The sequence below is a fragment of the Streptomyces sp. NPDC058373 genome (genome assembly GCF_042723275.1).
GTDB lineage: Bacteria > Actinomycetota > Actinomycetes > Streptomycetales > Streptomycetaceae > Streptomyces.
Genome location: NZ_JBHXJE010000002.1, coordinates 167149 through 222207 on the forward strand (window position 1 = coordinate 167149; position 55059 = coordinate 222207).

50 protein-coding genes and 4 pseudogenes are annotated in these 55059 nt (G+C 74.3%); 30 read left to right on the top strand and 24 right to left on the bottom strand.

What is annotated here, in order from left to right; translation table 11 throughout:
• The coding region (locus ACFWMZ_RS02200; protein ID WP_383199161.1) for a BatC protein at positions 1–302 on the bottom strand (302 nt) is incomplete at its 3' end.
• Between the two features lie 495 nt (positions 303–797).
• Here ACFWMZ_RS02200 and ACFWMZ_RS02205 point away from each other — a divergent pair.
• The 4 genes from ACFWMZ_RS02205 to ACFWMZ_RS02220 all read left to right on the top strand — a co-directional run bounded on the left by ACFWMZ_RS02205 (position 798) and on the right by ACFWMZ_RS02220 (position 5858).
• Positions 798–2111 (top strand): MFS transporter, encoded by a 1314-nt coding sequence (locus ACFWMZ_RS02205; RefSeq protein ID WP_383199163.1) that lies wholly within the window; start codon positions 798–800, stop codon positions 2109–2111.
• 224 nt (positions 2112–2335) lie between these two features.
• The gene (locus tag ACFWMZ_RS02210) at positions 2336–3181 is read left to right on the top strand and encodes an MIP/aquaporin family protein (protein WP_383170747.1); all 846 of its coding nucleotides are present in this window, start codon (positions 2336–2338) and stop codon (positions 3179–3181) included.
• Between the two features lie 27 nt (positions 3182–3208).
• A complete protein-coding gene (glpK, locus tag ACFWMZ_RS02215) occupies positions 3209–4726 on the top strand; it encodes a glycerol kinase GlpK (protein WP_383170744.1) in 1518 nt (505 codons plus the stop codon).
• A 283-nt stretch (positions 4727–5009) separates the two neighbouring features.
• Entirely contained in the window at positions 5010–5858 is an 849-nt protein-coding gene (locus tag ACFWMZ_RS02220; protein WP_383199165.1) for an SDR family oxidoreductase, read from the top strand.
• Between the two features lie 98 nt (positions 5859–5956).
• On the opposite strand, the gene ACFWMZ_RS02225 is transcribed toward ACFWMZ_RS02220, so the two are convergent.
• Positions 5957–6646: a response regulator gene (locus tag ACFWMZ_RS02225; RefSeq protein WP_383199167.1), complete on the bottom strand. Its 690-nt coding sequence runs from the start codon at positions 6644–6646 to the stop codon at positions 5957–5959.
• 203 nt (positions 6647–6849) lie between these two features.
• Here ACFWMZ_RS02225 and ACFWMZ_RS02230 point away from each other — a divergent pair, with 203 nt between their 5' ends.
• From ACFWMZ_RS02230 to ACFWMZ_RS02255, 6 genes are all read left to right on the top strand, one after another.
• Positions 6850–7833, top strand: coding sequence for a Bug family tripartite tricarboxylate transporter substrate binding protein (locus ACFWMZ_RS02230; protein WP_383170736.1), 984 nt, complete (start codon positions 6850–6852; stop codon positions 7831–7833).
• Positions 7830–8399 (top strand): tripartite tricarboxylate transporter TctB family protein, encoded by a 570-nt coding sequence (locus ACFWMZ_RS02235; RefSeq protein ID WP_383170733.1) that lies wholly within the window; start codon positions 7830–7832, stop codon positions 8397–8399. The genes ACFWMZ_RS02230 and ACFWMZ_RS02235 overlap by 4 nt, the downstream gene beginning before the upstream one ends.
• A gap of 1 nt (position 8400) precedes the next feature.
• Entirely contained in the window at positions 8401–9906 is a 1506-nt protein-coding gene (locus ACFWMZ_RS02240) for a tripartite tricarboxylate transporter permease (RefSeq protein WP_383170730.1), read from the top strand.
• Positions 9907–10772: 866 nt separating this feature from the next.
• Positions 10773–11087, top strand: coding sequence for a hypothetical protein (locus tag ACFWMZ_RS02245; protein ID WP_383199168.1), 315 nt, complete (start codon positions 10773–10775; stop codon positions 11085–11087).
• Positions 11084–13396, top strand: a complete 2313-nt coding sequence (gene pucD, locus ACFWMZ_RS02250; protein WP_383170725.1) for a xanthine dehydrogenase subunit D — start codon at positions 11084–11086, stop codon at positions 13394–13396. Before ACFWMZ_RS02245 ends, pucD begins: the two co-directional genes overlap by 4 nt.
• Positions 13397–13440: 44 nt before the next feature.
• Entirely contained in the window at positions 13441–13944 is a 504-nt protein-coding gene (locus tag ACFWMZ_RS02255) for a nucleoside deaminase (RefSeq protein ID WP_383170721.1), read from the top strand.
• A 292-nt stretch (positions 13945–14236) separates the two neighbouring features.
• On the opposite strand, the gene ACFWMZ_RS02260 is transcribed toward ACFWMZ_RS02255, so the two are convergent.
• The gene (locus ACFWMZ_RS02260) at positions 14237–16198 is read right to left on the bottom strand and encodes an acyl-CoA dehydrogenase (RefSeq protein ID WP_383199170.1); all 1962 of its coding nucleotides are present in this window, start codon (positions 16196–16198) and stop codon (positions 14237–14239) included.
• Between the two features lie 263 nt (positions 16199–16461).
• Between ACFWMZ_RS02260 and ACFWMZ_RS02265 the strand changes: the two genes are divergently transcribed.
• Complete coding sequence (locus tag ACFWMZ_RS02265) at positions 16462–18072, top strand: alkaline phosphatase D family protein (RefSeq protein ID WP_383199172.1); 1611 nt, start codon at positions 16462–16464, stop codon at positions 18070–18072.
• 196 nt (positions 18073–18268) lie between these two features.
• The gene (locus ACFWMZ_RS02270) at positions 18269–19765 is read left to right on the top strand and encodes a GNAT family N-acetyltransferase (RefSeq protein WP_383199247.1); all 1497 of its coding nucleotides are present in this window, start codon (positions 18269–18271) and stop codon (positions 19763–19765) included.
• On the opposite strand, the gene ACFWMZ_RS02275 is transcribed toward ACFWMZ_RS02270, so the two are convergent.
• Positions 19701–20957, bottom strand: a complete 1257-nt coding sequence (locus tag ACFWMZ_RS02275; RefSeq protein WP_383199174.1) for a trans-sulfuration enzyme family protein — start codon at positions 20955–20957, stop codon at positions 19701–19703. The two genes, ACFWMZ_RS02270 and ACFWMZ_RS02275, sit on opposite strands and share 65 nt — an antisense overlap.
• A 59-nt stretch (positions 20958–21016) precedes the next feature.
• Here ACFWMZ_RS02275 and ACFWMZ_RS02280 point away from each other — a divergent pair, with 59 nt between their 5' ends.
• Both ACFWMZ_RS02280 and ACFWMZ_RS02285 read left to right on the top strand, forming a co-directional pair.
• The gene (locus tag ACFWMZ_RS02280; RefSeq protein ID WP_383170709.1) at positions 21017–21517 is read left to right on the top strand and encodes an Lrp/AsnC family transcriptional regulator; all 501 of its coding nucleotides are present in this window, start codon (positions 21017–21019) and stop codon (positions 21515–21517) included.
• Between the two features lie 35 nt (positions 21518–21552).
• Complete coding sequence (locus ACFWMZ_RS02285) at positions 21553–23241, top strand: DUF885 domain-containing protein (RefSeq protein ID WP_383170706.1); 1689 nt, start codon at positions 21553–21555, stop codon at positions 23239–23241.
• An 85-nt stretch (positions 23242–23326) separates the two neighbouring features.
• On the opposite strand, the pseudogene ACFWMZ_RS02290 reads toward ACFWMZ_RS02285, so the two are convergent.
• Positions 23327–23503: pseudogene (locus ACFWMZ_RS02290) on the bottom strand (3-ketoacyl-ACP reductase); the annotation flags it as partial.
• 46 nt (positions 23504–23549) lie between these two features.
• Positions 23550–23726: pseudogene (locus ACFWMZ_RS02295) on the bottom strand (rhodanese-like domain-containing protein); the annotation flags it as partial.
• A 2-nt stretch (positions 23727–23728) separates the two neighbouring features.
• Between ACFWMZ_RS02295 and ACFWMZ_RS02300 the strand changes: the two are divergent.
• Positions 23729–23854: pseudogene (locus ACFWMZ_RS02300) on the top strand (Lrp/AsnC family transcriptional regulator); the annotation flags it as partial.
• Positions 23855–23885: 31 nt separating this feature from the next.
• Here ACFWMZ_RS02300 and ACFWMZ_RS02305 read toward each other — a convergent pair.
• From ACFWMZ_RS02305 to ACFWMZ_RS02330, 6 genes are all read right to left on the bottom strand, one after another.
• Entirely contained in the window at positions 23886–26888 is a 3003-nt protein-coding gene (locus tag ACFWMZ_RS02305; protein ID WP_383199176.1) for an AAA family ATPase, read from the bottom strand.
• Positions 26885–28051, bottom strand: coding sequence for an exonuclease SbcCD subunit D (locus ACFWMZ_RS02310; RefSeq protein ID WP_383199178.1), 1167 nt, complete (start codon positions 28049–28051; stop codon positions 26885–26887). The genes ACFWMZ_RS02305 and ACFWMZ_RS02310 overlap by 4 nt, the downstream gene beginning before the upstream one ends.
• 128 nt (positions 28052–28179) lie before the next feature.
• Positions 28180–28425, bottom strand: a complete 246-nt coding sequence (locus tag ACFWMZ_RS02315) for a hypothetical protein (protein ID WP_383199180.1) — start codon at positions 28423–28425, stop codon at positions 28180–28182.
• Positions 28426–28441: 16 nt separating this feature from the next.
• Entirely contained in the window at positions 28442–28864 is a 423-nt protein-coding gene (locus tag ACFWMZ_RS02320; RefSeq protein ID WP_383199182.1) for an NAD(P)-binding protein, read from the bottom strand.
• Between the two features lie 40 nt (positions 28865–28904).
• Positions 28905–30035, bottom strand: coding sequence for a saccharopine dehydrogenase family protein (locus tag ACFWMZ_RS02325; protein ID WP_383199184.1), 1131 nt, complete (start codon positions 30033–30035; stop codon positions 28905–28907).
• 149 nt (positions 30036–30184) lie between these two features.
• Positions 30185–30811 (bottom strand): TetR family transcriptional regulator, encoded by a 627-nt coding sequence (locus tag ACFWMZ_RS02330; RefSeq protein WP_383199186.1) that lies wholly within the window; start codon positions 30809–30811, stop codon positions 30185–30187.
• 134 nt (positions 30812–30945) lie between these two features.
• Between ACFWMZ_RS02330 and ACFWMZ_RS02335 the strand changes: the two genes are divergently transcribed.
• From ACFWMZ_RS02335 to ACFWMZ_RS02345, 3 genes are all read left to right on the top strand, one after another.
• Positions 30946–31335, top strand: coding sequence for a CoA transferase (locus ACFWMZ_RS02335; RefSeq protein ID WP_383199188.1), 390 nt, complete (start codon positions 30946–30948; stop codon positions 31333–31335).
• A 151-nt stretch (positions 31336–31486) separates the two neighbouring features.
• Positions 31487–32215, top strand: a complete 729-nt coding sequence (locus ACFWMZ_RS02340; protein ID WP_383199190.1) for an SLC13 family permease — start codon at positions 31487–31489, stop codon at positions 32213–32215.
• A gap of 236 nt (positions 32216–32451) precedes the next feature.
• Positions 32452–33033: a DsbA family protein gene (locus ACFWMZ_RS02345; protein ID WP_383170691.1), complete on the top strand. Its 582-nt coding sequence runs from the start codon at positions 32452–32454 to the stop codon at positions 33031–33033.
• Between the two features lie 21 nt (positions 33034–33054).
• Here ACFWMZ_RS02345 and ACFWMZ_RS02350 read toward each other — a convergent pair whose 3' ends face one another.
• Entirely contained in the window at positions 33055–33681 is a 627-nt protein-coding gene (locus ACFWMZ_RS02350) for a YigZ family protein (RefSeq protein ID WP_383199192.1), read from the bottom strand.
• Between the two features lie 131 nt (positions 33682–33812).
• Here ACFWMZ_RS02350 and ACFWMZ_RS02355 point away from each other — a divergent pair, with 131 nt between their 5' ends.
• The gene (locus ACFWMZ_RS02355; protein WP_383170685.1) at positions 33813–34229 is read left to right on the top strand and encodes a CoA-binding protein; all 417 of its coding nucleotides are present in this window, start codon (positions 33813–33815) and stop codon (positions 34227–34229) included.
• 22 nt (positions 34230–34251) lie between these two features.
• Here ACFWMZ_RS02355 and ACFWMZ_RS02360 read toward each other — a convergent pair whose 3' ends face one another.
• The 5 genes from ACFWMZ_RS02360 to ACFWMZ_RS02380 form a co-directional block, all read right to left on the bottom strand.
• On the bottom strand, positions 34252–34824 hold the full coding sequence (locus ACFWMZ_RS02360; protein ID WP_383170681.1) for a helix-turn-helix domain-containing protein: 573 nt from the start codon (positions 34822–34824) through the stop codon (positions 34252–34254).
• A gap of 308 nt (positions 34825–35132) precedes the next feature.
• Positions 35133–35885 carry an acyltransferase gene (locus tag ACFWMZ_RS02365; RefSeq protein WP_383170678.1) on the bottom strand — a complete coding sequence of 251 codons (753 nt, stop codon included), beginning with the start codon at positions 35883–35885 and terminating at the stop codon, positions 35133–35135.
• 87 nt (positions 35886–35972) lie between these two features.
• On the bottom strand, positions 35973–36506 hold the full coding sequence (locus ACFWMZ_RS02370) for a gamma carbonic anhydrase family protein (protein ID WP_383170677.1): 534 nt from the start codon (positions 36504–36506) through the stop codon (positions 35973–35975).
• Positions 36507–36633: 127 nt separating this feature from the next.
• A complete protein-coding gene (locus tag ACFWMZ_RS02375; protein ID WP_383170674.1) occupies positions 36634–37275 on the bottom strand; it encodes a DedA family protein in 642 nt (213 codons plus the stop codon).
• Between the two features lie 174 nt (positions 37276–37449).
• Positions 37450–37887 (bottom strand): DUF4442 domain-containing protein, encoded by a 438-nt coding sequence (locus tag ACFWMZ_RS02380; RefSeq protein WP_383171113.1) that lies wholly within the window; start codon positions 37885–37887, stop codon positions 37450–37452.
• A gap of 209 nt (positions 37888–38096) precedes the next feature.
• Between ACFWMZ_RS02380 and ACFWMZ_RS02385 the strand changes: the two genes are divergently transcribed.
• Together ACFWMZ_RS02385 and ACFWMZ_RS02390 are read left to right on the top strand one after the other, a co-directional pair.
• Positions 38097–39200: a hypothetical protein gene (locus tag ACFWMZ_RS02385; protein WP_383199194.1), complete on the top strand. Its 1104-nt coding sequence runs from the start codon at positions 38097–38099 to the stop codon at positions 39198–39200.
• Between the two features lie 110 nt (positions 39201–39310).
• Positions 39311–40783 carry an MFS transporter gene (locus ACFWMZ_RS02390; protein WP_383199196.1) on the top strand — a complete coding sequence of 491 codons (1473 nt, stop codon included), beginning with the start codon at positions 39311–39313 and terminating at the stop codon, positions 40781–40783.
• Here the strand turns inward: ACFWMZ_RS02390 and ACFWMZ_RS02395 are convergent.
• Together ACFWMZ_RS02395 and ACFWMZ_RS02400 are read right to left on the bottom strand one after the other, a co-directional pair.
• Positions 40739–41587 carry a spermidine synthase gene (locus ACFWMZ_RS02395; protein WP_383170665.1) on the bottom strand — a complete coding sequence of 283 codons (849 nt, stop codon included), beginning with the start codon at positions 41585–41587 and terminating at the stop codon, positions 40739–40741. The two genes, ACFWMZ_RS02390 and ACFWMZ_RS02395, sit on opposite strands and share 45 nt — an antisense overlap.
• A 199-nt stretch (positions 41588–41786) precedes the next feature.
• Positions 41787–41978 (bottom strand): annotated as a pseudogene (locus ACFWMZ_RS02400) (elongation factor Tu); the annotation flags it as partial.
• Positions 41979–42138: 160 nt separating this feature from the next.
• Here ACFWMZ_RS02400 and ACFWMZ_RS02405 point away from each other — a divergent pair.
• The 6 genes from ACFWMZ_RS02405 (at position 42139) to ACFWMZ_RS02430 (ending at position 47282) form a co-directional block, all read left to right on the top strand.
• A complete protein-coding gene (locus ACFWMZ_RS02405; protein WP_383170663.1) occupies positions 42139–42861 on the top strand; it encodes a TVP38/TMEM64 family protein in 723 nt (240 codons plus the stop codon).
• A 77-nt stretch (positions 42862–42938) separates the two neighbouring features.
• The gene (locus ACFWMZ_RS02410; RefSeq protein ID WP_383199198.1) at positions 42939–43832 is read left to right on the top strand and encodes a class I SAM-dependent methyltransferase; all 894 of its coding nucleotides are present in this window, start codon (positions 42939–42941) and stop codon (positions 43830–43832) included.
• A gap of 82 nt (positions 43833–43914) precedes the next feature.
• Positions 43915–44664 (top strand): DUF4230 domain-containing protein, encoded by a 750-nt coding sequence (locus tag ACFWMZ_RS02415; RefSeq protein WP_383199200.1) that lies wholly within the window; start codon positions 43915–43917, stop codon positions 44662–44664.
• Positions 44665–45030: 366 nt separating this feature from the next.
• Positions 45031–45915 (top strand): undecaprenyl-diphosphate phosphatase, encoded by an 885-nt coding sequence (locus ACFWMZ_RS02420; RefSeq protein WP_383170654.1) that lies wholly within the window; start codon positions 45031–45033, stop codon positions 45913–45915.
• Between the two features lie 56 nt (positions 45916–45971).
• Positions 45972–46286, top strand: coding sequence for a hypothetical protein (locus ACFWMZ_RS02425; protein WP_383199202.1), 315 nt, complete (start codon positions 45972–45974; stop codon positions 46284–46286).
• A gap of 201 nt (positions 46287–46487) precedes the next feature.
• A complete protein-coding gene (locus ACFWMZ_RS02430) occupies positions 46488–47282 on the top strand; it encodes a VOC family protein (RefSeq protein WP_383170650.1) in 795 nt (264 codons plus the stop codon).
• Between the two features lie 9 nt (positions 47283–47291).
• Here ACFWMZ_RS02430 and ACFWMZ_RS02435 read toward each other — a convergent pair whose 3' ends face one another.
• Complete coding sequence (locus tag ACFWMZ_RS02435) at positions 47292–48755, bottom strand: aminotransferase class I/II-fold pyridoxal phosphate-dependent enzyme (protein WP_383199204.1); 1464 nt, start codon at positions 48753–48755, stop codon at positions 47292–47294.
• Positions 48756–48980: 225 nt separating this feature from the next.
• On the opposite strand from ACFWMZ_RS02435, the gene ACFWMZ_RS02440 reads away from it, so the two are divergent.
• Entirely contained in the window at positions 48981–50165 is a 1185-nt protein-coding gene (locus tag ACFWMZ_RS02440; RefSeq protein ID WP_383199206.1) for a zinc-dependent alcohol dehydrogenase, read from the top strand.
• Between the two features lie 97 nt (positions 50166–50262).
• Here the strand turns inward: ACFWMZ_RS02440 and ACFWMZ_RS02445 are convergent, their stop codons facing one another.
• On the bottom strand, positions 50263–50475 hold the full coding sequence (locus ACFWMZ_RS02445; RefSeq protein WP_383170641.1) for a hypothetical protein: 213 nt from the start codon (positions 50473–50475) through the stop codon (positions 50263–50265).
• A gap of 191 nt (positions 50476–50666) precedes the next feature.
• On the opposite strand from ACFWMZ_RS02445, the gene ACFWMZ_RS02450 reads away from it, so the two are divergent.
• Positions 50667–51134 (top strand): nuclear transport factor 2 family protein, encoded by a 468-nt coding sequence (locus tag ACFWMZ_RS02450; RefSeq protein ID WP_383199208.1) that lies wholly within the window; start codon positions 50667–50669, stop codon positions 51132–51134.
• Positions 51135–51207: 73 nt separating this feature from the next.
• Positions 51208–52719 carry an apolipoprotein N-acyltransferase gene (gene lnt / locus ACFWMZ_RS02455; RefSeq protein ID WP_383199210.1) on the top strand — a complete coding sequence of 504 codons (1512 nt, stop codon included), beginning with the start codon at positions 51208–51210 and terminating at the stop codon, positions 52717–52719.
• A gap of 22 nt (positions 52720–52741) precedes the next feature.
• On the opposite strand, the gene ACFWMZ_RS02460 is transcribed toward lnt, so the two are convergent.
• Together ACFWMZ_RS02460 and ACFWMZ_RS02465 are read right to left on the bottom strand one after the other, a co-directional pair.
• Positions 52742–53653 (bottom strand): Gfo/Idh/MocA family protein, encoded by a 912-nt coding sequence (locus ACFWMZ_RS02460; RefSeq protein ID WP_383170635.1) that lies wholly within the window; start codon positions 53651–53653, stop codon positions 52742–52744.
• Positions 53650–54948 (bottom strand): FAD-dependent oxidoreductase, encoded by a 1299-nt coding sequence (locus ACFWMZ_RS02465; protein WP_383199212.1) that lies wholly within the window; start codon positions 54946–54948, stop codon positions 53650–53652. The genes ACFWMZ_RS02460 and ACFWMZ_RS02465 overlap by 4 nt, the downstream gene beginning before the upstream one ends.
• Positions 54949–55059: the final 111 nt, after the last annotated feature.

Here is a 55059-nt window from a genome sequence, read left to right on the forward strand (position 1 = left end):
CCGTCCGCACCACCGTCGTGCACGCCAGGCGTACCGGCCGCACCACCGTCCGCGGGACCTTCCGCACCACCGTCCGCACCACCGTCGTGCACGCCAGGCGTACCGGCCGCACCACCGTCCGCGGGACCTTCCGCACCACCGTCCGCACCACCGTCGTGCACGCCGGGGGTACCCGCCGCACCACCGTCCGCCGGGCCTTCCGCACCGCCGTCCGCACCGCCGTCATGGACTCCGGGCGTTCCGGCCGCACCGCCGTCCGCGGGGCCTTCCTGCTGGTTCGGGTCCTGCTCGGGGTTGGTCATCGTTCCTCCCGCGCATCGATGAGGCTTGGCGCCGGGCACCTGCCGGGCCCGGGCGACGGGCAGCGTAATCCCCGTGCGGCACCGCCCGAATCAGCGTACCGCCATGGGGCGAAAGTCTCGATTTATGGAGGAAAGGGGCAGACGAGACGCCACCCGGCCGCCTCTCTCGCCGCGCCTGGCCCGTCACCCGCCGGGACGGACATGTCCCGATCGCTACCTCAGGTGTCCTGATCCATCGATTGCGGCAAGGTCCGACGCGCTTCTACAGTGCCTCTGCGAGTAAGCCTTGCCTAAGTTGCCCGCTTCGGTGCGCGTAGCCACTCCACGGCTCTCCCGTGGCCCGGGCGTCGGCGAACCGGCTCGAACCGGCGCCTTCGGCCCCCTGGAACCGTGGAGTTCAGCCATGCCCCCGTCCCGCCCGCGCCCGCTCCCCGCGCCACCGCATCCCCCGAGGCGCCCGGCCCCGGCGCCCGCCACGGCCGAAGGCGGGCGGTCATGAGGGCGAAGCTCGCCGCGGTGCTGCCCGACCTCTCCCCCTGGCGCTCCTCCCGCGACTTCCGGCTCCTGTGGGTGCAGGGGCTGATCACCTACTTCGGCAGCGCCATGGCCCTGATCGCCCTGCCGCTCCAGATCAAGGAACTGACCGGGTCGCCGCTGGCGGTGGGGGCGATGGGGGCCGTCGAACTGGTGCCGCTGGTGGTCTTCGGGCTGTACGGCGGGGCGCTGGCGGACGCCGTGGACCGGGTGAAGGTGATCGTCTCGACCGAGGCCGGGCTGGGGCTGCTGGCATTGATCCTGCTGGTCAACGCGGTGCTGCCGGAGCCGATGCTGTGGCCGCTGTACGTGGTGGCGGCGGGCGTGGCGGCGCTGGCGGGGCTCCAACGGCCCGCGCTGGACTCGCTGCTGGTCCGGATCGTCCCGCACGAGCAGCTCGCGGCCGCGGCGGCGCTGAACGCACTGCGCTGGCAGGCCGGAGCGATCGCCGGGCCCGCGGCGGCGGGCCTGGTCGTGGCGTACACGGGCAACGCGCCGGCGTACGCCACCACGGTCGCCTGCTTCGCCGTGTCGGTGCTGATGTGCCTCCACCTCTCCCCGGCCCCGCCCGCCCTGAACGCCGAGAAGCCCTCGCTGCGGGGCATCGCCGAGGGGGCGCGCCACGCCTGGTCGCGGCCGGTGCTGCTGGGCACGTACGCGATCGACCTGGTGGCGATGTTCTTCGCCTTCCCGAACACGATCTTCCCCTTCCTCGCCGACGAGCTGGACGCCGACTGGTCGCTGGGCCTGATGTACGCGGCCGGGTCGGTCGGCTCGCTGCTGGTGAGCCTGACCAGCGGCTGGGTCTCCCGGCTGCGGCGGCACGGGTTGCTGGTGGTGTGCGGCGCCACCGGCTGGGGGCTGGCCGTCGCGGCGGCCGGCTGGATGTCGAACGTCTGGCTGGTGCTGGTGTGCCTGGGGCTGGCCGGTGCGGGGGACATGCTGAGCGGGCTGGGCCGCACCACCATCTGGAACCAGACCATCCCCGACGAGCTGCGCGGGCGGCTGGCCGGGATCGAGGTCCTCTCCTACAGCGTCGGCCCCCAGCTCGGCCAGGTCCGCGCGGGCGCGATGGCCGGGTGGACCGGCGCCCGGCCGGCCATCTGGTCCGGCGGCCTCGCCTGTGTGGTCTCGGTGGGCCTGCTCGCCGCCGCGCTGCCCAAGCTCCTCACCTACGACGCGCGGACCGACGAGGACGCGCTGCGCCGCCGTGCCTCGCACCCGTCCACGGCCACCGAGGAGGCCCCCGGGAAGGGCGTGCCCGACGCCACGTGAGATGAGGGGCCCCGTCCGGGGAGGCCACCGCGGCGGGTCGCCTCCCGGACGGCCGGGCCCCCGCATCCCTTCCGCGGCGGCCCGGCCCGGGCGCCAGAGGGCGCCCGAGCACCCGTCTGCCACACAAGGTTCGTCCTGATATGCGCACTTGGGCCCGGAACCATAGCCTGCTGACACTGCTCGGGTAGTCGAGGGCCGGTTCAGCCGGCGGAGGGCGAGCTTCCATGGCTGAGCTACGAGCGAAGTCCGGACTGTTCCGTGAGGTGTCGGCCGAGTTCGCCGGCACGATGATCCTCATCCTGTTCGGATGCGGTGTGGTGGCCCAGGTGGCCGCGGGCGGAGATCTGACCGACCCACCCGGCGGACTCGGCGACCACGACAGCATCTCCTGGGCGTGGGGGCTGGGCGTCACCCTGGGCGTCTACGTGGCGGCGCGGCTGAGCGGCGCTCACCTCAATCCCGCGGTGACCCTCGCGCTCGCCACCTTCCGGGGTTTTCCCTGGGGCAAGGTGGCCCCCTACGCCCTGGCACAGACGGCCGGTGCCTTCGTCGCCGCCCTCCTGGTCCGCTGGAACTACAGCGAGGCGCTGGCCAAGGCCGACCCCGGACACACCATCAAGACGCAGTCGGTCTTCTCCACGCTGCCCGCCAACGGCAACCCGGCCCTGCCGGTCCACGAGTGGGGCGCCTTCCGCGACCAGGTGATCGGCACGGCCATCCTGCTGCTGCTGATCATGGCCATCACCGACATGCTCAACACGCCACCCGGCGCCAACCTGGCCCCGTTCATCATCGGCCTGGTCGTGGTCGGCATCGGTATGGCGTGGGGCACCAACGCGGGGTACGCGATCAACCCGGCCCGCGACTTCGGCCCCCGGCTGGCCAGCTTCCTGACCGGATACGGCGGGGCGTGGCGAGATCAGTACGGGAACCTCTACTTCTGGGTGCCCATCCTGGGCCCGCTGGTCGGCGGTCTGCTGGGCGCAGGCCTGTACAAGGCGTTGGTCGGACGGTTCCTGCCCACCGACGTACCCGAGCCCCCGGGACGCGTCCCGGCATCCGAGGACTGACGGCACCGGCCGGAGAGGCGGCACATCATGGCGGACTTCATCGGCGCGGTGGACCAAGGCACCACCAGCACCCGGTTCATGATCTTCGACCACGGCGGCAACGAGGTCGCCAAGCACCAACTGGAGCACGAACAGATCCTCCCCCGCTCCGGCTGGGTGGAGCACGACCCGGTGGAGATCTGGGAGCGCACCAACTCGGTGATGCAGAACGCCCTGCGGTACGGCGGTCTGTCCGCGAGCGACCTGGCGGCCATCGGCATCACCAACCAGCGTGAGACGACGGTGGTCTGGGACCCGCGCAACGGGCGGCCCTATTACAACGCCATCGTGTGGCAGGACACCCGCACCGACGCGATCGCGGCGAACCTCGAACGCTCGGGGCGCGGCGACGTCATCCGCCGCAAGGCGGGGCTGCCACCGGCCACGTACTTCTCCGGCGGCAAGATCCAGTGGATCCTGGAGAACGTCGACGGCGTGCGGGAGGCGGCGGAGGCGGGCCGCGCCCTCTTCGGCAACACGGACGCCTGGGTCCTGTGGAACCTGACCGGCGGTCCCGACGGCGGCATCCACGCCACCGACGTGACCAACGCCAGCCGCACCATGCTGATGGACCTGGAGACCCTCGACTGGGACGACGAGCTCCTCAGCTTCTTCGGGATCCCCCGGTCGATGCTGCCCACCATCAACCCGTCGTCGGACCCGGAGGCCTACGGGGCGACCCGCACCTCCCGGCCGCTGCGCGGCGCCGTCCCGATCGGCGGGGTCCTCGGCGACCAGCAGGCGGCCACCGTCGGCCAGGTCTGCTTCGCGCCGGGCGAGGCGAAGAACACCTACGGCACCGGCAACTTCCTGGTCCTGAACACCGGTACGGAGCTGGTCCGCTCCGAGCACGGCCTGCTCACCACGGTGGCGTACAAGTTCGGCGACAGCCCGGTGGTGTACGCGCTGGAGGGCTCCATCGCGGTGACCGGGTCGGCGGTGCAGTGGCTGCGCGACCAGTTGAAGATCATCAAGTCGGCGCCCGAGAGCGAGGAGCTGGCCCGTACCGTCGAGGACAACGGCGGCACGTACTTCGTCCCCGCCTTCTCGGGCCTGTTCGCCCCGTACTGGCGCTCGGACGCCCGGGGCGCGATCGTCGGGCTGGCCAGGTACAACAGCGGGGCCCACCTGGCGCGGGCGACGCTGGAGGCCATCTGCTACCAGAGCCGCGACGTCGTGGAGGCCATGGAGCAGGACTCCGGCGTCCACCTCGACGTGCTCAAGGTCGACGGCGGCGTCACCTCCAACGACCTCTGCATGCAGATCCAGGCCGACGTCCTCGGCGTACCGGTCAGCCGTCCCGTGGTCGCCGAGACGACCGCTCTCGGCGCGGCCTACGCGGCGGGGCTGGCCGTCGGCTTCTGGCGCGACACCGACGAACTGCGCACGCAGTGGCACGAGTCGCAGCGCTGGTCGCCCCAGTGGTCCGAGGAGCAGCGCGCGGAGGGGTACGGGAACTGGAAGAGGGCCGTGGAACGCACCCTCGACTGGGTGCAGGTCCCCTGACCCCCGGGCCCTGCCCCGGGGCCTGTGTCTCGGAGCCCGCCCGGCCGCGCGGGCCGGTCCCGGCTTGCTGACCTGCTGCCGACCGGGTCCGCTGCGGCGCTCGGGGCATCGGCGGCCCGCTCCGGGTACCGGCGGGCCCGCGAGTGCCGCAGCGGTCCGCACGTCACCCGCCTGCCCGCTCCGCGGGCGCACCCCCGGGGCCTGGCCCTTATCGTCGGCCCAGGCCCCCCTTTCGCAGCGGCGGCGCTGAAGGCACGGACGACTGTCGGAAGGCGGGACGGCGATGGCGGGATCGATCCTCATCACGGGGGCGGGCAGCGGGTTCGGCAAGGAGGTCGCGCTGCGGCTCGCGGCCGGCGGACACGACGTGATCGCGGGCGTGGAGATCATCGCGCAGGTCAGCGCGGTACGGGCCGCCGCACGGGAGCGGGGCGTGGCGCTGCGGGTGGAGAAGCTCGACGTCACCGATCCCGGGGACCGGGCGCGGGTCCTCGACTGGGACGTCGAGGTGCTGCTCAACAACGCCGGTGTCTGTGAGGGCGGCTCGACCGTGGACATCCCGGCCGAACGCCTCCGCCGCCAGTTCGAAGTCAACGTCATCGGCCCGGTCCTGCTCACCCAGCCCCTCGCCAAGCGGATGGCCGAGCGCCGCAGCGGCCGGATCGTCTTCATGTCGTCGGTCGCCGGGCTCACCGTCGACCCCTTCACCGGCGCCTACGCGGCGTCGAAGCACGCGGTCGAGGCGTTCGCGGACGCGCTCGACCAGGAACTGGCCGAGTTCGGCGTCACGGTCGCCACGATCAACCCGGGCCCCTTCCTCACCGGCTTCAACGACACCATGTTCGAGACCTGGAAGGAGTGGCGCGACGACCCCGCCGAGCGCCTCTTCGACTACGCCCAGCTCGCCTTCCCCCACGAGCAGTACGACCCGGAGCCGGTCTACGACACCACGGTCCGGGTCCTCCTCGGCGAGGACCGGCGCTACCGCCACCTCCTCCCCGCCGAGACGGAGCCCCAGGCCCGCGACCAGGTCGCCGCACAGTGGAACCGCGAACTGAACGACGGCCACCGCCCCGCCCTCGTCCAGAAGGCGTACGACATCACGCCGGGGACCTCCGTGCGGCAGGCCTGACGGGGGCGGGAGCGGGGACACCCACCCGCCGGCCCGGTCCCCCGCCGGGCCGGTCCCCCGCCGGGCCGGTCTCCCGCCGCGTCCGGGGTCCGCCCGGTCTACGCCACCCACGTGTACCGCCGCTCGGGGCGTCCGGTGCCGCCGTACCGCAGGGCCACCCGGACCCGTCCCGTCCCGGCGAAGAACTCCAGGTAGCGGCGGGCGCTGACCCGGGACAGCTCGCCCGCGCCCGCGCACTCGGCGGCCGACAGTCCCGCCGGATGGTCCCGCAGCGTCCGCTCGACCAGCTCCGCCGTGTGGGCCGCCAGACCCTTGGGGAGCTCCCGCGAGCCCGGCGGGCGCGTGCCGAAGAGCTGGTCGACGTCCTCCTGCCGGGCGACGTCCAGCGCGCCGAGCCGGGAGCGGACGGCCGCCACATGGCGCAACTGTTCCTTCAGGGCCGCTTGGTGAAAGGGCTTGAGCAGGTAGTGGTGCGCCCCGGCTCGCAGCGCCGAGCGGACGGTCGCCCCGTCCCGCGCCGCCGTGATGAACAGCGCGTCGACCCCGGGGCCAGAGGCCGGTTCGCGCTCCTCGGCCGCGCGCAGTTCACGCAGGACGGTGATGCCGTCCATGTCGGGCAGGTAGACGTCGAGCAGCAACAAATCCGGGCGCAGCCGCTCGGCGGCGCGCAGCGCGTCCTCCCCGGTGTGGGCCACGCCGACGACCGAGCAGTCCTCCGTCGCGGCCACCTGCCGGCTGTGCAGTTTCGCCACCATGAAGTCGTCGTCGACCACCAGCACCCTGAGCATCGCGCCAGCGTAGGCCGCGACCACAACGACCACAACGTCCGTTGATTCCGGAAGGGCGACAGCTCGTTAACACGCGGGCAACATGTGGGCCACCTCGCCGCTTCGCCCGTCACGAAGCGGACTTGAGCCTCCTCACCGAAACCCGCCGAACCCGTGGGCGCTGCCCAGGGTTCCCCGTACTCGACCGACAGGTGGTGGCACACGTGCGTCTGCGCACACCCCTCGCCCTGCTCGGGGCCGCGCTGCTGGTGCTCGCGGGGCCGCCGCTGCTCACCCAGGGCAGCGGCGCCGACACCGGCACCCACATCCCCGGACTCCGCTTCATGGTTCCCAACACCCCCGGCGGGGGATACGACATCACCGCCCGCACCCTGGCCAAGGACACCGAGGACGCGGAACTCACCCACAACATCGAGGTGTTCAACCTTCCCGGCGCCGGCGGCACCGTGGGCCTCAGCCGGCTCGTCTCCGAGCACGGCAACGGAAAGCTCGCGATGTCCATGGGGCTGGGTGTCGTGGGCGCGGCCCGCTCCAACCACTCCCCCAAGACCCTCGCCGACACCACGCCCATCGCCCGGCTCACCGAGGAGCCGAACGTGGTGGTCGTCGCGAAGAACTCCCCGTACAAGACGATCGACCAGCTCATCGACGCCTGGAAGAAGGATCCGGGGAAGGTCTCCGTCGGCGGCGGCTCGGCGCCCGGCGGACCCGACCACCTCGCGCCGATGCAGATGGCGCAGGCGGCGAAGATCGCGCCCAAGGACGTCAACTACGTGCCCTTCGACGGCGGCGGGGAACTCCTCGCCTCGATCCTGGGCAACAAGATCGGCTTCGGGGTCTCCGGGGTCGGCGAGTACCTCGACCAGATCAACTCCGGCGAGCTGCGGCTGCTCGCCGTCACCGGCCCCGAGCGCGCCAAGGGCCTGGACGCGCCGACCCTCCAGGAGGCCGGCTACGACGTCGACTTCACCAACTGGCGCGGTGTCGTGGCCCCGCCGGGCCTCTCGGCGGCCGAACGCGCCAAACTCGTCGGGCTGATGGAGGCGCTTCACGACTCGCCCCAGTGGCGCGACTCGATGAAGAAGAACGGCTGGGACGACGCCTTCCTGACCGGCGACGCCTTCGGCGACTTCCTCGCCGCCGAGGACAAGCGGGTCGTCGACGTACTGAAGGAGCTGGGGCTGTGACGACCGGAGCCACCCCCGAGCCCGCGCCCGAAAGCGTGTCCCAGGAGAGCGGTCAGCCCGCCCCCTCGGGGCGCCGCGCCTGGCTGCGAGACCATTCCGAGCTCGGCGTCAGCGTGCTGCTGCTCGCTCTCGGCGTCCTCGTCCTCACCGACGCCCTCACCATGGCCGTCGACATCTCCCAGCGCGGACCCGTCGGCCCGAAGACGGTGCCCGTCGTGATCGGCGTCGGCCTGCTCGTCGTCGCGCTGCTCCTCGCCGTGGACGTCCTGCGCGGCGGCCGCGGCGAGGCCGAGGGAGGCGAGGACGTCGACCTCGGCGAACCGGCCGACCTGCGTACCGTCCTCCTGCTCGTCGGCGTCTTCCTGGCGACCGCCGTCCTCATCGAGCCGCTGGGCTTCCCCGTCTCCGGGGCGCTGCTGTTCTGGGGGACCGCCTTCGCCCTCGGCAGCCGCCGCGTCGACCGGGACCCGCTGATCGCCGCCGTCCTCTCGCTGTTCACCTACGTCGTCTTCAACAACCTGCTCGGTGTGCCGCTACCCGGCGGACCACTGATGGGAGTGCTGTGACATGAACGCCTTCACCTCCCTGATGGACGGCTTCGGCACCGCCCTCACCCCGCTCAACCTGCTCTGGGCCGCCGTCGGCGTCCTGCTCGGCACCGCCATCGGGGTCCTGCCGGGCATCGGCCCGGCGATGGCCGTGGCCCTGCTGCTGCCCGTCACCTACGGCCTCGACCCCACCGGCGCCTTCATCATGTTCGCCGGTATCTACTACGGCGCGATGTTCGGCGGTTCGACCACGTCCATCCTGCTCAACACGCCCGGCGAGTCCGCCGCCGTCGTCGCCGCCATGGAGGGCAACCCCATGGCCAAGGCGGGCCGGGGCTCCCAGGCGCTCGCGGCCGCCGCCATCGGCCACTTCGCGGGCGGCATGATCGGGACGGTCCTGCTGGTCGCGCTCGCCCCGACCGTGGCGAGCCTCGCCGTCGACATCGGCGCCCCCGACTATCTGGCGATCATGGTGCTGGCCTTCATCGCCGTCACCTCCGTCCTCGGCTCCTCGCGCGTGCGCGGCCTCGCCTCGCTCCTCATCGGCCTCACCATCGGCCTGGTCGGCCTCGACCAGATGACGGGTCAGCAGCGCCTGACCTTCGGTTCGCTGCAACTGGCCGACGGGGTCGACGTGGTCATCGTCGCGGTCGGGCTCTTCGCCATCGGCGAGGCCCTCTGGGTCGCCGCCCACCTGCGACGCACCAGCGCCGAGGCCATCCCGGTCGGCCGCCCCTGGCTCGGCCGCGACGACCTCAAGCGCACCTGGAAGCCGTGGCTGCGCGGACCGTTCATCGGTTTCCCGTTCGGCGCGATCCCAGCCGGCGGCGCGGAGATCCCCACCTTCCTCTCGTACGTCTCCGAGAAGCGACTCTCCAAGCACAAGGACGAGTGGGGCAAGGGCGCCATCGAAGGGGTGGCGGGCCCTGAGTCGGCCGCCTCCGCCTCCGCCGCGGGCACCCTCGTCTCCATGCTGACGCTGGGACTGCCCACCACCGCCGTCGCCGCCGTCATGCTCGCCGCCTTCCAGCAGTACGGCATCCAGCCGGGCCCGCTGCTCTTCGAGCGCGAACCCGAGCTGGTGTGGGGCCTGATCGCCTCGCTCTTCGTCGGCATGGTCCTGCTGCTCGCCCTGAACCTGCCGCTGGCCCCGGTCTGGGCCAAGCTGCTGCGGATCCCGCGTCCCTACCTCTACGCGGGCATCCTCTTCTTCGCGGCGGTCGGCGCCTACGCGGTCGGCGGCGAGTCGATCGACCTGGTGATCCTGCTGGTCATCGGCCTGATCGGCTTCGGCATGCGGCGGTACGGACTGCCGGTCCTGCCCGCCGTCATCGGCGTCATCCTCGGCCCGGCCGCCGAGCAGCAGATGCGCCGCGCCCTGCAGATCAGCGACGGCAGCGTCAGCGGCCTGGTCAACACCCCGTTCTCCGTCACCGTCTACGCCCTGATCCTCCTGATCCTCGCCTGGCCCCTGCTCCGCAAGCTCCTCCCCACCCGCCCCCGCGCCTCGGTCCGCCAGGACTGATCCGCACCCGCCTCCACGCGAAGCGGCCCGCCCCGGTGGCAACACCGGCGCGGGCCGTTTCTCGCCGACTCCGCGCAGTGCGGCACGGGTCCGGCGCGGTCCGCCCAGCCCGCCCTGCCGACCGGCCCGGCGAACTCGGCGAGGCGAGGCCGGGCGGGGGTCCTCGGCGAAGCCGACGGCCCCCTCTCGGCCCTCGCCCCGGCGGCGCATCAGCTCCACGTACCCCTGCCGCGGATCGACGGCGCGGGCCACGAGCCGTGGCTGGAACGGCCCGGGGCCACCCGCGCGCACCTTCGGCGCTTCGTGCGGGGCACGGCGGGCCGGCAGGCCCCGCACCCTGTACGCCGACCTCTCCCGTGCCGGGTCAGGGTGGTCGCGTCAGGTGTTCCGCCAGGCCGCAGGCCCGGCCTTCCCTTGGAGGAAGGTACGAGGATCGTGGCGCGTCCGGTGGCCGCTTTCAGGTCTTTGACGCCTGGCTGACTCCGCTCCCGCGCATGTGTACTCCTCGTACACGGTGCAACGACGCAAGGCGAGTCGCAGCGCACCGGGGACGGACGCCGTGGTTCTCCTCCGGCCTGCCGCGAGGCGAGCGCTCACCGTCGGGGCGCGGCGCGCGGACGCGACGCCGGTCCCTGGCGGTACCGAGGGTGACGGCCGCGTCCGGTACGGGCCACTGCCGGCCCACCGCGCCGGCCGCTCTTGTCGAACGTGTCGAACCAGGGGGGAACCTTGACGGGGACGCTGTCCGGTCGCGACACCGGGATCGCATGGCCCGGTCCGTACGCCTGCCGCGCGGGTGACCGGAACCCCCGGCTCCACCCGCGGGTCCCCGGCGGCCGGCCGCGCCACGCGTCGGAGCGGCGGCCATGAGCGAGCTGCCCGGACGCACGGACGTCCTCGTGACCGGCGGCGGGGTGATCGGCACCTCCATCGCCGGCCGGCTCGCCGACACCGGCGCCTCCCCCGTCCTGCTGGAGCGCGGCACCCTCGGCCGGGGCCTGCGCCAGGCCCCCGCCGCGGCGGAGGTCGTCCGCGACCTCGTGGCACTTCCTCCTCCGACGCCGCGGGCGAACCCCTCGCCCCGCGCCCCGACCGACACCCTGAACCGCCTCCCCGGCACCGAGACCGACCACCGCATGCCCGGCAACTACCTCGTCACCAAGACGGAGGACCCTCGATGACCCAGACCTCCCCCGCCCGCACCCGCCAGCGGCTCGAAGACGCCATCACCGGCGGCATCGGCGACAGCCCGCTGCGCCCCGACAGCACCCTGAAGGTCACCGGGGAGTACGCCTACTCCTCCGACCTGTGGGCCGAGGACATGCTCTGGGGCGCCACCCTGCGCAGCCCCCACCCGTACGCCCGGATCAACTCCGTCGACATCGGCGAGGCGCTCAAGCAGCCCGGCGTGTACGCGGTCCTCACCCACAAGGACGTCCCCGGCGAGAACGTCTACGGCCTGAAGGTCTCCGACACCCCCGTCCTTGCCGAGGACGTCGTCCGCTACCAGGGCGAGCCCGTCGCCCTGGTAGCCGCCGACCACCCCGAGACCGCCCGCCGCGCCCTGGCGAAGATCGTCGTCGACTACGAGGTCCTGGAACCCGTCACCGACCCCGAGCGCGCCGCGCACGACGACACCCTCCCCAAGCTGCACCCGGAGGGGAACATCGTCCGCTACCAGCCCATCGTCCAGGGCGACCCCGAGGCCGAGGCCGACGTCGTGGTCTGCGACGTGTACACCATGGGCATGCAGGACCAGGCCTTCCTAGGCCCCGAGTCGGGCCTGGCGATACCCGCCGAGGACGGCGGCGTCGACCTGTTCCTCGCCACCCAGTGGCTCCACGTCGACCAGAAGCAGACCGCCCGCGCCATCGGCCTCCCCCTCGACAAGGTCCGCTTCACCATGTCCGGCGTCGGCGGCGCCTTCGGCGGCCGCGAGGACCTCTCCATGCAGATCCACTGCTGCATGCTCGCCCTGCACACCGGCAAGCCGGTGAAGATGGTCTACAACCGGCTGGAGTCCTTCTACGGCCACGTCCACCGCCACCCCGCGAAGATGTACTACGAGCACGGCGCCACCAAGGACGGCAAGCTCGTCTACGTCAAGGCGAGGATGTACTTCGACGGCGGCGCGTACGCCTCCAAGACGCCCGTCGTCGTCTCCAACGCCACCTCGCTCGGCACCGGCCCCTACGTGGTGCCCAACGTCAAGATCGAGGGCTGGGGCCTCTACACCAACAACCCGCCCTGCGGCGCCATGCGCGGCCTCGGCGCCGTGCAGCCGGCCTTCGCCTACGAACTCCAGATGGACAAGCTCGCCGGGGCCCTGGGCATGGACCCGGTGCGGCTGCGCCGGCTCAACGCCGTGGAGGAGGGTTCGGCGCTGCACACGGGGCAGGTCCTCGACTCCCCCGCCCCGGTCGCCGAACTCCTCGAACGCCTGGAGAAGATGCCGCTGCCGCCGCAGGAGCCGGCCGGACCCCGGGACGTGCGCACCCTGCCCGGCGGGCTGTCCAACACCTCCCACGGCGAAGGCGTCGTCCGGGGCGTCGGCTACAGCGTGATCATCAAGAACGTCTCCTACGCGGAGGGCGTGGACGACTACTCCACCGCCCGCGTGCGCCTGGAGGTGATCGGCGGCGCCCCGGTCGCCCTGGTCCACACCGCGGCGGCCGAGGTCGGGCAGGGCCTGATCACCGTGCACCAGCAGATCGCCCGCAGCGAGCTGGGCGTGGAGCGGGTGACCATCCACCCCGCGGACACCAACGTCGGTGACGCCGGGTCCAGTTCGGCCTCGCGCCAGACCTACATCACCGGTGGCGCGGTGCGTAACGCCTGTGAGGCCGTGCGGCAGGTGGTCTTCGACCGGGTCGCCCGGCGGTTCGGCGAGGACCCGGCCCTCCTCTCCCTCTCCGGAGGCAAGGTCGTCTCCGCCACCGGCTTCGTCACCGACCTGGCGGACGTCCTGGGCGACGACGCGATCGAGGAGACCCGCGAGTACCACCACCTGCGCACCTACAAGATGGACCCGGTCACCGGGCAGAGCCGGCGCGTCCACGTCCAGCACGCCTACGCCGCGCACCGCGCCGTCGTGGAGGTCGACACCGAGCTCGGCCTGGTCAAGGTCATCCAGCTCGACTGCGCCCAGGACGTCGGCAAAGCCGTCAACCCGGACGCCGTGGTCGGGCAGATCCAGGGCGGGTCGACCCAGGGGCTCGGCCTGGCCGTCATGGAGGAGATCAAGGTCAAGGACGGGAAGATCCGCAACCCCTCCTTCACCGACTACCTGATCCCCACCATCCTCGACACCCCGCCCATGCGGATCGACGTGATCGAGCGGGCCGACCCGCACTCTCCTTACGGCGTACGCGGTGTCGGCGAGCCGCCCACCATCTCGGCCACCCCCGCCGTCGTCAACGCCATCCGCAACGCCACCGGCCTGAACCTCACCCACACGCCGGTCTCGCCGGAGCAGCTCTGCGGCTCCTGACCCTGCCTCACCTCTCCCATCGCTAGACCCCCGAAGGAAGACGCATGACCACCCACGCCAAGGAAGAAAGCCTCCAGGACCTCGAGCGCGCCTGGATGGAGCAGGCGATCGCGCTGGCCACCGCCAGCGCGGCCGGCGGCGGCGGCCCGTTCGGCGCCCTGATCGCCAAGGACGGCGAGGTCGTCGCCACCGGCAACAACCAGGTCACCGCCACCCTGGACCCCTCCGCGCACGCCGAGGTCACCGCGATACGCGCCGCCGGCAAGGCGCTGAACACCTTCTCTTTCGAAGGCTGCGTCCTGATCACCTCCTGCGAGCCGTGCCCGATGTGCCTCTCCACCGCCCTGTGGGCCCGCGTCGACCGGCTCGTGTACTCCGCCGACCGGCACGACGCCGCGGTGGGCGGCTTCGACGACCGCAAGTTCTACGACCTGTTCGACAAGAAGCCCCACGCGTCGTGGCCCCTGGAGGTCGAGCATCTCGACCTGCCCCACCGCACCCAGCCGTTCGACACCTGGCTGGCGAAGGCCGACCGCGTCGCCTACTGACAGAGGAAGCGCGGGGCCGGGCACCCAGGGCGTCAACGGGTGCCCGGCCCCGCCGCGCCACTCGGCCCTCCCCGCTGAACCCCAGCGGCGCCGCGTCGTCCGCGGCCACGACGCGGACGCTGTCGTCGGCGCGCAACGAGGTGGCCGCGGCCCGCGCGGGGCCCGTATCCCGAGGACCGCTGACTGTCGACCGCCGCTCAACACCGTGGCGTACGGGGCATCGCGCCGTGCCGGAGGCAGAACGGTCAGGTCTCCGTGGTGATCCGCCCCGCCGGCGGTCCCGCCCCCCGGCTCAGCCCACCAGATCCGGCGCCCGCAGCATCTCGGGCGGGATGCCCCAGGCGTCCACGAGGTCCCCGGCGAGCGGGCGGACCTTGCGGCAGAGGGCGTTCACCTCGCGGCTGATCGCCTTGGAGCGCTGGACGGTCAGCCGGCCGTGCTCCATGAACCAGGCACGGTCCGCCTCGAGGGCGGAGAGGGCGAACAGGTCGCAGAGCAGGCCCAGCGCGACCTTGTTGCCGCCCTCGGGCATGGCGCGCACCTTGTCGACGAAGGCCTCCAGCACCAGCCGCTCGACGTGGGCGCGGGCGACCGCGATGACGTGGTCCTGCACCTGGGAGAAGACGACGCCGGGGTCGCGCTTCTGGTCGACGCCGCGCTTGAGCCGCCGGGCGACTCCGGCGAGCATGTGCTCCTCGCGGTAGCGGACCATGGCGAGCTGGTACTCCGAGTCGAGCAGCCCGGCTTCCTGGTCCCACTCGTCGCCGCCGGGCAGCAGGTCGCGGACCCGCTCCAGCAGCTTGTGGGCCGACGTCTTCTCTATGACCGTCTCGACGGCGAGGCTGGTGACGTACCGGACCATGCCGAGCTGGTCCAGGTCCTCGAACTCGCTGGCGTAGTCGGTGAGCAGGCCCTTGGCGACGAGCTGGAGCAGGACGTGGTTGTCGCCCTCGAAGGTGGTGAAGATGTCGCTGTCGCTCTTGAGGGCGGCGAACCGGTTGACGGCGAGGTAACCCGCGCCGCCGCACGCCTCGCGGCACTCCTGGATCACCCGGGTGGCGTGCCAGGTGCCGAACGCCTTGGTCCCGGCGGCCCGCGACTCCAACCGGCGCCGCGCGTGCTCGTCGTCCCTGATGCCGGAGAAGACCTCGTGGAGGTCGCCCCGCACGACGTCCTGCGCGAAGTGCAGCGCGTACGTCTGGGCGATGAGCGGCAGCAGCCGGCGCTGGTGGAGGCCGTAGTCGAGGAGCAGCTGCTCCCCGGACTCCGAGGCCGCCTCGAACTGCCGGCGGCGCAGGGCGTACTTCGTGGCGATCGTCAGGGCGACCTTGGCGGCGTTGACCCCGGCGCCGCCGACGCTGACCCGGCCCTGCACCAGCGTGCCGAGCATGGTGAAGAAGCGCCGGTTGGGGTTGTCGATCGGGCTCTCGTAGACGCCTTCGGGGGTGACGTCGGCGAACCGGTTGAGCAGCGCCTCGCGCGGCACGCGCACCTCGTCGAACCAGATACGGCCGTTGTCCACGCCGTTGAGACCCATCTTGCGGCCGTCGTCCTCGATCCGGACGCCGGGCGCCACCTCGCCGCTGGCCCGGAGGGGCACGACGAAGGCGTGCACCCCCTCGGAGTTGCCGCCGACCTCCAACTGGGCGAAGACGACGGCCAGCTCACCGTGGCGGGCGGCGTTGCCGATGTAGTCCTTGCGGGCCTGGTCGTCGGGGGTGGTGAGGACGAACTCCTGGCTCGCCGGGTCGTAGCGCGCGACGGTGCCGAGCGCCTGGACGTTGGAGCCGTGCCCGGTCTCGGTCATCGCGAAGCATCCCATCAGCTTCCCGGTGATCAGGTCCGGCAGGTAGGCGTCGTGGTGGCGCCGGGTGCCCAGCTGCTGGAGGGCGCCGCCGAAGAGCCCGAACTGCACGCCGACCTTGACCAGCACCGAGAGGTCGCCGTAGGCCAGCGTCTCGAACGCGGCGATGGAGGCGCCGATGTCGCCGCCCCCGCCGTACTCGTCCGGGAAGCCCATGCCGGTCTGGCCCGTCGCGGCCATCTCGACCACCAGCTCCCGCACCCGCTCGCGGAAGGCGTCGACGTCCAGCTCCTCGGCCTCCTCCAGGACGGAGGCGTACGCCGCCAGGTTGGTCCGGACGAGGTCGCGGATCTCGGCGTACTCGCCGTCGAGCACTTCGGTCAGCGCACGGACGTCGATCTCGGGTTGCGTGTACCCGCTCGTGGCGGTGGAAGCGTCGTCGGTGGCCATGCCACTCCGCTACCCCGCCCAGGGGTGATCAAGCGGGGCCGATCGGGCGACCGGCGGGGTACGACCGCGAGGCGTCGCCGCAGCCGCCGTCGCGGCGGCCGACCGCGACGTCCGCCACCCCCGCACGAGAGGTTCCCCCCGCCCGAAGGCGGATGTTCACTGAAGGTTCGCGCCGACGTCCCACCGCCTCGCCCCACCCCCACCAGAGTGGCGCCCGGGCGCCCACGCCCCGCCCGCCCCGGTAACGGCCAGCAGGAGGATCGATGTCCCCCACCCCCGAACGTCCGCACCACTCCCCCGGCGCCACAGGCGTCCCCCGCCGACGCCTGCTGACCGGCTCCCTGGCCGCCGCCACCGCGGCCCTGACCCTGCCGGCCGGGGCCGCGTACGCGGCCCCGGCGTTCACCCGCTCGGGGCGCCCGGCCGCCCGGTGGGGCGTCCAGGCCGGTGACGTGGGCGCGGACGGGGGGCTGGTGTGGGTGCGGTCCGACCGCCCGGCCCGCATGGTGGTCGAGGCCTCGGCCACCGAGTCGTTCCGCCGCCCCCGGCGCTTCCCGGGCCCCCTGCTCGGCCCGGGCACCGACTTCACCGGCACCGCCCGCCTGCGCGGACTGCCGTCCGGGCAGCAGATCCACTACCGCGTCCTGCTCGCCGATCCCGACGACCCGCGGCGCGGCGGCGAACCGGTCACCGGAAGCTTCCGTACCACCTCGCCGCGCCGCCGCGACGTGCGGTTCACCTGGTCCGGGGACATCGCGGGCCAGGGCTGGGGCATCAACCCGGACCGCGGCGGCTACCGGGTCTTCGACGAGATGGGCGCCCTGGACCCGGACTTCTTCCTGTGCAGCGGCGACACCGTCTACGCCGACAACCCGGTCGAGCCCCGGGTCACCCTCCCCGACGGCCGCGTCTGGCGGAACACCACAACCGAGGAGAAGGCGAAGGTCGCCGAGAGCCTGGACGAGTTCCGGGGCAACTTCCGCTACAACCTGCTGGACGCGCCGCTGCGGCGGTTCAACGCGCGGGTCCCGTGGATCGTGCAGTGGGACGACCACGAGGTGCACAACAACTGGTACCCGGGCCAGCTCCTTGACGACGACCGCTACACCGAGAAGCGCGCCGACGTGCTGGCCGCCCGCGCCCTGCGGGCCTTCGGCGAGTACTTCCCCCTCTCCACGCTGCCCGCGCGCACCGCCGACCGGGCGGGCCGGGTCTACCGGGTACTGCGCCACGGGCCGTTGCTCGACGTCTTCGTGCTGGACATGCGCAGCCACCGGCGGCCCAACTCGCCCGGCCGGGAGGCCGACGACACGGTGGGCATCCTCGGTGCCGAGCAGCTGGCCTGGCTCAAGCGGGAGCTGTCCCGGTCGCGCGCGACGTGGAAGGTGATCGCCTCCGACATGCCGCTGGGCCTGGTCGTCCTCGACGCCGACCAGCACGTGGAGGCCGTGGCGCAGGGCGACCCGGGGGCGCCGCTGGGCCGGGAGCTGCAGATCGCGGAGTTGCTGCGGCACATCAAGCACCGGCGGATCACCGGCACCCTCTGGCTCACCGCCGACGTGCACTACACCTCGGCCCAGCACTACCGGCCCGAGCGGGCGGCCTTCCGGGACTTCGCGCCGTTCTGGGAGTTCGTCTCGGGGCCGCTGGCGGCCGGAGGCTTCCCGGCGGTGGGGCTGGACGCGACCTTCGGGCCCGACCAGGTCTTCGTCCAGGCGCCCGACCGCGCCAACGTCTCCCCGGCCGAGTCACCGCAGTACTTCGGCGCCGTCGACATCGACGCGCAGAGCGGGGAGCTGACGGTGCGGCTGCGCGCGGAGGGCGGCCGGACGCTCTTCACGAAGACGCTCCAGCCGGGACTGGTCGGCCAGTGAGAGAGCCGGAGGGGCCTGGCACCCGGCCTCCCGCACCCGCCCCGACCTGCGGGAAGGCCGTAAGCGGGGCGTGGGCCGGGCCTGCGGCGGGGCGGTCGGCGCAGTCCCGGCGAAAGCGGCGGAAGGGCACTTAACCAGTCGGTCACAACACGTTCGTGATCAGGCAACACCGCTCCTCCACAGTGGAGCCATGACGATGGAGACGACTGACACGGCATCCGCGACCGAGACGGGGAAGGGGGCGGGCCAGGCGGCGCCCGGGAAGGGCACGGCGCGGATCCTCCCCCGCTGGGCCCGACGCGCCCGGCGCCGCGCGCCCGCCCCGGGCACCCACCACTGGCGGCGCGACCTGGTGGAGCTGGCCGGGCTGTTCACGGCGGTGGCGGTGGCGGACGCCATCGCCAAGACCGTGGTCAACGGTCCCCGGGGGCCGGTGATGCTGCTCGCCTCGGCCGTCGCCCTGCTGGTCACGGCCGGGGTGCACTGCTGGTGGGCGCGGCGCCATCCGCACGTGCCTCCCCCGGCGGATACCGGGCCCGGCACGGGCACCGGGACCGGCCTGCCGGCCGCCGCCGACGGGGCGCCGGGCGCGACCACGTTGTGGCGGATGCGGACGACCGTGCGCGACGAGCCCGGCTCGCTGGCGCAGCTCTGCGTGGCGCTGGCCCACCGCCGGGTCGACATCCTGAGCCTCCAGACGCATCCGCTGACCGAGGGGACGGTCGACGAGTTCCTGCTGCGGGCCCCCGAGGGGCTGGCCGCCGCGACACTGACCCGTACGGTCGCGGGGGCGGGCGGCAGCGGCACCTGGATCGAGCGGGCCGACGCCCACGACCTGGTCGACGCCCCGACGCGGGTCCTCGGCCTCGCCACCCGTACCGCGCTGGACCCGGCCGAGCTGCCGCTGGCCCTGCGCCAGCTGCTGGGCCGCTGCACGATCCGCTCGGTGCCCGCGGCCCGGGCGGCCCAGGACGGGCAGGCGGTGCCGGTGGAGGGCGTACTCGACGGGACGGTGCTGCGGCTGCGCGCCCCCGCCGACGGGGTGATCACCATCGAGCGGCCCCATCTGCCGTTCACACCGACCGAGTTCGCGCGGGCGCGGGCACTGGTGGAGCTGGACAGCAGGCTGGGGGCGCGGCTGCCGCGCGCCCGGCACGTGATGAGGCTCGACCGGGGCGAGGCGGTGACGGTGCAGCGCGCCGACGCCGAGGACCTGCCCGCGGCCCGCGCCCTGCACGAGCGGTGCTCGCCCGAGACGCTGGCCAAGCGCTACCACGGCCCGGCCCGGGACGCCGACCGCTACCTCGACCACCTGCTGAGCCCCCGGTTCGGCCGGACGCTGGCCGCTCGGGACGCGGAGGGCCGCATCGTGGCCCTCGGGCACCTGCTGTGGGACGGCGACGAGACGGAGATCGCGCTGCTGGTGGAGGACGCCTGGCAGCGCCGGGGCATCGGCGGCGAGCTCCTCGGCCGGCTGGTCGCGATGGCCGTGGAGGCGGGCGGTGAGAGCGTCTACGCGGTGACGCAGGCGTCGAACACCGCGATGGTCGCCGCGATGCGCGGCCTCGGGCTCCCCCTCGACTACCAGATCGAGGAGGGCACCCTGGTCGTCACCGCCCGCCTGGACGTCACTCCGGTGTGCTCCCGGCCCCCGTACGACCTGCGGTCCGGGGACGCGCGTCCGTCGCACTGACCTCCGTGCCCGCACCGGCTCCGCCTCCGGCCTGAGCGCCGAGGGCGGAGTCGAGGTCGTTCCAGAGGTCGTCGGCGTCCTCCAGACCGACCGAGAGGCGCAGCAGCCGGTCGCTGACGCCGTGGGCGTGCCGGTCGTGGGCGTCGACCACGCGGTGGCTGATGGAGGCGGGGTGCTGGATGAGGGTGTCGACGCTGCCGAGGCTGACGGCGGGGGTGATCAGCCGTACGCCGGCGATCACCTGGTGCGGGTCGTCCGCGGTCTCGAAGGCGATCATGGCGCCGCCGACGGCCGGGTAGTGGACGCGGGTGACCCGGGGGTCGGTGCGGAGCCGTTCGACCAGCTGGGCGGCGGTGGCGGAGGCGGCCCGCATCCGGACCGGCAGCGTGGCCAGGCCGCGCAGCAGCAGGTATCCGGCGAGCGGGTGGAGGACGCCGCCGGTGGTGAAGCGGACCTGGCGCAGGGTGCGGGCGAACTCCTCGTCGCAGGCGACGACGCCGCCGAGCACGTCGCCGTGGCCGCCGAGGTACTTGGTGGCGCTGTGCAGCACGACGCGGGCGCCGGACTCGGCGGGCCGCTGGAGGACGGGGGTGGCGAAGGTGTTGTCGGCCAGCAGCGGCACCGTGCCGCAGGCGTGGGCGACGGCGCGCAGGTCGATCTCGGCGAGGGTGGGGTTGGCTGGGGTCTCCACGAGGACCAGGCCGGTGTCGGGGCGGATGGCGTCGGCGATGCCCGCCGGGTCGACCCAGGTGACCTCGGTGCCGAGCAGCCCGGTGTTGAGCAGGTGGTCGCTGCATCCGTAGAGGGGGCGGACGGCGACGACGTGGCGCAGGCCGAGGGAGGCGCGGGCCAGCAGGACCGCGGTGAGGGCGGCCATGCCGCTGGCGAAGGCGACGGCGGACTCGGTGCCCTCCAGCTTGGCGAGGGCGGTCTCGAAACGGCCGACGGTGGGGTTGCCGAGGCGGGCGTAGACGGGCGGCCCTTCGAGTTCGGCGCCGGTGGCGGCGAAGGCGTCGAGCCGGGCGGCCTCGGCGCGGCTGTCGTACGACGGGTAGGTGGTGGAGAGGTCGAGCGGCGGCGCGTGCAGTCCGAGGGCGGCGAGGTCGTCGCGGCCCGCGTGGACGGCTTCGGTGGCCAGGGCCCGGGGCGCGGGCTGCGGCGTTGCGGGGGTGTGCGCGGCGTCGGTGGTCATGGGGCGAGGGTGCCGGGCTGTCCGACGTCGACGGCCAAGTGCCGTGCTACGTTCGCCGGATGACCGATTCTGTCGTACTGGACACGGTGGATCTGCGGATTCTGCGGCTGTTGCAGAACGACGCCCGGGCGACCTACCGCGAGCTGGCCGAGGCGACGGGGGTGGCCGCCTCGACCTGTCTGGACCGGGTGGCGCGGCTGCGCAGGTCCGGGGTGATCCTCGGGCACCGGCTGGAGCTGGACCCGGCGAAGCTGGGGCGCGGGCTCCAGGCGCTGCTGTCGGTACAGGTGCGCCCGCACCGGCGGGAGCTGGTGGGGCCGTTCGTGGACCGGATCAGGGCGCTGGCGGAGTCGCGGGCGGTCTTCCACCTGACGGGCCCGGACGACTACCTGGTGCACGTCGCGGTCGCGGACATGACCGACCTCCAGCGGCTGGTGCTGGACGAGTTCACCTCGCGGCGGGAGGTGGCGCGGGTGGAGACCCGGCTGATCTTCCAGCAGTGGGAGTGCGGGCCCATGCTGCCGCCGGGCGCCGCCGAAGGGGCCGCGGGCGGAAGGTAGTGACGCCGGGGGTCCGGGCGTACGAGGATGGGCCCATGTCAGAGTTGAAGAACCCGTTGCCCCGTCAGGTCGCCGACGCCTACGTCGACGACCTCATCGCCCTCGACCCGATCACCGGTACGTACCTCGGAGTGGCGGAGAGCTCCGGGAAGCTGCCCGACTTCTCCCCCGCGGGCCGCCAGGCCGCGGCCGATCTGGCCACCGCGACCCTCGCGAGGCTGGACGAGGCGGAGCGGCGCCCCGGCGGCGACAGCGAGGAGGAGCGCCGCTGCGGGCGGCTGCTGCGGGAGCGGCTGACCGCCGAGCTGGCGGTGCACGAGGCCGACGAGGATCTGCGGGCGGTCAGCAACATCCACTCCCCCGCGCATTCGGTGCGCGAGGTGTTCTCGGTGACCCCGACCGGCACAGAGGAGGAGTGGGCGGCCGTCGCCGAGCGGCTGCGCGCGGTGCCCGCGACGCTGGAGGGGTACCGGCAGTCGCTGGAACTGGGCCTGGAGCGCAAGCTGTACGGCGGTCCGCGGCCGACGGCCACCTTCATCGAGCAGCTGACCGAGTGGGCGGGCGGCGACGGCGAGCCGGGCTGGTTCGAGACTTTCGCGGCGGACGGCCCCGAGGCGCTCCGCGCCGAGCTGGACCAGGCGGCCACCGGGGCGAGCGCGGCGGTGGCGGCGCTGCGGGACTGGATGCGCGAGGTGTACGCGCCGGCCGTCGAGGGACAGCCGGACACCGTGGGCCGGGAGCGCTACCAGCGCTGGTCCCGCTACTTCAACGGCACCGACCTGGACCTGGACGAGGCGTACGCGTACGGCTGGTCGGAGTACCACCGGCTGCTCGATGAGATGCGCGCCGAGGCGCAGAAGGTGCTGCCGGGCGCGGCCACGCCGTGGGAGGCGCTCAAGCACCTGGACGAGCACGGGGCGCACATCGAGGGCGTGGACGAGGTCCGCGACTGGCTCCAGGGGCTGATGGACGAGGCGATCGAGGCGCTGGACGGGACCCACTTCGAGCTGGCGGAGCGGGTGCGCCGGGTCGAGTCGCGGATCGCGCCGCCCGGCGGGGCCGCCGCGCCGTACTACACGGGTCCCTCGGAGGACTTCTCCCGGCCGGGCCGGACCTGGCTGCCGACGATGGGCGAGACCCGCTTCCCGGTCTACGACCTGGTGTCGACCTGGTACCACGAGGGCGTGCCCGGCCACCACCTCCAGCTCGCGCAGTGGACGCACGTCGCGGAGAGCCTCTCGCGCTACCAGGCGACGGTCGGCATGGTCAGCGCCAACTGCGAGGGCTGGGCGCTCTACGCGGAGCGGCTCATGGACGAGCTGGGCTACCTGACCGACGCGGAGCGGCGGCTCGGGTACCTGGACGCGCAGATGATGCGGGCGGCCCGGGTCATCGTCGACATCGGCATGCACCTGGAGCTGACCATCCCGGACGACTCGCCGTTCCACCCGGGCGAGCGGTGGACGCCGGAGCTGGCGCAGGAGTTCTTCGGGCTGCACAGCGGGCGCCCGGCGGAGTTCGTGGAGAGCGAGCTGACCCGCTACCTGTCGATGCCCGGCCAGGCCATCGGCTACAAGCTGGGCGAGCGCGCCTGGCTGCTGGGCCGCGCCAACGCGCGTGCGGCGCACGGTGATTCCTTCGACGCCAAGGCGTGGCACATGGCGGCGCTGTCGCTGGGCTCGCTGGGCCTGGACGACCTGGTGGACGAGCTGTCGAGGCTCTGACACGTACGCGGGTCCGACCGGTACGCGTACGCCCCCGGGGGCCGGGCACTCACGCCTGGCCCCCGGGCGGCCGTCGGCGTCGGCCTCAGCGCCGGAAGCCGCCCTCGGAGTCGATGACCTGGCCGGTGATCCGGCCCACCTCGTCGGTGGCGAGCCAGGAGAGCAGGCGCGCCGGGTCGTCGGGCAGGCCCCGGCGTCCGGCGGGGAAGAGGGCGACGATCCGGTCGTACACCTCGCCGGTGAGGTAACGCGGCCGGGCGGGGCGTCGCCGTCGAGCGCCGCGCGGTGCGGAGGCGCGCTCCGGGTCGGCAGCCGCAGGCGTCCGCGCCGGTGGGGGCGGTCAGCGGGTCGGGGGCGGCGGTGCGTGGGCCGTCGGCCGTCTCGTGGGCGAACCCCTCCCGGACCCAGTACTCGAAGCCGCCGAGCATCTCCTTGACACGGTAGCCGCGTTCGGCCAGGGCGAGGGCGGCGCCGTCGCAGCCGGGGCATCAAGGTCGCGGCCCGCTCGATGCGGCACCTGGAGGAGGTGACCGGGCGGATCGCGGGGCTCGGTGCGGTGACGACCAGCATCGTGTACTCCTCGCCGCTGGCCCGGCGGGCGATCGGCGCCTGACGGTACGGCGGCCCCGACGCGCCCCGGTCGTTCAGCCGCCGGTGCCGTGGACCCGCAGCCGCGAACCGTCGCGTCCCTTGACGACCTCCAGCTGGGTGTGGACGCGGCGCCGCAGGTCGGCGACGTGGCTGACGATGCCGACGCTGCGGTCCCGCTCCCGCAGCGAGTCCAGCACGTCCAGCACGTCGTCCAGGGTCTGGTCGTCCAGGCTGCCGAACCCCTCGTCGATGAAGAGGGTGTCCAGCCGCACCCCGCCCGCCTCGTCGGTGACCACGTCCGCGAGGCCGAGGGCGAGGGCGAGCGAGGCGAAGAAGGTCTCACCGCCGGAGAGGGTGGCGGTGTCCCGCTCGCGGCCCGTCCAGGCGTCCACGACGCGCAGCCCGAGCCCGGACCGGCCGCGTCCGGAGCGGTCGGCGGTGTGGACCAGGGTGTAGCGGCCGCCGGACATGCGGTGCAGGCGCACCGTGGCGGCCGCCGCCACCTGTTCGAGCCGGGCGGCCAGCACGTACGACTCCAGCCGCATCCGGCGCTCGTTCTCCACCGAGGTCCCGGCGGCGAGTGAGGCCAGCCGCGCCACCCGGTCGTACTCCTCGCGCAGCGGGCCGAGGCGGCGGGCCTCGGCGGTGGCCTGCCGGGAGAGGGTGTCGAGCGCGGCGCCGTCCCGGGCGGCCGCCTCCTCGGCGGCGGCCGCGGCGCGCAGGCGCAGGTCGCCGCGGCGGGCACGGTCGTCGGCGGCGTCCGGGCCGGCGGGCTCTCGCCGCGCGGCGTCGGCGGTGGCGGGGTCGGCGAGGGCGGAGCGCACCTCGGCCTCCTCCAGCTGGCGGGCATCGATGAGGTGCTGGAGCTGCCGGTGGCCCGCGTCGTCCAGGACGGCGGCGGCCGCCTGCTCCGGCGTGTCGAAGCCGGCCCGGTAGGCGGCGTCGGCGAGGCGCGCGTCGGCGTCCTTGAGCCGGGCGGCGCTCTCCTCGGCGGCGCGGGCGGCATCGGCGGCCTCGGTGAGCAGCGTGGCCCGCTCCTCCAGCTGGCGGGCGCGCTCGGCGACACCGGAGGCGCCGCCCCGGGCCTGCTCCAGCTCCTCCGCGAGGGCGTCCTGTTCGCGCACCAGGCTGTCGCGGAGGGTGGCGCGGGCGGCGGCCCGGCGCTCGGCCGCGTGGCGGTCGGCGAGACGGCGCTCGTGTTCCTGCTCGGCGGCGTCGAGCCCGCGCCGGACGGCGTGCAGCCTCTCGGCGGCCGCCCGCGCCTCGTCGTGCTCGGCGGTCAGCCGCCGGGTCTCGGCCTCGAGCCCGGCGACGTCGGCGGTGGTGGCGGCGGCCGTCGCGGCGGCCAACTCCTCCCGTACGGCGGCCAGGGCGCGTTCGGCGTCGACGCGGTCGGCGTCGCGCCGGCGGTGGACGGCGAGCGCCGCGTCCTCGGCACGCTGGTCGACGTGGCCCTCGGCGCGGGTGGCGGGGCGCGGGTGGCCGGTGGCTCCGCAGACCTCGCAGGGTTCGCCGTCGGTGAGACGTTCGGCGAGTTCGGCGGCGATGTGGGCGAGGCGGGTCTCCTTCAGCGCCAGCCAGTGCCGCTGGGCGGCGGCGGCCGTCTCGGCGGCGGTGAGCGCGGCGGCGCGGGCCCGGTCGGCGTCGGCGGTGAGCGCGTCACGGCGGCGGGCGGCGGCGAGGCGGTCGCGGGCGGGGCCGAGGAGGGCGGCGAGGCGGTCGGCGCGGGTGGCGGCGTCGCGCGCCTCGGTCTCCTCGCGCTGGAGTGCGGCGCGGGTGGTCTCCCAGCGGCCGAGCCAGTCGGCGGTCTCGGCCAGCAGCGCCTCGTCGGCCTGCTCGTCCTGGTCGACGCCGGCCAGTTCCCCGGCCAGCTCGGCGTGGCGGCGCTCGGCCCGGTGGGCGGCGGCCAGGGCCCCGACCTCCTCGACGGCCGCGCGGGCCAGGGCGGCCAACTGCTGGGCGGAGGCGGTGCGTTCGGCGGGGAGGGCGGCGCGGGCCCGCTCCTCGGCGCGGCGGGTGCGGGCGTGCGCCTGGTCGGCGGCGGTCCTGAGGTCGAGGGCTCCTTCGACGGCGGCGGCCTTGCGGGCCCGGGCGAGCCGGGTGACGTGCTCCTCGTGTTCGCCGGCGGTGGCCTCCAGGCGGGCCTGGCGCCGGTGGAGCTGCTCGGCGTGCCGCTGGAGCCGGTGGAGTTCGCGGGCCTCGTCCAGGGCGCGGCGGGCGGCGGCCTGCTCCTCCTCGGCCGCGGCGAGGGCGAGCCGGGCCACGGTGCGGCGTTCGCGCAGGGTGCTCCGGGCGTTGGCGGCCCAGCCGAGCACCGCGGCGGCGAGACCGGGTTCGCCCGGTTCCGCCTCGGGGGCGGGGACGCCGGTCTCCTCGCCTGCGACCTGCCGCATCCGCTGGAGGGCGGCGAGCAGCACCCGGTCGGCCTCCTGGACGCGGTCGGCCGCGGCTCGGCGCAGTTCGGCGAGGTGGTGTTCGACGGCGGCGAACCGGCGGGTGTCGAAGAGGCGGCCCAGCAGCCGTCCCCGGGCCTCGGCGTCGGCGCGCAGGAACCGGGCGAAGTCCCCCTGGGGCAACAGGACGACCTGGCAGAACTGCTCCTTGCTCATGCCGAGGAGCTGGGTGATCTCCTCGCCGGTCTCCTGGTGGGAGCGGCTGAGGTCGCGCCAGGCGCCGGTGGCCGGGTCGTACTCGCGAAGCCAGGTCTGCGCCTTGTCGAGCGTGGTGCCGGCGCCGCGCTTCTTGGGGCGCTCCCAGGCCGGCTGCCGGGTGACCTCCAGGCGGCGCCCGGCGACGGTCAGGTCGAGGACGACCTCGGCGCGGGCACGGGGGGCGGCGTGGTCGCTGCGCAGTCCGGTGCCCTGGGCGGCGGCGGTGCGCTCGCCGGGCAGGGAGCCGTAGAGGGCGTAGCAGACGGCGTCCAGGACGGAGGTCTTGCCCGCGCCGGTGGGGCCGTGGAGGAGGAAGAGCCCGGCGGCGCTGAGCGCGTCGAAGTCGACCTCGTGGGCGCCGCCGAAGGGGCCGAAGGCGGTGATGCGCAGCCGGTGCAGTCTCATCGGGCGACCTCGCCGAGGTGGTCGGCGGTGCGCACGGCGTCCAGGGCGTCGTGCAGCAGGGTGCGTTCGGCCTCGTCCGGTCCGGCGCCGCCGCGGACGTGGCCGACGAAGTCCTCGGTGATCTGCCGGTCGTCGCGGCCGCTGAGCCGCCGGGCGTAGGAGTCGAGGGGGTCCTCCCCGGTCCGCTCGGGCGCGAAGACGAGGCTGAGGGTGTGCGGGAACCGCTCCTGGAGCCGGGCCATCGGGTCGGCGGGCCGCACGGGGTCGGTGAGCGTCGCCTCGATCCAGGCGTCCTCGTGGGCGGTGTGGCGCTCGTCGGCGAGGAGTTCCTCCAGCGTGCCGCGGAGCCGGGCGAGGGGGCGCTCCACCGGGCAGTCGAGCCGCTCGGCGGCCACCTCGCCGCGGGCGTCCAGGTCGATCAGCCACATGCTCTTGCGGTGGTCGGCCTCGGAGAAGGAGTACGGGAGCGGGGACCCGGCGTAGCGGATGCGCGGGGTGAGGGTCTGGCAGCCGTGCAGGTGGCCGAGGGCGGCGTAGTCGACGCCGTCGAAGACGTCCAGGGGGACGGCGGCGACCCCGCCGACGGTGATGTCGCGCTCACTGTCGCTGGCGGCGGCGCCGGTCACGAAGGCGTGGGCGAGGACGACGGAGCGGGTGCCCGGGGCGCGGTCGGCGAGGTCGGCGCGGACCTGGTCCATGGCCGCGCGCAGCACCGCCTCGTGACCGGCCCGCTCCACGCCGAGAACGTCCTTGACCAGGGCCGGTTCGAGATAGGGCAGGCCGTAGAAGGCGACGTCGCCGTGGCGGTCGGCCAGCACGACGGGGTCGGCGCAGGCGGCGGGCGAGGTCCGCAGGTGGACCCCGGCGCGGCCGATGAGCCCGGCGCCGACGCCGAGGCGGCGGGCGGAGTCGTGGTTGCCGGAGATCATCACGGTGGGGATGCCCGCCTCGGCGAGCCGGTGGAGGGCGGTGTCGAAGAGTTCGACGGCGGCGAGCGGCGGGACCGCCCGGTCGTAGACGTCCCCCGCGACGACCACCACGTCGGCCTCCCGCTCGCGTGCGGTCTGCACGAGGTGGCCGATGAAGTCGGCCTGCGCGCCGAGCATGCTCACCCGGTGGAAGGACCGCCCGAGGTGCCAGTCGGAGGTGTGCAGAATTCTCACCGTACCGCTCCGACCTGCATGTTTCCCCTCATGCTGCCTCCTGTACCAGCACCGGCCCCGCCGCGTCGGCGCCGGTCGGCGTCCACGCCGAGCGGCGTGGCACCTCGTCCGTCACGGGCCTCAGTCTGTCACCCGCGTCCGGGGCGGGACGACGGCGGCCGTGCCGGGCGCCGGGGGCGCGGGGCCAGCCGGCCCCCGGCGCTCCGGGCGAAACACAGCTCCGGGTCGTCGACGCCGTCGGCGCGGAGGAGCCCCACGTCCGCGTGGTAGCTCATCGAGGTCAGCCAGGGCGTGCGGTCGCCCTGCCGGGGCAGCTGGTCGACCGCGCGCCGGATGTAGCCGACGCCGAAGTCGAGGAAGGGCCTGGTCGGCATCGCCGGGTCGGCCACCTCACGTCAGGGTCGTCCGCTCGCCGGTGCCGGGGTGCTCGACGCGCACCGTCCACCGTGCCCGCTCGGTCGGCCAGGACGCGGAGACCACCTTGTGGTGGTACCGCGTGTGGCGGTCCAGGCCGCTCTCGGTCGCGGTCTCCCGCAGGTAGGTGAGGATGCGCGGGGCCGTGGCGATCGCTTCCTCGTCCCGCCACGGCCTGAACGCGTAACCGAAGGTGTGCAGGTCCGAGTCGGACCGGACCCCCGGGTAGCGGAACAGGTCCCATGTGCCGCCGGAGGCGCCCCGGGCCTCCAGGATGGCGAAGCTCTTCGACGGCAGTCCGGTCTTCAGGTAGTGGCCTGCCCCGATGCCGGACACCCCGGCGCCGATGATCAGGACGTCGAGGTGTTCGGCCGGGGGCGGGGCTGAGGCGGCGGACACGGGTAGGGGCTCCTGTCGACGGCGGGACGTCCGACCATGGTCAGGCGCGGGCGGCCGGAGGTCCGGCCACGATGTCCAGTCCCGTTGCGGCGCAGGCGTCGCGGAGGGTCTCCAGGCCGAACGCCTCGACGGGGCCGACGACTCCGGCGGTGGAGATGGGGCGTGTGGCGAGGTGCTGGGCGGCCCAGGCCATGAGTTCGCCGGTGAGGGTGTAGGGGTCGGGCCCTTCGAGGTGGACCTCGGCCGCCGGCGGGTCGCCCGGGGTGCCGGTCGAGGCGACGGCGACGACGTTCGAGCGGATGCGGGCGCGCAGGGCGGCGTCGGGGCCGCCGGGCGGGCCGAGGAGCAGCGGGCGGGTCAGCGCGGCGGTCACCTTTCCGCCTCCCGGCAGGCGCACGGCGGTGTTGGCCAGGGCCGAGAAGAGGGAGACGGGGCGGCTGAGCGCGGGGAACCAGCCGTTGTACACGGTGATGTCCTCGAGGGCGGGGAAGGTCTCCGGCAGGAACAGCACCTCGGTGCCGGAGACGAGGAAGGCGGAGCTGCGGTGGCCGCGGACGGTGAACGGGCGGACGCGGGAGGCGGTGCGTTCGTCCCGCAGCCGGTGCCGGTGCCGGCGGGGCGAGGGCAGCGTCAGGCCGTCGCGCAGGGTGGCGCGGGTGCCCCGGCTGATGCCGCGCCGCAGCGGGCCGGCGGCGAAGTAGCCGATGTCCAGCGCGCGGACGGCGTCGCCGCCTCGGCGGGCGGCGAGGGCTCCGGCGAGGACGCCGGGGACGTAGTCGTAGCCGAAGGCGGGCAGCATCACCGCGCCGGCCTCGCGGGCTCGCCGGTGGTGCCGGTCGTACAGGGTGCGGACGAAGCCGACCTCGCCGGTGGAGTCGATGTAGTGGGCCCCGGCGTCGGCGGCGGCCTGGGCGACGGGGTACCCGAAGCGCTCGAACGGGCCGACCGTGGTGACCAGGACGTCGCCGGGCCGCAGGTGGTTCCGCAGCCCGGCGGGGTCGGCGGCGTCCACCACCAGGTGGTCGAGTCCGCCGTTCCGTGCGGCGAGCGCCTCCAGGGCGGCGGGGTCGCGTCCGGCCACGGTGGGTTCGGCACTCCGGCGGAGCAGGGCGTCGAGGACGAGTCCGCCCGTGTAGCCCGTGGCGCCGAGGAGGATGATGCGGCGGGACATCGGTTGGATGCTCCTTCAGGAGGGGGCGGCACCGCCGGGCGGTGCGTGTCGGTGCGGGACGCGGGGCTGTCCGGGGCGGAGGCGTCCGCCCGACGGCGGGGGCGGCCAGGGTGCGCCAGGGTGCGCCTCGGCCGTCACCTCCGACGCGTTCAGTCCGGTTCGGGCGCAGGGCGGGGCGGGGCGGGTTCGGCGAGGCCGGCGACCATGCGGGCGTAGGCGCCGGCGGCGCGCTCGTCGAGCTCTTCGACCGGGACGCCGGCGCCTCGGGCGTATGCCTCGCGGAAGATGGCGTAGCCCGTCTGCGCCGCGGCGGTCATGACATGGGCGGCCACCGCGTCCGCGTCCTGCGGGAGTGAGCCGTCGGCCCTGTCCCGCTCCAGGCTCTGCAGGGTCCGCCCGAAACGGGGGAACGGGGCGAAGGCGTCGTCGCCGTCGAGCGCCAGCAGGGTTTCGAGTTTGACCAGTTCGGGCTCGGCCAGGCGGTGGCGCAGCATGGCCGTGCGCCGCTCGGTGAACGGCAGTTCCCAGTGTTCGTCCCGGTCGGCCGCCTGACGCTCCACCAGGTCCGCTGCGGCGGCGCGAAGCAGGGCCTGGCGGGAGCCGAAGTACTGGTAGATCTGCCCGTGGTTGACCCCGGCCTCGGCGGCCACCTCGCGCAGGTTGAGACCCGCGAGGACTCCGTCCCGGGCGAGGAGCAGACGCGCGGCGGCCAGCAGGTCCGCCTCGGTCTCCTCGCGGCTGCGCCGTCGGCGGCGCGCCTTGCCGGTCTCGCTCATCCCTCTGCACCTCGTCCGTCTCGGGATCGGCTCTTCTCGTCGCAGGCCCTTGCCGTGCCGCGGGCTCCACCCTATGGTCCCGCTAACAACGTTTCGTTAATAACGAAACGTGAACAGCGCGCGAAGGGTTCCTCATGCCGACACTTCCACTGGCGGGCATACGTGTCCTCGACCTCTCCACCGTGCTCGCCGCGCCGGTCACGGCGACCTTCCTCGGAGGCTTCGGCGCCGAGGTCGTCAAGGTCGAGGACCCGGCCCGGGGCGACTTCACCCGGGGCACGGCGGACGGCGCCCGCTCCGCGTACTGGGCGCGGGAGGCCCGCAACAAGAAGTCGGTGACGCTGGATCTACGGACCGCGGCGGGGCAGCGGATCGTGCGGGAACTCGTCCCGCGCTTCGACGTGGTGATCACCACCTACCGCCCGCCCACCCTGGAGAAGTGGGGCCTCTCCCCGGACTCACTGAGCGCTCTCGCTCCGGACACGCGGCCAAGCGCCGACTGCCCCCGCTGCTGCTCTGCCTGACCATGCTCAACGGGATCATGTGCGGGCTGTTCTCCCCGAACGCGGTCTTCGGCGCGACCACCCCGCAGCTGATGGCCAAGGCGGGCATCCCCGTACCCGCGCACACCTCGCTCACGCTCTTCCTCGCCGCGACCGGTACCGGCCTCGTCCTGTGCTGCGCCGCGATGCTCGCTGCCCGGGGAGCGATCCGCGGAGCCCGTGGCGCCGACCTGGCGGGCCGCGGCGAGCCCGCCCCCGCCGACGGCCCCGGCGCCACGCCCGCGGGGGCACGGGGACGGCGGCGGCCGCGCCCAGCCGCCTGGCCCTGTGGAGTTCGGCCGCCGCGCTGGCCACGCTGGTCGGAGGCGGAGTGGTCTTCTCCCTCCACCTCGGCCTGCTCGGGCTGGCCCTCGCCTTCGCCCTCCAACTCCTGCTGCGCCTGGAGCCCTCGGCACTGGTCCACCGACTGCCGTGGGAGATCGTCCTGCTGATCGCGGGGCTGCTCACCTACGTGGGGCTCATGGAGCATCTCGGCGCCTTCGAGAGGATCACCGCCGCGCTGAGCGTCACCGGGTCCCCGGTTCTCTCGCTGCTCGCCATCTGCTTCCTCGCCGGGCTGATCTCCTTCTTCGCCTCCTCGATCGCCGTCATCGCCACCGCCGTGCCGCTCGTCGCCCCGCTGGTGGCCGCCGGGGTGTCACCCGTCGGCGCGATCACCGCCGTCGCGCTCTCCGCGGTCCTCGTCGACGTCAATCCGCTCGGCATCACCGGCGGGCTCCTCCTCGGGTCCGCCGCCCCCGAGCACCGCGACCGTCTCTTCCGTCAGCTCCTGGGGTACGGGGTGTGCGCGATCGTCCTCGGGCCGGCCCTGGCCTGGGCCGCCTTCGGATGGACCTTGTGACCGCCCAGGGAGGAACCATCAAGCCCTCGATGTTCGTGGTGCCGCTGCTGCCCCCCGTGGCCGGGCGCAGCGAACTCAACCCTTGCCCACCGCCCGGCACGGCAGCGGTACCCGGCGCCCCGGCGTGACCGCGAAGGCCGCGGCGTCACCCGGATGGCCCCGGCCGCCGTGGCGTGGGCGCCCGCCCGCTCCTCCCCCGCGTTGCGCGCCCCGCGCCCACTGCCCAGCCTGAAGCCATGGTCCCTTCGCACACCACCGGCCCCGGCAACACCGTCCTCGTGTACGGGGAGCCGGACCACCGGCACCGGCTCACCGTCTACCTCGACCTGCGCTGCCCGTACTGCAAGCGCATGGAGAACGGACTCGGCACGGTCATGACCGAGGCCGCCGACCAGGGGCGGCTCACCCTGCACTACCACTTCGCGACGATCATCGACGAAGGGGCCGGCGGCAGCGGATCGCTCACCGCGCTGAGCGCGCTCGGCGCCGCCGCCGACGAGGGGCAGCAGCGGTTCGCCCACTATCTGCGGGTGCTCTTCGCCGAGCAGCCGTCCGAGGAGGTGGACGCCTTCGCCGACACCGGCACCCTGCTCCGCCTCGCCGGGGAGGTCGAGGGGCTGCGCGGCCCGGAGTTCGACCAGAAGCTCCGTGAGGGCACGTACACGCCGTGGGCGCGGGAGGTCTCGGCGGCCTTCGAGGCCGGCGGGGTGCAGGGCACCCCGACGGTGCTGCTCGACGGCACCCCGCTGCCGGTGCTCAGCCCGATGGGGTACGCCGTCAGCCCGGAGGCGTTCCTCGCGGAGCTGCCGCGCGCCTGAGGAGCCGGGGTGGGCACGCGGTCAGGCGTCGCCGTACGCCTCGCCGCCCGGCCGGAACTCCGCCTCGCCGGCGGTGGCGTCCGCGAGCCAGCTCCGGAAGGCGTCCACGTCGGCGTCGGGGAGCCCGATGTCGAGGGTGACCCGTTCGCCGTAGTGGACGTCGTGGATGGTGCGGCCGGCGGAGCGCAGGTCGTTCTCGAGGCGCCCGGCGCGCTCGTGGCCGACGGTGACCGAGGCGAGCCGGAACCGGCGCCGGGTGCGGGTGCCGAGCGCGTCGAGGGCCTCGCCGACGCTGCCGCCGTAGGCCCGGATGAGGCCGCCCGCGCCGAGCTTCACCCCGCCGAAGTAGCGGGTGACGACGGCGACGGCGTACCGGATGTCGCGGCGGAGCAGCATCTGGAGCATGGGGACGCCCGCCGTGCCGCCGGGTTCTCCGTCGTCACCGGCCTTCTGCACGGAGGCGTCGGCGCCGATGACGTAGGCGAAGCAGTTGTGGCTGGCGTCGGTGTGCGCGCGGCGGACGCGGGCGATCACCGCCTGGGCCTCCTCCTCGGTGGCCGCCGGGGCCAGGGTGCACAGGAAACGCGAACGGTTGATCTCGGTCTCGTGCACGCCCTCGCGGGCCACGGTGCGGTACTCGTCCTGCATCCGGCCAGCCTATGCGGCACCGGACGCGGACCGCAGGGCGGGGAATGGCACCGCCCCGCGCGGGGTTGCCCGGACGGGCCGGGCGTCCGGCCCCCGCCGGTGGCGGCCGACGCGCGAGCGAGGAGATTCCCATGCCGGAGCTTTACGGAGACAGCGAGACGGTCCGCCGCATCCTGCGGGAGAGCGGCGACACCTGGGCGGTCGTCGGCCTCTCCGCCAACCAGGAGCGCGCCGCGTACGGGGTGGCCCGGGTGCTCCAGCGGTACGGCAAGCGGATCGTGCCGGTCCACCCGAAGGCGGAGACGGTCCACGGCGAGCAGGGCTACCCGACGCTGGACGCCGTGCCCTTCCCGGTCGACGTGGTCGACGTCTTCGTCAACTCCGCCCTCGCCGGGGACGTCGCCGACCAGGCCGTGGCGGTCGGGGCGAAGGCCGTCTGGTTCCAGCTCGGCGTCGTCGACGAGGCCGCCTGGGAGCGGACCCGGGCGGCGGGGCTGGACATGGTGATGGACCGCTGCCCGGCGATCGAGATCCCGGCGCTGGGCTGAGACGCGCGCGGGTGACGTTCCCTCAGCGGACGCCGGGGACCGACACCGCCATGGTGAAGTCCGCCGGGTCGCCGTGCTCGTTGCGGTAGGCGTGCGGGGCGTCGGCCGCGAAGACGGCGCTGGAGCCCGCCGCGACCTGGTGGGCCACGCCGTCGACGCTCAGGGTGAGGGTGCCGGCCGTGACGTGGAGGATCTCCCAGGTGCCTTGGGGGTGCGCGTCGGAGGCGTTCCCCTCGCCGGGCATGAGCCGCCACTCCCAGAGTTCGAGGGGGCCGGGCGCCTCGGTCCCGGCGAGGAGCCGGCCGTGGCTGCCGCCGTCGGTGTCCCAGACGGTCGCGGTCGCCTCGGGGGCCACGACGCGGACGCGCGGCCCGCGTTCGTAGTCGAGGAGGCTGGTGACGCTCACGCCGAGGGCGTCGCCGATCTTGACGACGGTGGCGATGCTGGGGTTGGTGCGGGCCTGCTCGATCTGGATGAGCATGCCCCGGCTCACGCCGGAGCGGGTGGCGAGCGCGTCCAGGGTGAAGCCGCGCTCGGCCCGCCAGTACCTGACGTTGCGCGCGAGCGACTGGGTCAGCAGATCGAGATCCGACACATTCCGTCCAGGGAGAGGCGAGACGACTGACGAGGCGGGGCGGGCCGGACACGCACGGCGGGCAGTCAATCTACTGCACCGCCCGCCCTCCTCCCGGGGGCCGCCTTACGGCCCACGAGGGGCGCACGGATTCCAGCCCTGCCTGCTTTTGAGGCCCCCTCCAGCCCGGCCGGCGCTTGAGGCCATCCTGAACCCGCGGAGCCCCCCGAAGCCCAGCCGAACCAACCCAGCCCGGCCGGCTCCAGGCCACCCTTCCCAGCCCGGTCGGCACTTCAGGCCACCCCGGAAGCAGCACGAGCGGCGGCGCCTCAGCCGCCGCTCTGCCCCTCCCAGGCGGCCAGCGCCCGCAACTGAGCGGGAGTCACGTCGTCCGGGAGGGGCTCGGGCGCCGGGGTCCGCAGCGGCGGCTGCCACCCCTCGTCCTCGCTCCAGCGGCGGACGACCCGGGCCGGGGTGCCCGCGACCACGCAGTGGTCCGGCACCGTCCCGCGCACCACGGAACCGGCGCCGACGACGACGTTCCGGCCGATCCGGGCGCCGGGCAGGATCACGGCGCCGGTCCCTATCCAGCAGCCGGGGCCTATCGACACCGGGTCCGTACGGGGCCACTGCCGGCCGATGGGCTCGTGCGGGTCGTCGTAGCTGTGGTTGGTGGAGGTCACGTAGACGTACGGGCCGAAGTAGCAGTTGTCGCCGATGGTGACGGTGGTGTCGGCGATGACGTGGCTGCCCCGGCCGAGGACGACGCCGTCGCCGATGTGCAGGATCGGGTCGGGGCCGAGGTCGAGGTCGGGCATGAGCCCGGCGGTGAGGGTGACCTGCTCGGCGATGATGCAGAAGGCGCCGACCCGGATCCAGGGTTCGCCGAAGATGGTGCCCTGCGGGTAGGCGATGCGGGTGCCGTCCCCGAGCGCGCCGAACCGCAGCCGCCCGGGGTGCTCGGCGGTGACCGTGCCCGCCTGCCGCACCCAGCGGCGGCCGGTCTGCACGGCGGCGTGCGCGAGGCGGGCGCCGCCGCGGGCGAGGCCACGGGTGAGTGGGGTCAGGGGGTTCTTCGGCACCCGGTAACCGTACTCACCGGTAGGGCCGTCGGGGACCCGCCCGGACCTGTGATCTTCACCCCAGCCGCGCCTCCCCTGGGGAGGGCGTCACTCCCCGGTGACGGCCTTCCCGTGGGCCTCGGCGAGGGCGCGGTAGCCCTCGGCGTTGAAGCGGATGCCCTCGCGCTCCTCCTCGGTCAGTTCGCGGCGGACCTTGGCGGGGACCCCGGCGACCAGCGAGCCCGGCGGCACCCGCATCCCCTGGGGGACCAGGGCCTGGGCGGCGATGAGCGAGCCGGCGCCGATGTGGGCGCCGTTGAGCACGGTGGCGCCCATGCCGACGAGGACGTCGTCCTCGATGACGCAGCCGTGCAGCACGGCGTTGTGGCCGACGGAGACACCGGTGCCGATGGTGACGGTGAAGCCGGGATCGACGTGGACGGTGGCGTTGTCCTGGATGTTGCTCCCGGCGCCCAGCCGGATGGGGCCGCAGTCGGCGCGCAGCACGGCGTTGTACCAGAGGCTGGAGCCCTCGGCCATGGCGACGTCTCCGATGATCGCGGAGCCCGGGGCCGTGAACGCGCCCGCATCGAGCTGCGGCTCCTTGCCGCCGATCGCGAGGACCGTGGTCCCGTTCGTCATGCCGCCTCCTGCCTCCGTGCCGCTCGGCGCGTGGCCGCGCCGCAAGCACCGTACGCGACGGGCCGGGCGGGGGCCTGCCCGCTGCGGCGAAGATCACAGCGGGCGGCGCAGGGCCGCCGGGGCGGTGTCAGTCGGCGGCCAGCGCCGGGGACTCGGGGAGGGCGGCGGACGCCTTCTGGGCGCGGCGCTTGAGGACGAGAGTGGTGGTGACCCCGATGACGACGGCGAGGACCAGGCCCAGCCAGGAGAAGCGCTTGAGCCACGCCTCGGCGACGATCCCCAGCGAGTAGATGACGGCGGTGGTGCCGCCCGCCCAGACGATGCCGCCGGTGACGTTGGCGATCAGGAACTTCCAGTACGGCATGCGCAGGACACCGGCGAGCGGCCCGGCGAAGATCCGCAGCAGGGCGACGAAGCGGCCGAAGAAGACGGCCCACATGCCCCACTTCTGGAAGGAGCGTTCGGCCAGGGCGATGTTGGCCTCGCCGAAGTGGCGGGGGAATTTGCGGCCGAGCCGGGCCAGCAGCGGGCGGCCGCCCTTGCGGCCGATGGCGTAGCCGACCGAGTCGCCGATGATCGCGCCCGCGGAGGCGCAGGCGCCGAGGACGTACGGGTTGATGTCGCCGTGCTGCGAGGCGAGCAGGGCTGAGGAGACCAGGACGATCTCGCCGGGGAGCGGGATGCCGAGACTCTCCAGGCCGATCACCACGCCGACGAGGGCGTAGACGCTGACGGCCGGGACGGTCTCCAGCCACTCCTGCACGTGCACAGTCGGTTCCTCCCGCATCGCGCCCGGACCCGCGGATTCCGGGTACGGACGCGCGCAGCCTACTGGACCGCGGCGGGGCCGGGTCGCGGGGGCGGTCCGGACGTCGCGGCCGGTGGGAGGGGTGCCGGCCGCTCCCCTGCGCCGGGCGAGCGGAGTCGGCGCGGGCGGGGGCGGTCAGCCGTTGGGGCGCAGGGTCCAGACCACCGTCATCTCGCCGGTGACGGCGCCGTCCTCGCGGGTGATCTCGACGTGGACGGGGAACTCCGGGCGCTGTCCCGCGTCGAGTTCGGCGACGACCTCGGCGGCCGGGCGGCCGAGGACGGCGGTCGCGGTGACCGGGCCGAGGGCGAGCTTGCGGTAGCGGATGTCGGCGCTGGCGGCGAGCGGCACGGCGCGGGTCAGCTGGTCCCCGAAGGCGGCGAGGACGATGGCGCCGCTGGCCGACTCGGCGAGGGTGAACATGGCTCCGGCGTGCGGGCCGCCGACGTGGTTGTGGTAGTCGGCCTGGTCGGGGAGATGGGCCACGGCCCGCTCCGAAGTGACCTCGCCGAAGGTGAGGTTGAGGGTCCGCACCATGGGGACCGTGGCGGCGAGCATCTCGCCGATGGACATCTGCTCTGCGCTCATGGACCGGATGTTACCCACGAGTAGCGACGGTTGGCCATCCTTGCCCGTCCACCCGTCCACCCGTTCGAACCTCGGGACGGGACCGGCACCTCCCGGCGCGGACACTTCGGTGAGGGTCCCGGTGACGGTCGTGACCGAGTCGGGACAGGACGGGCGTGGCAGCGGTGGCCCGGCGGCCTCTATGGTTACTGGCCATGTGGCCAGGACAGCAGCCGCCCGGGGGCGAGCAGAACCCGCAGGACCAGAACCAGAATCCGCATGCGGGAGGAACACCTCAGCAGGGCCAGAACCCGCCCGTGCCGGGCGCGCCCCAGCCGGGGCCGAACCCGTACCAGCAGCCGGGGTACCAGCAGCCGAACCCCTATCAGCAGCCGGGGTACCAGCAGACGCCGTACCCGCCGCAGCACGGGCAGCCGGGCCAGCCCGGCCAGTGGGGCGCGCCGACGGTCCCGATGGGCGCGTCCAAGCCGCCCGGGGACGACCGTAAGAAGACGACCGTGATCGCCGTCGTCGCGGCGGCGGCGGTCGTGGTGGTGTCGGCCGTCACCGGTTTCCTGGTCTTCGGCGGGGACGACGGCAAGAACGACACCGCCGACGGCAAGCCCACCCCGGCCGCGTCCGCCGAGAAGTCGGACGAACCGGCCGAGCAGGAGCCGAGCGGCAAGCCGGAGAACCCGCGCGACGGCAGCAACGGCGAGAAGGCCGTCATCGCCGGATGGAAGCCCGTCGTCAACCCGCGCTTCGGCACCGTCTTCGACGTGCCCGGGGAGTGGGAGCTGCGCTCCATCGACACCAGCATCGGCTTCGAGTGGGAGGAGAAGGGCAAGAAGGACCGCACCTCGGTCACCGCGCCCGCCGAACTCAAGCCGAAGTGGTGCTCCGACGACCCGGACAAGGACGGCACCACGAGCGACACCTCGCTCGCCACCGCCGGCACCCGGGGCGAGAACGGCGCCAAGGACGCCGACGAGGCCGCCTACACCCGCGTGCCCTGGTGGGTGTACGGCGGCTACACGCAGCCCGACAAGAAGAGCATCAGCTACACCAAGCCCAAGCCGTACACCTCCAAGTCCGGGCTGAAGGGCAGCATCACCACCGCGCAGTCGAAGAACACGCCGCAGAACGGCAAGTGCGACAGCGACGGCAAGGCCATCACCTTCGCCTTCAAGAACGGCGCCGGCGACTTCGTGACCTGGAACCTCTACGGCGCCAAGGGCGTCAAGGACGAGGTTCCCGAGGAGACGGTCCAGAAGATCCTGAGCACCGTCCGGCTCACCAAGGACGACCCGACGGGCTGAGGCCCGCGGCCCTACGGCGTACCTGAGCGGCGGGCCCGGCCCCGCCGCTCAGCTGCGCCCGCCGGGATAACCGTTTGGCCACGGCGGCGCCCACCAGGCACAGTCTTCCGGTGAGCACCGCACCCCCCACCCCCTCGCGCCGGCCGGCCGCGCGCCTTCTGCCCCGTATGCCCGACTGGGCGAGCCGCAACTTCACGCTGCTGACCTCGGCCGCCTTCATCACCTCGCTGGGCAGCCACGGCGCGCTGATCGCCGCCGCCTTCGCGGTGCTGGAGCACGGCGGCGACGCGGGGGACGTGGGCCTGGTGGCGGCCGCCCGGACCGTCCCGCTGATCCTCTTCCTGCTGGTGGGCGGCGCGGTCGCGGACCGGCTGCCGCGGCACCGGGTGATGGTCGTCGCCAACCTCCTCAACTGCCTCTCGCAGGCCGCCTTCGCCGTGCTGGTCCTCGCCGGTTCGCCGCTGCTGTGGCAGATGATGCTGCTCGCCGCGCTCGGCGGCACCGGGCAGGCGTTCTTCTCCCCGGCCGCCGAGGGCATGCTGATGGCCACCGTCGACCGGAAGAACGCCTCGAAGGCGTTCGCGGTGTTCCGGGTGACGATGAACGGCGCCACCATCGGCGGGGCCGCGCTCGGCGGCGCCATGGTCGCGGTGATCGGCCCCGGCTGGGTCCTCGCGGTGGACGCCGCCGCCTTCGCCGTCTCCGCCGGGCTGCGCGCCCTGCTCGACGTGAGCGGTGTGCCGAGCCGGGAGGGCGGCGGTCACCTCCTCCACGATCTGCGGGACGGGTGGCGCGAGGCGCTGGCACGGCCGTGGTTCTGGAGCATCGTCGCCCAGTTCTCCGTGGTGGTCGCCGTGGTCGGCGCCGCCGAATCGGTGTACGGGCCGCTGGTCGCCCGGGATCATCTCGGCGGACCCGCGCCCTGGGGGTTCGCCCTCGCCGCCTTCGGGGTGGGCACCGTGGCGGGGGCGGTGGTGATGATGCGCTGGCGGCCGAAACGGCCGCTGCTGGCCGGGACCCTCTCCGTCTTCACGCTGGCGCTGCCCTCGGCGGCGCTGGCGGTGCCGCTCCCGGTGCTGGGGCTGGCGGGCGTGATGTTCTTCAGCGGCCTGGCGATCGAGGTGTTCGGCGTCGCCTGGATCACCACGATGCACCAGGAGATCCCGGAGGAGAAGTTCTCCCGGATGTCCGCCTACGACTGGCTGGGCTCGATCGGCATGGTCCCGCTGGCCACCGCACTCGCGGGCCCCGCCGAGTCGGCCTTCGGCCGCGGCAACGCGCTGTGGGGCGGGGCCGTGCTCATCGTGCTGGTCACGGCCGCCGTGCTCTTCGTACCGGAGGTGCGCACGATGACGCACCGCCCGCCGGAGGCGGAGGCCGAGGGCGCGGACGGAAGGGCCGGCGAGGAACCGCCCGCCGGGGAGGAGCCGGGCCTGCAGGCCAAGCCGGTGCCGGCGGTCGACACCGTGTCGGGGCCCGGCGCCGGGGCGGTCGTGGCGGCGGCCACCTCCGTGCCGGCCCCGGTGCCCGAGCCCGGCTCAGACGCCGCCGACGCGGAAGGCGCCGCCCGGCGGGACGGGTGAGCCCACCGCCTCGTCCTCGTCGACGGGGCGTGCCGGACCGGTGAACCGGCGCAGTTCGTCGCCGTCCACCACCCGGGCGGGGAACGGGTCGGCCGCCGTCCTGCGGGCCAGCTCCGCCGTCCCCAGGGGCTGGTCGGAGGCGACGAGGACGGCGTTGCCGAAGCGCCGCCCGCGCAGCACCCCGGGTTCGGCGACCAGCGCCAGGTGGGCGAAGGCGGCCCCGAAGGTGGCCAGTTGCGAGCGCAGGAAGGCGAACGGCGCGCCGTCGGCCAGGTTGGCGGCGAACACCCCGCCGGGCCGCAGCAGCCGGGCCACGTCCCGGGCGCACCCGAGGGTGGTCAGCTCCGCCGGGACCCGGGAGCCGCCGAAGACGTCGCCGACGACGGCGTCCGCACTGCCGCCGGGCGCCTCGGCCAGCCAGCGGCGGGCGTCGGCACCGTGCACGGTGATGCCCGAGGCGTCGCCGCCGTAGGGCAGGTGCTCGCGGACCAGGTGGATCAGCCCCCGGTCGTACTCCACCACCTGCTGGCGGACACCGGGGCGGACGGCGGCCATCCGGCGGGGCAGGGTCAGCGCGCCGCCACCGAGGTGGACGAGGTCGCGGGCGCCGGGCGCCACCGTGTCCAGGACATGGGCGATCCGGCACTGGTACTCGAACTCCAGGTACGCGGGGTCGTCGAGGTCCACGTAGGACTGCGGCGCGTCGTCGACCGTCAGCAGCCAGGCGCGGGGGCGGTCGACGTCGGGAAGGAGGCGGGCGGTGCCGCCGTCGACGGCGCGGATCACGGGGAGGGAGTCGTTCACTGCGGCATTGTGCCCTGCCGGCCGGTGCGTGTGTCATCCGGCGGCCGCCGCAACAGCCCCGGAACGGTGCGGAGTCGGGACGTCGGGCGGTCGCGCCGGGGCCCGTGCGCGGCTGCCCCGGACTCGTACGTACGGGTCCGGGGCAGCCTGGGAGAGTCGCACTCCTGGCGTCCGCCGCCCCGGCCCGTGCGTACGGGCCGACGGCGAAGCCGAGGCCGGGCTCCAGCGGTACCTCGCGGCCCAGCTCGACCGTCAGGGTGACGGTCTCCCCCGGCCGGGGGACGCCCGCCCCGCCGAGATCGATGTCCCCGGCGACGTCGGCCGTACGCAGGGAGAACTGCGGGCGGTAGCCGGTGGCGACCGGGGTGCCCCGGCCGCCCTCGCGGCCGCTCTGAGGGCGTCGAGCCAATTACATCCGGCCCTCGGCACCCGGCGGGCGGACGAAGGGATTCCGCACGTCTCGCGCCCCACCTCGCAACCCGGGCAGCCCCCGTACCGGAGTGACGCATCCCGTAGGGCGATCACCCCGTTCTGTCGGTTAGGCTCCCCGAATGTCACCCCCCACCACCACGCCGGTGGCCCCCGCCCGCCCCGCAGCCACCGCCGCGGCGCGCTGCGCGCGGCTGCTGTTGTCGCCGTGGTCCCGGCTCTCCCTGCTGGTCCTGGTGCTGGTCTCGGCCGGAGCCGCGGTGCTGGTCCTCGAACCGCAGCACCTGCTCACCACGGGGATCCCGGCGGCGGTCGGCACCGGACTGGCGGCCCTGCTCTTCGCCGCCGGGTACGGGGCGTGCACCGCGGCGTTCGTGCCCCGGCCGCTGCTGAACCTGGCGGCGGGCGCCCTGTTCGGCTCCGCCAGCGGCCTGGTCGCGGCGGTCGCGGGGACCGTCGTCGGCGCGGGCATCGCCTTCGGGCTCGGGCGGCTGCTGGGGCAGGAGGCGCTGCGTCCGCTGCTGCGCGGCCGGTGGCTGAAGGCGGCCGACGGGCAGTTGAGCAGGCACGGCTTCCGCTCGATGCTGGCGGTGCGGCTCTTCCCCGGCGTCCCGTTCGCCGCGGCCAACTACTGCGCGGCTGTCTCCCGGATCGGCTGGACTCCGTTCCTGCTGGCCACGGCGGTGGGCTCGGTGCCGAACACCGCGGCGTACGTGCTCGCCGGGTCGACGGCCGCCTCGCCGACCTCCCCGGTCTTCCTCGCCTCGGCGGGGTTCATCGCCCTCTCCGCGGTGGCCGCCTCGGTCGTCGCCTGGCGCAAACGGCACCGGCTGCGCGGGGACTGACCCGGCCGGACGGCGGCCTGGCTCGATCTTCCCGGCGGGCCGGGACGGGAGCCGGGCGGCCGGGTTGGATGGGCCGTATGGATGACCTGGTGACGGACGACAACCGGCGGCCCGACTCCGCCGACCGGCGGCTGATGGCGGTCAACGAGGCGAACTGGGACGCCCGGACCCCCGTCCACACGGCCAGCGCCTTCTACGGCCTGGCCGACGAGGCGCAGGCCCTCGACCCGGCGCGCTGGTTCGCCCCCTACGAGTGGGAGGACCTCGGGGAGCTGACCGGGCGGGAACTGGCGCACCTCCAGTGCCATCTGGGCACCGAGACGCTGGTGCTGGCGGGCCAGGGGGCCCGCGCGACCGGGCTGGACCTCTCCGGCGCCTCGGTGGCGGCGGCGCGGGAGCTGGCGGCACGGCAGCCCGCGGGGCCGATGGCCGAGACCCGTTACGTTCAGGCCAATGTCTACGACGCCGTCGAGGCGCTCGGCGCGGCCCGGTTCGACGTGGTGTACACGGGCAAGGGCGCGCTGTGCTACCTGCCCGACCTGGGCCGCTGGGCGGCGGTCGTGGCCGGGCTGCTGCGGCCCGGCGGGATGCTCTACCTCGCCGAGTTCCACCCGCTGCTCAACTCCCTGGGCCCGACCCCGACCGGTGAGACGGACACCCCGCTGGCGCTGCGCCACGACTACCTCGCCGGGCGGGGCGCGATCCGCCGGGACGCCACGTACACCTACACCGACGGGCCGGCGGTCCAGGGGGCGACCGAGAGCGTCGAGTGGATGCACGGGCTGGGTGAGGTGGTGACCGCGCTGGTCGGCGCCGGGCTGGTGGTGGAGCTGCTGCGGGAGGACGAGGAGCTGCCGTTCCCGCGCTGGCCGGAGATGGTGCGGACAAAGTCGGGGCGGTGGCGGCTGCCCGACGCGTCGCCCCGGATCCCGCTGCTGTTCGCCCTGCGGGCGCGGCGCCCGGTGGCGTAGTCGGCGCACGTCCGCCCCCGCCCGCGCGCGGGCGGCCCCCAACTGCCGGATTCAACAGGGCGGTTCGGGTCACAAGGCAGCTATGCCGTCCAAGGACGCACGACCCCCGAAGGGCGCCGCCGGCAAGGTGGCGCCGGAGTACGACGCCGACCACCACGACCCGCCGCGTGCGGAGACGGGCGTCCGGGAGCGCCGACGAGCACCGTGGTGGGTGAAGGCGCTGGCGTTCTTCACCGGACTCCTCCTCCTGCTGCTGGCGGTCACCAGGCTGGACCTGGTGCCCGGTCTCGACGACGTGTTCGGCAGCGAGACCAAGGACCGCACCGGCCCTGCGGTGCTCAAGTCGATCCGGGACATGAGCAGCTACCAGGCCGCGTCGGGGAGCTTCCAGGTGGTGGTGGACCTGGAGAAGGACACCAAGTACGTGCCCGACGCCATCCAGGGCACCCGGACCCTCTTCGTCGGCGCGGGCACCGTCGGCGCCTCCGTCGACCTCGGCGGGATCGGGGACGACGCGGTGCGGGTGAACGAGGAGCGGACCCGGGCGGAGATCCGGCTGCCGCACGCGAAGCTCGGCGAACCCGCCCTCGACGCGGACCGCAGCTACACCGTCTCCAAGCAGCGCGGCCTCCTCGACCGGCTGGGCGACTTCATCTCGGACAACCCCGGCAGCGAACAGGCCGTCAACAAGCTGGCCGTCCGCCACATCGGCGACGCCGCCGAGGAGAGCGGCCTGGTGGCCCGCGCCGAACGCAACACCACGAGCATGCTGGAGGGCCTGCTGACCTCGCTGGGCTTCGAGGAGGTCACGGTCGTCTACGGCGACAAGTAGGCCGTACGGCGCCGGGCGGGGCGGTGCCGGACGAAGCGGAAGTGGCGCGCCGACGGCCGGGGAAGGCGACCCGGACCTGTCGGCGCGTCACTTTGCGTACACCTTCTGGCCCACGACCCGCCCGGGCGGAGGTCGCTCCTCGGCCACCTGGCGGCGTTACGCTGCCCGGGCCGGGGGCGCGATCCGGGGCATTCCGCACCTTTCGTACCGCCCGGCAGCGCCTGACGCCTCGTCGGGCGCCGCGACCGGCCCGGCCACGGGCCCGCGTCCCGGCGTCCGGCAGGCCCGGGCGGCCCTGCCCGCACCGCGACGGCGCCCGGAAGCACCGGCCGCCGCGCACGACGCTCCCCGGACGGCCTGCCTTCCATGTCCTGGTTCGAATCCTTCATCCTCGGGCTGGTCCAAGGACTCACCGAGTTCCTGCCGATCTCCTCCAGCGCCCACCTGCGGCTGACCGCGGCCTTCGCGGGGTGGCACGACCCGGGCGCGGCATTCACCGCGATCACCCAGATCGGCACCGAGGCGGCCGTCCTCATCTACTTCCGCAAGGACATCGCGGCGATCGTCGGCGCCTGGTGCCGCTCGGTCGCCGCGCTGGTCCGCCGGGACGGCTCGATGCGCGGGAACCACGACGCCCAGCTCGGCTGGCTGGTGATCCTCGGCTCGATCCCGATCGGCGTGCTCGGGGTGACGCTCAAGGACCAGATCGAGGGCCCCTTCCGCGACCTGCGGCTGATCGCGACCACCCTCATCGTGATGGGCCTGGTGCTGGGCTTCGCCGACCGGCTGGCGGCCCGCGCCGAGACCGGCGGACGGCACCGGGCGGGCGGCGGCAAGACCCTTCGCGACCTGGGCGTCCGCGACGGCCTGATCTACGGCTGCTGCCAGGCGCTGGCCCTGGTCCCCGGTGTCTCCCGCTCCGGCGCCACCATCAGCGGTGGTCTGCTGATGGGCTACACCCGCGAGGCGGCCGCCCGGTACTCGTTCCTGCTGGCGGTCCCCGCCGTCCTCGCCTCCGGCTTCTACGAGCTGCGCGAGGCGGGCGAGGGGCACGTCGCGTGGGGCCAGACGGTCTTCGCCACCCTGATCGCCTTCGCCGTGGGGTACGCGGTGATCGCCTGGTTCATGCGGTTCATCACCACGCGCAGCTTCATGCCGTTCGTCTACTACCGGGTGGTGCTGGGCGTGCTGATCCTCGCCCTGGTGGCCACCGGTGCGCTGAGCCCGCACGCGGGCGAGTCTGCGGGCTGAGCGGTGCCCGGTGGCCCAGAATGGCCGCCGGACACCGCGACCGGGAGGACGACGCCTTGAGCAGCCGGCCATCCGACTCCACCGCGCCGGGCGGCGAGCACGAAGGCGAGGGCGAGCCGGGGGCCGCGGACACGGTCCCGGCCGCCTCCCGGTTCACCCCCGTCCCACCTGCCGACACGGGCGCCGCGACGGTCACCCAGGAGGTCGAGGAGGACGTCGCGGGGACCGAGGCCGACGAACGGCAACTCCCGCTGGGCCACGCGGAACCCCCGCTGGAGCGCGAGGAGGCCGACGACGACGGGCCCGGCGCCGGCCTCCCGGCCGACCTGGCGCCGGAGGACGAGGAGGCGGCGGCCGGGCCCGAGTGGTGAGCCACTCTCCGGCCACCACCCTTTTGGTGCGTTTTATTCGCTTATCGGATGGGGTGCTGTCACACTCGCAGACGGGAGTGGGCTCGCCCGGCTCGACCGGTGCGGCCTCCTGGAGCGCCCGCCCGCGCGGCGGGGCCCTCCCGACCGCATACGGTGAGGCAGCGAGTACGACATGATCCAGACACCGCACGGGGGGACCCGATGACCACGGCCGGCACCTCACGCATGGAGATCACCGGCAACGCCCAGACCGGCGCGCCCTGCTGGGCCACCCTGCTGACCCACGACATCGCCGCCGCCCGCGAGTTCTACGGGCAGGTGCTGGGCTGGGAGTTCGGGCCCTCCCCGATGGGCGACGACTGGTCCTCGGCGACCGCCGACGGCATCCCCGTCGCCAGCCTCGGCGCGGCCGACCCGTCGCTGCCGGTCGCCGTGGACTGGACGGCGTACTTCGCGGTGGCCGACTCGAACGAGGCGGCCGGCCGGGTCCGGGAGCGCGGCGGCACGGTGGCCATCGGCCCCGTCGACACCCCGTCCGGGCGCGCGACCCTGGCCGCCGACCCGACAGGACCGACCTTCGGCCTTTGGGAGGGCCGGATGGTCGACGACTGGCAGCACTGGCGGCTGCACCGCCCGTGGTGGCTGGTCCTGGAGAGCGCCGACCCGTTCGCCGCCGCCATCTTCTACGGCGCCGTGCTGGACTGGGAGTACCGCGAGGGCGAGGACGCCGTGGGGTACGAGGACGACGAGATCGTGCTGCGCGACCACGGCCACGTCGCGGCCCGGCTCCGCGCCCGCGACCCGCGCAACCCCGAGCTGCACCCGCGCTGGAACCTGATCTTCCCGGTCCCCGACGTGGCCGAGGCGGCGCGCAGGGCGGTCGCCCTCGGTGCCGTGCGGCTGGCGGAGACCACGCCGGTCGCCGACGAGGGCGCCGTCCTGCGCGACCCGGACGGCGCGGTCTTCTCGCTGGCACCGGAGGCCGCGGGCCTCTGACACCAGGCCTCAGCCCTCCGCGACCACCCGGACGGTCACCAGTCCCGGGTCCGCCGCGTCCGGCACCACCATGCCCGCGTCGACCCCGGTCCGCAGGTAGCGCAGCACCTCGGCGCCCAGCCGCTCCCCCGGCAGCGCCGCGGGGATGCCCGGCGGGTACGGCGTGAGCATCTCGGCGGCCACCCGCCCCTCGGCCTCGCGCCAGCCGACGTCCTCCACAGCGCCGAAGAACGCGTCCCTGGGGAGCATGACCTGCTCCAGCCGCAGGCCGTCCGGGCCGGGCACCTCCACCGGGCGGTCGCGCGGCAGCCCGTCCGCCCCGGCGGCGATGTGGCGCACCCCGGCCACCAGCGCGTCGGCGCTCGCCTCGTCGTCGGCGTGGGTGAGCTGGGCGTTGATCCTGCGGTGGTCCCCGAAGTGCAGGGAGAGGCCCCGGGCGCGGAGCGCGTCCACGACGCGGTAGCCACTGACGCCGAGCCCCGACACGTCGATGATCAGCTGGAGCGGGTCGAGGTCCACGGCGCGCCCGGGCCCGCAGAAGTCCTCGCGCCCGTGCACGTGCAAGCCGTCGATCGCCTCCAGCCGCGCCCGCACCGAGGAGGCCAGTTCCAGCGCGTCGTCGTAGAGGGCCCGGCCGTGCTGGACCATCTGGCGGCGCCAGCCGTCGAGGGCGGCGTAGAGGAGGACCGAGGAGCTGGTGGTGCCGAGGAGGTCCTCGCGGCTGCGCAGGACCGCCGGGTCGACCAGATCGCCCTGGAGGTGGAAGACGGAGCCCTGCTCCAGTCCCGAGCCCATCTTGTGGACCGAGGTGACGCAGACGTCGGCGCCCGCGTCCATCGCCCAGGCCGGCAGGTCCGGGTGGAAGGGCAGGTGGGCGCCCCACGCCTCGTCCACGACGAGGGGGACACCGTGCGTGTGGCACACCTCGGCGATGGCGGCGAGGTCGGAGCAGGTGCCGTAGGGCGTCGGTGTGGTGACCAGGGCGCCGCGCGCCTCCGGGTGGCGGGCGAAGGCGTTCGCGTAGGCGGCGGCGGACGGCGGGTGGGCCAGGTGCAGGTCCGGGTCCCACTGCGGGTCGACCCAGACGGGGCGGATACCGGCGAGCACCAGGCCGGAGACGACCGACTTGTGGGCGTCGCGGCCGACCAGCAGTTCCTCGTGCGGCCCGGCGACGGAGAGCATCGCGGCCTTGACGGAGAGAGAGCTGCCGCAGGTGGAGAAGAAGGTGTGCTCGGCCCCCACCGCGTCGGCCATGAGCTCCTGGGCGCGCTGGAGGACCCGCCGGGAGGAGGTGCGGTCGTCCAAGCCGTTCATGGCCAGCAGGTCGCCGCGGAAGACGGCGTCGCCGAGGAGGTCGCGCACCCGGGGGTCGGCGCCGCGGCCCTGTTTGTGGCCGGGCGGGGCGAAGGGGAGCTGCCGCTGGGCGTGGTAGGCGGCGAGGGCGTCGAGTACGGGTACCTGCTCGTGGTCCATGGAGCGCGGATTCCCGGAACAGGGCCTGGGGAAAACCGTCCGCGCGCCGGTGAGGGCCGGACGGGTCAACGAGGCGGGTGCCCGCCGAAGGCGGCAGGGGGGCCCGGACGTGGAACGAGAGCCAGAACCTATGGCCCCATCCGTTTCCCCGGCCCGGTCCGGGGCACTCCGGCCAGTACGCGGTGCTGTGGCGAACGGCGCCCCCGGCGAGCGGAAGGAGCGGCGATGCGAGCGTTGACCTGGCAGGGACGGCGGGACGTGCGGGTGGAGACGGTGCCCGATCCACGGATCGAGGAGCCGACCGACATCATCGTCCGCATCACCTCCTCGGGGATCTGCGGCTCCGACCTCCACCTCTACGAGACCTTGGGGCCCTTCCTCGATCCCGGCGACATCCTCGGCCACGAGCCGATGGGTGTCGTGGAGGAGACCGGGAGCGCCGTGACGGCCGTGAAGCCCGGTGACCGGGTGGTGGTGCCGTTCAACGTCTCCTGCGGCGACTGCTTCATGTGCGACCAGGGCCTCCAGTCGCAGTGCGAGACGACGCAGGTCACCGAGTACGGCACGGGCGCCTCGCTGTTCGGCTACACCAAGCTGTACGGCCAGGTGCCCGGCGGGCAGGCCGAGTACCTGCGCGTCCCGTTCGGGAACACGCTGCCGGTGAAGGTCGAGCACGGTCCCCCCGACGACCGCTTCGTCTACCTCTCCGACGTGCTGCCCACGGCGTGGCAGGCGGTGGAGTACGCCTCGGTGCCCCAGGACGGCACCGTGGTCGTCCTCGGCCTCGGGCCGATCGGCGACATGGCCGCGCGGATCGCGCTCCACCGGGGCGCGGGCCGGGTGATCGGTGTGGACCTGGTGCCGGAGCGGCTCAACCGGGCCGCCGCGCGCGGCGTGATCCCGCTCGACCTGCGGAAGTACGGCAAGGACCTGCCGGAGGCGGTGCGCGAGCACACCGACGGACGGGGCGCGGACGCGGTGATCGACGCGGTCGGCATGGAGGCGCACGGTTCGTCGGCGGGTAAGGCCGCCCAGTGGGCGGTGGGGCTGCTGCCCGACGCGGTGGCACAACCGCTGATGGAGCGCGCGGGCGTGGACCGGCTCTCCGCCCTGCACATGGCGATGCGGCTGGTCCGCCGGGGCGGCACGGTCTCGATCTCCGGCGTCTACGGCGGCGCGCTCGACCCGATGCCGCTGCTGTCCATGTTCGACCGGCAGATCCAGCTCCGGATGGGCCAGGCCAACGTCCTGCGGTGGGTGCCGGAGATCCTGCCGCTCCTCAACGACGAGGACGTGCTCGGCGTCGACCATTTCGCCACCCACGCGGTGCCGCTGGAGGACGCCCCGAAGGCGTACGCGATGTTCCAGGAGAAGGCCGACGGCATGGTGAAGACCCTGCTCAAGCCCTGACAAGGACGGGCTCCCAGAGCCGGACACGCCGGTGCCCCGGCCGCGCGAGGCGGCCGGGGCACCGGTGCTGTGGTCAGCGGCTGACCGGACGGGTGGTTCAGCGGCGGTGGTACTCGGCCTCGGCCTCGAAGCCGGCGGCGTCGTAGTCCCCGACGAAGATGTCGCCGACCTTGACCACGGTGCCGGAGGCCTTCCAGCCCTCGACCTCGAACTCGGCGCCGGTGCCGCCACCGGCGGCGGCGGCGGGGGAGGCGGCGAGGAAGGCGGCGGCGCCGACACCGGCCAGGGTGATCGCGATACGACGGATCATGGAACGCTCCACTTCTACGTAAGGGATGCACTGAGCGTCACGTACGCTAATCGTTCCCGCACGCAGGGTGAGGAACCGTTCGGCGCGGCGCGCGCGGGTTCCCTCGCTCGGGCGAGCGTTCCGGTCCGGTCGGTGCGGGCGTCCGGTGCACGCGTCTTGGCAGCTGAGCGTGGGTGCCCAACACTGAGGTGATGACGCAGCGTGTGGAGCTCGCGACCGTTCTGGACCGCCTCGCCGTGGACGCCCTGGTGACCGAGTACGCCCGCGCTGTCGCGGGCGGGGACCCGGAGGTCTGCCGTCCGCTCTGTGTGCCGGGGGCGGTGCTGGACGATCCGGTGCTGGACGCGCGGGAGGGAGCGGAGGGGCGGGCCGTGCCCCGGCAGCGCGGGTCGGACAAGGGGCCCCGGCCCTACCAGCACCTGATCGTGAACCGGAAGGTCACCTTCGAGCGCCGCGAGGGCGAGGTGGGCGACCTGGCCGTGGTGGACGCCGACTTCGTGACCCCCATGCGGAGCAACGGGCCCGGCCGGATCGCCGACACCGTGCGGGGCGGCCGGTACCGCATCCGGGGCGTGCGCACCGCCGAGGGCTGGCGGCTCAGCGAGGTGGTCGCCGAGGAGGTGTGGCAGGGCGGGGCCCCGCCGGCGGGCGGGAACTGACCTGGCGCTCCGGGGAGCTGCCCGCAGACTGGAACTCCCCGCTCGTGCTGTGGCCTGAGGGGTGAGCCAGGTGGTGGAGAGAGCGACATCCGGTGGTCCCCGCTCGCTCTGGTGGCGCGGGCTCGCCGCGCTGCTGGCCGGAGCGCTGCCCGCGCCCGTCTTCCCCGCCCCCGGCTGGTGGTGGTGGGCGCCGTTCTGCCTGGTCCCCTGGCTGCTGCTGCTCCGGAGCGCGCCGAGCGCGCGGCGGGCGGCGCTCGACGGCTGGCTCGGCGGGCTCGGCTTCATGCTGGCCGTCCACCACTGGCTGATGCCGAGCCTGCACGTCTTCACGCTGGCCCTCGCCGCGCTGCTCGGACTGGCCTGGGCGCCCTGGGGATCACTGGTCAGAGCGCTGCTCACCGGCCCGGGCACGGCGTGGCGCGCGGTGTCGGCGCCCGCGGGCGTGGCGTCGGGGTGGCTGGTGATCGAACTGGTGCGGTCGTGGCAGGGGCTGGGCGGACCGTGGGGGCTGCTGGGCGCCAGCCAGTGGCAGGTGGGCCCGGCGCTGCGGCTCTTCTCGGTCGGCGGGGTGTGGCTGGTGAGCCTGCTCCTGGTGGCGGTCAACACGGCTCTGGTCGTGGTGGCGACCTGCTCGCGCGCCCGGCGGGCCGCCGTCGCGGCCGGGGCGGTGGTGGCGGCGGCCGCCGCCGGTGGCGCGCTGTGGGCCCCGCGCCCGGAGACCGCCGAGCGGGCGGTACGGGTGGCCGTGGTGCAGCCGGGCGTGATCACTGGGGCGGCCCAGCGGTTCGACCGCCAGGAGCGGCTGACGGCGGAGCTGGCGGGGCGGGGGGCGGAGCTGGTCGTCTGGGGTGAGAGTTCGGTCGGTTTCGACCTCACCGCCCGGCCCGACCTGGCGGACCGGCTGGCGGCCCTGTCCCGGCGCACCGGCGCGCAACTGCTGGTCAACGTCGACGCCCGCCGGCACGGCCGCCCCGGCATCTCCAAGACCTCGGTGCTGGTCGGCCCGTCGGGTCCGGTACCGCCCCGCTACGACAAGATGCGGCTGGTGCCCTTCGGCGAGTACGTCCCGGCGCGGCCTCTGCTGGGCTGGGCCACCTCGGTGGGCCGTGCGGCGGGCGAGGACCGGCATCCGGGGGACCGCCAGGTGCTGATGGAGAGCCCGGGAGGTCTGCGCGTAGGCCCGCTGGTCTGCTTCGAGACGGCCTTCCCGGACCTGAGCCGGCGACTGGCGCGGGCGGGCGCGGGGCTGCTGGTGGCCCAGTCCGCGACGTCGACGTTCCAGGAGAGCTGGGCGCCCGGGCAGCACGCCTCGCTGGCGGCGGTCCGCGCGGCGGAGTCGGGCCGCCCCGTCGTCCACGCGACGCTCACCGGGGTGAGCGCGGTCTTCGACGCCTCGGGCCGCCCGGTCGGCCCGCGCCTCGGCACGGAGCTGAGCACCACCGGGCTCTACCGGGTCCACCCGGCCGCCGGTTCCACCGCCTACGTCCGGTTCGGCGACTGGGCGGTGTACGCGGCGGTGGGGTGGCTGGTGGTGCTGGGCGGGGTGGCCGTGGGCCGCCGGGTCAGGGGGCGTGCGGGACTTTGAAGACGCCCCCTGGAGAACGCGCTCACACCGCCCCGGCCGCCTCCTCCGCCTCGCGCACCACCCGCTCGCACAGCTCGTGGGTCTCCAGTGCGTCCCGCGCGTCGATCCTCTCCCCGGCGCGGACCGCGTCGAGGAAGGCCAGGGCGGACTGCTCGATGCCGCGCTGGCGAGGGACGGGCACCCAGTCGCCCCGGCGGCGCAGGCTGGGCTGGCCCTTGTGGTCGACGATGTCGGAGATGTTGACGACCTGGCGTTTGCTGTCCTGGCCGGAGACCTCCAGGACCTCCTCGGTGGAGCCGCTGAGGCGGTTCATCACTCCGAGCGCGGTGAAGCCGTCCCCGCCGAGCTGGAGGACCACGTGGTGCAGGAGCCCGTCGGCCACCCGGACCCGGATGCTCACGTCGTCCACCGGACCGGGAACCAGGAAGCGCAGGGTGTCGACCACGTGGATGAAGTCGTCGAAGACGAAGCTCCGCGCGCGCTCCGGGAGTCCGACCCTGTTCTTCTGGAGGACGATCAGGTCGCGGGGGTGCTCCAGGCACTGGAGGTAGGCGGGCGCGTGCCGCCGGTTGAAGCCGACGGCCAGCGGGACGCCGCGCCGCTCGGCCTGGGCGACGAGCCGTTCGGAGGCGGCGTAGTCGTAGGCGAGCGGTTTGTCGACAAAGGTGGGAACCCCGGCCTCGATCAGCCTGCTGACCAGCGACTCGTGGACCTCGGTCGGCGCGTGCACGAAGGCCGCGTCGGGCCGGGCCGCCAGCAGGGCGTCCAGATCCCGGTGGCACCGCTCCTCGGGCAGGTGGTACGCGGCCGCGGTACGGGCCAGCGTGGCCGGGGTGCGGGTCTGGAGGTGGAGTTCGACGTCCGGCTGGGCGGTCAGCACCGGCAGGTAGGCCTTCTGCGCGATGTCCCCGAGCCCGATGCAGCCGACCTTCATGTACCGCTCCCCGCGTCCCGGCCGCGGCGGCCCTCCGGACGGGCGCCGCGCGCGGGGGCAGCATACGTGCGCTCCGGCGGCCGCCAGTCGGTGATCCCCGCGAAGGAGCGCAGGACGAGGTCGGGGCCGAGCCGGCTGACGGTGGCGACCAGCGCGTCGCGCAGCCGCACCGCGACCGCCGGGCGCAGCGTGGTGAGCGCCCCGGCCTTGGCGGCCCGCGCGACGACGGCGCTGGTACGGGGCAGCCGGTCGGCGCTGTAGGCGGCGAGGCCGGGGCCCGGCGGGGTGCCCGGGGCGAGGTGGTGGGCGAGGACCACCCCGTCCTCGATCGCCTGGTTGCCGCCCTGGCCGAGGCTGGGGGCCATGGCGTGGGCGGCGTCCCCGAGGAGGGCGACCCGGCCGCGGTGGAAGGCGGGGAGCGGCTGCCGCATGTGCCGGACGTCGTGGCGGAGGACGCCGTCGGGCTCGGCCGCCGCCAGGAGGGCGGGCACGGGGTGGTGCCAGTCGCCGAAGCGGCGCAGCAGTTCGGCGCGTTCGCCGTCAGGGGCGTGGCCGCCTTCGGGGGTGGCGGCGGCCGCGTAGGCGTAGACGGTGCCGTCGTGCAGGAGGTGGCTGCCCCAGAGGGCGCCGCGGCCCCAGGTCTCGTGGGGCGGGAAGGGGTCGGCGGGCGCGGGGACCACGAGCCGCCAGGTGGTGAACCCGGCGTAGACGGGCCCCGGGTGGCCGGGGAAGAGGTGGCGCCGGGTGGCGGAGCCGATGCCGTCGGCGGCGACGACGAGGTCGGCGGTGAGCTCCCCGGCAGCCGTACGGACCCGGGCCGGGCGGCGCGGGTCGTCGGCGGCGCCGGGGTCGACCACCTCGGCGGCCGCGTCGACGCGCACCACGTCCTCCGCCAGCCGGGCGCGGAGCAGCCCGATCAGGGTCGCCCGGTGGAGCAGGACCAGGCTGTCGCCGTACCGCTCCCCCGCCTCCTCGCTGCTGGTGCGGGCCAGCCAGCGCCCGTCGGGGGCGCGCAGGCCGCCCGCGCCCTGCCAGGCGGCCAGCTCACGGACGGCGTCGCCGACGCCGACCCGGTCGAGAGCGCGCTGGCCGTTCGGCGCGAGGGAGATGGCGGCGCCGACCGGTTCCAGGGAGGCGGACCGCTCCAGGACGGTGACGTCCCAGCCGCGGTCGGCGAGCCCCGCCGCCGCGGTGAGGCCGCCGATCCCGGCGCCGATGACGAGTGCGCGGCGGCCCGGCTCGCCGGGGGCGGGGGCCGGATTCTGGGTGGGCGCGGTTCCGGGGTCGGTCTCCATGGCGCTCGCCTTTCGCAGCGGGGCGGTGGTGGGCGGGGTCCGGGCGTCCCGCGCGGGACGCCGTCACTACGCCTGTAGTGACCCACATCTCGACCGTACTACACCCGTAGT

What these genes read in the sequence shown, in the direction of transcription:
- ACFWMZ_RS02205 (WP_383199163.1), top strand. Translation starts at nt 798, where the DNA reads ATGAGGGCGAAGCTCGCCGCGGTGCTGCCCGACCTCTCCCCCTGGCGC.
- ACFWMZ_RS02210 (WP_383170747.1), top strand. Translation starts at nt 2,336, where the DNA reads ATGGCTGAGCTACGAGCGAAGTCCGGACTGTTCCGTGAGGTGTCGGCC.
- glpK (WP_383170744.1), top strand. Translation starts at nt 3,209, where the DNA reads ATGGCGGACTTCATCGGCGCGGTGGACCAAGGCACCACCAGCACCCGG.
- ACFWMZ_RS02220 (WP_383199165.1), top strand. Translation starts at nt 5,010, where the DNA reads ATGGCGGGATCGATCCTCATCACGGGGGCGGGCAGCGGGTTCGGCAAG.
- ACFWMZ_RS02225 (WP_383199167.1), bottom strand. Translation starts at nt 6,646, where the DNA reads ATGCTCAGGGTGCTGGTGGTCGACGACGACTTCATGGTGGCGAAACTG.
- ACFWMZ_RS02240 (WP_383170730.1), top strand. Translation starts at nt 8,401, where the DNA reads ATGAACGCCTTCACCTCCCTGATGGACGGCTTCGGCACCGCCCTCACC.
- ACFWMZ_RS02245 (WP_383199168.1), top strand. Translation starts at nt 10,773, where the DNA reads ATGAGCGAGCTGCCCGGACGCACGGACGTCCTCGTGACCGGCGGCGGG.
- pucD (WP_383170725.1), top strand. Translation starts at nt 11,084, where the DNA reads ATGACCCAGACCTCCCCCGCCCGCACCCGCCAGCGGCTCGAAGACGCC.
- ACFWMZ_RS02255 (WP_383170721.1), top strand. Translation starts at nt 13,441, where the DNA reads ATGACCACCCACGCCAAGGAAGAAAGCCTCCAGGACCTCGAGCGCGCC.
- ACFWMZ_RS02260 (WP_383199170.1), bottom strand. Translation starts at nt 16,198, where the DNA reads ATGGCCACCGACGACGCTTCCACCGCCACGAGCGGGTACACGCAACCC.
- ACFWMZ_RS02265 (WP_383199172.1), top strand. Translation starts at nt 16,462, where the DNA reads ATGTCCCCCACCCCCGAACGTCCGCACCACTCCCCCGGCGCCACAGGC.
- ACFWMZ_RS02270 (WP_383199247.1), top strand. Translation starts at nt 18,269, where the DNA reads ATGGAGACGACTGACACGGCATCCGCGACCGAGACGGGGAAGGGGGCG.
- ACFWMZ_RS02275 (WP_383199174.1), bottom strand. Translation starts at nt 20,957, where the DNA reads ATGACCACCGACGCCGCGCACACCCCCGCAACGCCGCAGCCCGCGCCC.
- ACFWMZ_RS02280 (WP_383170709.1), top strand. Translation starts at nt 21,017, where the DNA reads ATGACCGATTCTGTCGTACTGGACACGGTGGATCTGCGGATTCTGCGG.
- ACFWMZ_RS02285 (WP_383170706.1), top strand. Translation starts at nt 21,553, where the DNA reads ATGTCAGAGTTGAAGAACCCGTTGCCCCGTCAGGTCGCCGACGCCTAC.
- ACFWMZ_RS02305 (WP_383199176.1), bottom strand. Translation starts at nt 26,888, where the DNA reads ATGAGACTGCACCGGCTGCGCATCACCGCCTTCGGCCCCTTCGGCGGC.
- ACFWMZ_RS02315 (WP_383199180.1), bottom strand. Translation starts at nt 28,425, where the DNA reads ATGCCGACCAGGCCCTTCCTCGACTTCGGCGTCGGCTACATCCGGCGC.
- ACFWMZ_RS02325 (WP_383199184.1), bottom strand. Translation starts at nt 30,035, where the DNA reads ATGTCCCGCCGCATCATCCTCCTCGGCGCCACGGGCTACACGGGCGGA.
- ACFWMZ_RS02330 (WP_383199186.1), bottom strand. Translation starts at nt 30,811, where the DNA reads ATGAGCGAGACCGGCAAGGCGCGCCGCCGACGGCGCAGCCGCGAGGAG.
- ACFWMZ_RS02335 (WP_383199188.1), top strand. Translation starts at nt 30,946, where the DNA reads ATGCCGACACTTCCACTGGCGGGCATACGTGTCCTCGACCTCTCCACC.
- ACFWMZ_RS02345 (WP_383170691.1), top strand. Translation starts at nt 32,452, where the DNA reads ATGGTCCCTTCGCACACCACCGGCCCCGGCAACACCGTCCTCGTGTAC.
- ACFWMZ_RS02350 (WP_383199192.1), bottom strand. Translation starts at nt 33,681, where the DNA reads ATGCAGGACGAGTACCGCACCGTGGCCCGCGAGGGCGTGCACGAGACC.
- ACFWMZ_RS02355 (WP_383170685.1), top strand. Translation starts at nt 33,813, where the DNA reads ATGCCGGAGCTTTACGGAGACAGCGAGACGGTCCGCCGCATCCTGCGG.
- ACFWMZ_RS02370 (WP_383170677.1), bottom strand. Translation starts at nt 36,506, where the DNA reads ATGACGAACGGGACCACGGTCCTCGCGATCGGCGGCAAGGAGCCGCAG.
- ACFWMZ_RS02380 (WP_383171113.1), bottom strand. Translation starts at nt 37,887, where the DNA reads ATGTCCATCGGCGAGATGCTCGCCGCCACGGTCCCCATGGTGCGGACC.
- ACFWMZ_RS02385 (WP_383199194.1), top strand. Translation starts at nt 38,097, where the DNA reads ATGTGGCCAGGACAGCAGCCGCCCGGGGGCGAGCAGAACCCGCAGGAC.
- ACFWMZ_RS02405 (WP_383170663.1), top strand. Translation starts at nt 42,139, where the DNA reads ATGTCACCCCCCACCACCACGCCGGTGGCCCCCGCCCGCCCCGCAGCC.
- ACFWMZ_RS02410 (WP_383199198.1), top strand. Translation starts at nt 42,939, where the DNA reads ATGGATGACCTGGTGACGGACGACAACCGGCGGCCCGACTCCGCCGAC.
- ACFWMZ_RS02415 (WP_383199200.1), top strand. Translation starts at nt 43,915, where the DNA reads ATGCCGTCCAAGGACGCACGACCCCCGAAGGGCGCCGCCGGCAAGGTG.
- ACFWMZ_RS02420 (WP_383170654.1), top strand. Translation starts at nt 45,031, where the DNA reads ATGTCCTGGTTCGAATCCTTCATCCTCGGGCTGGTCCAAGGACTCACC.
- ACFWMZ_RS02430 (WP_383170650.1), top strand. Translation starts at nt 46,488, where the DNA reads ATGACCACGGCCGGCACCTCACGCATGGAGATCACCGGCAACGCCCAG.
- ACFWMZ_RS02435 (WP_383199204.1), bottom strand. Translation starts at nt 48,755, where the DNA reads ATGGACCACGAGCAGGTACCCGTACTCGACGCCCTCGCCGCCTACCAC.
- ACFWMZ_RS02440 (WP_383199206.1), top strand. Translation starts at nt 48,981, where the DNA reads ATGCGAGCGTTGACCTGGCAGGGACGGCGGGACGTGCGGGTGGAGACG.
- ACFWMZ_RS02445 (WP_383170641.1), bottom strand. Translation starts at nt 50,475, where the DNA reads ATGATCCGTCGTATCGCGATCACCCTGGCCGGTGTCGGCGCCGCCGCC.
- ACFWMZ_RS02450 (WP_383199208.1), top strand. Translation starts at nt 50,667, where the DNA reads ATGACGCAGCGTGTGGAGCTCGCGACCGTTCTGGACCGCCTCGCCGTG.
- ACFWMZ_RS02460 (WP_383170635.1), bottom strand. Translation starts at nt 53,653, where the DNA reads ATGAAGGTCGGCTGCATCGGGCTCGGGGACATCGCGCAGAAGGCCTAC.
- ACFWMZ_RS02465 (WP_383199212.1), bottom strand. Translation starts at nt 54,948, where the DNA reads ATGGAGACCGACCCCGGAACCGCGCCCACCCAGAATCCGGCCCCCGCC.